52 protein-coding genes and 1 tRNA gene (1 of these 53 cut by a window edge) are annotated in these 57,415 nt (G+C 65.8%); 27 read left to right on the forward strand and 26 right to left on the reverse strand.

Translation table 11 applies throughout. The features are described 5' to 3' along the window. Both hutU and QO207_RS07310 read right to left on the reverse strand, forming a co-directional pair. A partial coding sequence (hutU, locus tag QO207_RS07305) for a urocanate hydratase (RefSeq protein WP_301531821.1) occupies positions 1-1,582 on the reverse strand: 1,582 nt, incomplete at its 3' end. A gap of 460 nt (positions 1,583-2,042) precedes the next feature. Then, a complete protein-coding gene (locus QO207_RS07310) occupies positions 2,043-3,056 on the reverse strand; it encodes an ABC transporter substrate-binding protein (protein WP_301531822.1) in 1,014 nt (337 codons plus the stop codon). Between the two features lie 234 nt (positions 3,057-3,290). Here QO207_RS07310 and hutH point away from each other — a divergent pair, with 234 nt between their 5' ends. Continuing rightward, positions 3,291-4,820: a histidine ammonia-lyase gene (gene hutH, locus QO207_RS07315; protein ID WP_301531823.1), complete on the forward strand. Its 1,530-nt coding sequence runs from the start codon at positions 3,291-3,293 to the stop codon at positions 4,818-4,820. Positions 4,821-5,077: 257 nt separating this feature from the next. After that, positions 5,078-5,305 carry a hypothetical protein gene (locus QO207_RS07320; RefSeq protein ID WP_301531824.1) on the forward strand — a complete coding sequence of 76 codons (228 nt, stop codon included), beginning with the start codon at positions 5,078-5,080 and terminating at the stop codon, positions 5,303-5,305. Between the two features lie 14 nt (positions 5,306-5,319). Here QO207_RS07320 and QO207_RS07325 read toward each other — a convergent pair whose 3' ends face one another. After that, positions 5,320-5,910 (reverse strand): HutD family protein, encoded by a 591-nt coding sequence (locus QO207_RS07325; RefSeq protein WP_301531825.1) that lies wholly within the window; start codon positions 5,908-5,910, stop codon positions 5,320-5,322. Then, positions 5,907-6,617 (reverse strand): histidine utilization repressor, encoded by a 711-nt coding sequence (hutC, locus tag QO207_RS07330; protein WP_301532073.1) that lies wholly within the window; start codon positions 6,615-6,617, stop codon positions 5,907-5,909. Before hutC ends, QO207_RS07325 begins: the two co-directional genes overlap by 4 nt. Positions 6,618-6,852: 235 nt before the next feature. On the opposite strand from hutC, the gene QO207_RS07335 reads away from it, so the two are divergent. After that, positions 6,853-8,217, forward strand: coding sequence for a formimidoylglutamate deiminase (locus tag QO207_RS07335; RefSeq protein WP_301531826.1), 1,365 nt, complete (start codon positions 6,853-6,855; stop codon positions 8,215-8,217). Positions 8,218-8,361: 144 nt separating this feature from the next. On the opposite strand, the gene QO207_RS07340 is transcribed toward QO207_RS07335, so the two are convergent. The 9 genes from QO207_RS07340 to thiI form a co-directional block, all read right to left on the reverse strand. Beyond that, on the reverse strand, positions 8,362-8,925 hold the full coding sequence (locus QO207_RS07340) for a lipocalin family protein (RefSeq protein WP_301531827.1): 564 nt from the start codon (positions 8,923-8,925) through the stop codon (positions 8,362-8,364). 37 nt (positions 8,926-8,962) lie between these two features. Further along, positions 8,963-9,217, reverse strand: a complete 255-nt coding sequence (gene bamE, locus QO207_RS07345; RefSeq protein WP_301531828.1) for an outer membrane protein assembly factor BamE — start codon at positions 9,215-9,217, stop codon at positions 8,963-8,965. Positions 9,218-9,290: 73 nt separating this feature from the next. After that, the gene (locus QO207_RS07350; RefSeq protein ID WP_301531829.1) at positions 9,291-9,896 is read right to left on the reverse strand and encodes a DUF924 family protein; all 606 of its coding nucleotides are present in this window, start codon (positions 9,894-9,896) and stop codon (positions 9,291-9,293) included. Further along, positions 9,896-10,909 carry a class 1 fructose-bisphosphatase gene (locus QO207_RS07355; RefSeq protein ID WP_301531830.1) on the reverse strand — a complete coding sequence of 338 codons (1,014 nt, stop codon included), beginning with the start codon at positions 10,907-10,909 and terminating at the stop codon, positions 9,896-9,898. Before QO207_RS07355 ends, QO207_RS07350 begins: the two co-directional genes overlap by 1 nt. A 231-nt stretch (positions 10,910-11,140) precedes the next feature. Next, complete coding sequence (gene estP, locus QO207_RS07360; RefSeq protein ID WP_301531831.1) at positions 11,141-13,048, reverse strand: esterase EstP; 1,908 nt, start codon at positions 13,046-13,048, stop codon at positions 11,141-11,143. A 101-nt stretch (positions 13,049-13,149) separates the two neighbouring features. Further along, positions 13,150-14,514 (reverse strand): DUF3999 domain-containing protein, encoded by a 1,365-nt coding sequence (locus QO207_RS07365; protein WP_301531832.1) that lies wholly within the window; start codon positions 14,512-14,514, stop codon positions 13,150-13,152. Beyond that, a complete protein-coding gene (locus tag QO207_RS07370; RefSeq protein WP_301531833.1) occupies positions 14,511-18,227 on the reverse strand; it encodes a DUF2339 domain-containing protein in 3,717 nt (1,238 codons plus the stop codon). Before QO207_RS07370 ends, QO207_RS07365 begins: the two co-directional genes overlap by 4 nt. A 472-nt stretch (positions 18,228-18,699) precedes the next feature. After that, complete coding sequence (gene typA / locus QO207_RS07375; RefSeq protein WP_301531834.1) at positions 18,700-20,520, reverse strand: translational GTPase TypA; 1,821 nt, start codon at positions 20,518-20,520, stop codon at positions 18,700-18,702. Positions 20,521-20,690: 170 nt separating this feature from the next. Beyond that, positions 20,691-22,145 carry a tRNA uracil 4-sulfurtransferase ThiI gene (gene thiI / locus QO207_RS07380; RefSeq protein WP_301531835.1) on the reverse strand — a complete coding sequence of 485 codons (1,455 nt, stop codon included), beginning with the start codon at positions 22,143-22,145 and terminating at the stop codon, positions 20,691-20,693. A gap of 331 nt (positions 22,146-22,476) precedes the next feature. Here thiI and glnA point away from each other — a divergent pair, with 331 nt between their 5' ends. Next, complete coding sequence (gene glnA / locus QO207_RS07385) at positions 22,477-23,886, forward strand: glutamate--ammonia ligase (RefSeq protein WP_301531836.1); 1,410 nt, start codon at positions 22,477-22,479, stop codon at positions 23,884-23,886. Between the two features lie 185 nt (positions 23,887-24,071). On the opposite strand, the gene QO207_RS07390 is transcribed toward glnA, so the two are convergent. Beyond that, positions 24,072-26,243 (reverse strand): mechanosensitive ion channel family protein, encoded by a 2,172-nt coding sequence (locus QO207_RS07390; RefSeq protein ID WP_301532074.1) that lies wholly within the window; start codon positions 26,241-26,243, stop codon positions 24,072-24,074. Between the two features lie 231 nt (positions 26,244-26,474). Between QO207_RS07390 and QO207_RS07395 the strand changes: the two genes are divergently transcribed. The 4 genes from QO207_RS07395 to ntrC all read left to right on the forward strand — a co-directional run bounded on the left by QO207_RS07395 (position 26,475) and on the right by ntrC (position 30,330). After that, positions 26,475-27,023 carry a DUF4124 domain-containing protein gene (locus tag QO207_RS07395; RefSeq protein WP_301531837.1) on the forward strand — a complete coding sequence of 183 codons (549 nt, stop codon included), beginning with the start codon at positions 26,475-26,477 and terminating at the stop codon, positions 27,021-27,023. Positions 27,024-27,025: 2 nt separating this feature from the next. After that, a complete protein-coding gene (locus QO207_RS07400) occupies positions 27,026-27,613 on the forward strand; it encodes a DUF4124 domain-containing protein (RefSeq protein ID WP_301531838.1) in 588 nt (195 codons plus the stop codon). Between the two features lie 207 nt (positions 27,614-27,820). Further along, positions 27,821-28,897, forward strand: a complete 1,077-nt coding sequence (glnL, locus tag QO207_RS07405; protein WP_301531839.1) for a nitrogen regulation protein NR(II) — start codon at positions 27,821-27,823, stop codon at positions 28,895-28,897. A 2-nt stretch (positions 28,898-28,899) separates the two neighbouring features. After that, the gene (ntrC, locus tag QO207_RS07410) at positions 28,900-30,330 is read left to right on the forward strand and encodes a two-component system response regulator NtrC (protein WP_301531840.1); all 1,431 of its coding nucleotides are present in this window, start codon (positions 28,900-28,902) and stop codon (positions 30,328-30,330) included. A gap of 516 nt (positions 30,331-30,846) precedes the next feature. Here ntrC and trmL read toward each other — a convergent pair. Beyond that, positions 30,847-31,308, reverse strand: coding sequence for a tRNA (uridine(34)/cytosine(34)/5-carboxymethylaminomethyluridine(34)-2'-O)-methyltransferase TrmL (gene trmL, locus QO207_RS07415; protein ID WP_301531841.1), 462 nt, complete (start codon positions 31,306-31,308; stop codon positions 30,847-30,849). A 52-nt stretch (positions 31,309-31,360) separates the two neighbouring features. Here trmL and QO207_RS07420 point away from each other — a divergent pair, with 52 nt between their 5' ends. Next, a complete protein-coding gene (locus QO207_RS07420; RefSeq protein ID WP_301531842.1) occupies positions 31,361-31,759 on the forward strand; it encodes a hypothetical protein in 399 nt (132 codons plus the stop codon). Positions 31,760-32,420: 661 nt separating this feature from the next. Here QO207_RS07420 and secB read toward each other — a convergent pair. From secB to QO207_RS07435, 3 genes are read right to left on the reverse strand one after another with little or no spacing between them, the layout of a single operon-like run. After that, positions 32,421-32,903, reverse strand: a complete 483-nt coding sequence (gene secB, locus QO207_RS07425) for a protein-export chaperone SecB (RefSeq protein WP_024762250.1) — start codon at positions 32,901-32,903, stop codon at positions 32,421-32,423. Between the two features lie 37 nt (positions 32,904-32,940). Continuing rightward, positions 32,941-33,195, reverse strand: a complete 255-nt coding sequence (gene grxC, locus QO207_RS07430; RefSeq protein WP_301531843.1) for a glutaredoxin 3 — start codon at positions 33,193-33,195, stop codon at positions 32,941-32,943. 1 nt (position 33,196) lies between these two features. Further along, positions 33,197-33,619, reverse strand: coding sequence for a rhodanese-like domain-containing protein (locus QO207_RS07435; protein ID WP_301531844.1), 423 nt, complete (start codon positions 33,617-33,619; stop codon positions 33,197-33,199). 146 nt (positions 33,620-33,765) lie between these two features. Here QO207_RS07435 and gpmI point away from each other — a divergent pair, with 146 nt between their 5' ends. The 4 genes from gpmI (at position 33,766) to QO207_RS07455 (ending at position 38,854) form a co-directional block, all read left to right on the forward strand. Then, positions 33,766-35,301 carry a 2,3-bisphosphoglycerate-independent phosphoglycerate mutase gene (gpmI, locus tag QO207_RS07440; protein WP_301531845.1) on the forward strand — a complete coding sequence of 512 codons (1,536 nt, stop codon included), beginning with the start codon at positions 33,766-33,768 and terminating at the stop codon, positions 35,299-35,301. A gap of 139 nt (positions 35,302-35,440) precedes the next feature. Next, entirely contained in the window at positions 35,441-36,730 is a 1,290-nt protein-coding gene (locus tag QO207_RS07445) for a murein hydrolase activator EnvC (protein ID WP_301531846.1), read from the forward strand. Positions 36,731-36,757: 27 nt separating this feature from the next. Then, on the forward strand, positions 36,758-38,068 hold the full coding sequence (locus QO207_RS07450) for a S41 family peptidase (RefSeq protein ID WP_301531847.1): 1,311 nt from the start codon (positions 36,758-36,760) through the stop codon (positions 38,066-38,068). A gap of 3 nt (positions 38,069-38,071) precedes the next feature. Then, positions 38,072-38,854: a divergent polysaccharide deacetylase family protein gene (locus QO207_RS07455; protein ID WP_301531848.1), complete on the forward strand. Its 783-nt coding sequence runs from the start codon at positions 38,072-38,074 to the stop codon at positions 38,852-38,854. Between the two features lie 202 nt (positions 38,855-39,056). Here QO207_RS07455 and QO207_RS07460 read toward each other — a convergent pair whose 3' ends face one another. The 8 genes from QO207_RS07460 to hisB all read right to left on the reverse strand — a co-directional run bounded on the left by QO207_RS07460 (position 39,057) and on the right by hisB (position 44,321). Continuing rightward, positions 39,057-39,812, reverse strand: coding sequence for an ABC transporter substrate-binding protein (locus QO207_RS07460; RefSeq protein WP_301531849.1), 756 nt, complete (start codon positions 39,810-39,812; stop codon positions 39,057-39,059). 152 nt (positions 39,813-39,964) lie between these two features. Further along, positions 39,965-40,723, reverse strand: coding sequence for an ABC transporter substrate-binding protein (locus QO207_RS07465; protein ID WP_301531850.1), 759 nt, complete (start codon positions 40,721-40,723; stop codon positions 39,965-39,967). Positions 40,724-40,952: 229 nt separating this feature from the next. Continuing rightward, positions 40,953-41,723 (reverse strand): imidazole glycerol phosphate synthase subunit HisF, encoded by a 771-nt coding sequence (hisF, locus tag QO207_RS07470; RefSeq protein ID WP_081515340.1) that lies wholly within the window; start codon positions 41,721-41,723, stop codon positions 40,953-40,955. A gap of 20 nt (positions 41,724-41,743) precedes the next feature. Then, complete coding sequence (locus QO207_RS07475; RefSeq protein ID WP_301531851.1) at positions 41,744-42,040, reverse strand: chorismate mutase; 297 nt, start codon at positions 42,038-42,040, stop codon at positions 41,744-41,746. A 7-nt stretch (positions 42,041-42,047) separates the two neighbouring features. Beyond that, positions 42,048-42,785: a 1-(5-phosphoribosyl)-5-[(5-phosphoribosylamino)methylideneamino]imidazole-4-carboxamide isomerase gene (gene hisA / locus QO207_RS07480; RefSeq protein ID WP_301531852.1), complete on the reverse strand. Its 738-nt coding sequence runs from the start codon at positions 42,783-42,785 to the stop codon at positions 42,048-42,050. A 40-nt stretch (positions 42,786-42,825) separates the two neighbouring features. Next, positions 42,826-43,086: a DUF2164 domain-containing protein gene (locus tag QO207_RS07485; protein WP_045215778.1), complete on the reverse strand. Its 261-nt coding sequence runs from the start codon at positions 43,084-43,086 to the stop codon at positions 42,826-42,828. 3 nt (positions 43,087-43,089) lie between these two features. Further along, positions 43,090-43,728 carry an imidazole glycerol phosphate synthase subunit HisH gene (gene hisH, locus QO207_RS07490; protein ID WP_081515338.1) on the reverse strand — a complete coding sequence of 213 codons (639 nt, stop codon included), beginning with the start codon at positions 43,726-43,728 and terminating at the stop codon, positions 43,090-43,092. Next, the gene (hisB, locus tag QO207_RS07495) at positions 43,728-44,321 is read right to left on the reverse strand and encodes an imidazoleglycerol-phosphate dehydratase HisB (protein ID WP_015479330.1); all 594 of its coding nucleotides are present in this window, start codon (positions 44,319-44,321) and stop codon (positions 43,728-43,730) included. Before hisB ends, hisH begins: the two co-directional genes overlap by 1 nt. A 140-nt stretch (positions 44,322-44,461) precedes the next feature. Here hisB and panM point away from each other — a divergent pair, with 140 nt between their 5' ends. The 14 genes from panM to QO207_RS07565 all read left to right on the forward strand — a co-directional run. Then, positions 44,462-44,860 carry an aspartate 1-decarboxylase autocleavage activator PanM gene (gene panM, locus QO207_RS07500; protein ID WP_301531853.1) on the forward strand — a complete coding sequence of 133 codons (399 nt, stop codon included), beginning with the start codon at positions 44,462-44,464 and terminating at the stop codon, positions 44,858-44,860. A gap of 24 nt (positions 44,861-44,884) precedes the next feature. Continuing rightward, positions 44,885-45,118: a helix-hairpin-helix domain-containing protein gene (locus QO207_RS07505; RefSeq protein ID WP_301531854.1), complete on the forward strand. Its 234-nt coding sequence runs from the start codon at positions 44,885-44,887 to the stop codon at positions 45,116-45,118. 135 nt (positions 45,119-45,253) lie between these two features. Further along, on the forward strand, positions 45,254-47,482 hold the full coding sequence (locus tag QO207_RS07510; RefSeq protein ID WP_301531855.1) for an AsmA family protein: 2,229 nt from the start codon (positions 45,254-45,256) through the stop codon (positions 47,480-47,482). Next, entirely contained in the window at positions 47,479-48,546 is a 1,068-nt protein-coding gene (mutY, locus tag QO207_RS07515; protein WP_301531856.1) for an A/G-specific adenine glycosylase, read from the forward strand. The genes QO207_RS07510 and mutY overlap by 4 nt, the downstream gene beginning before the upstream one ends. Then, positions 48,543-48,815 carry an oxidative damage protection protein gene (locus tag QO207_RS07520; RefSeq protein WP_301531857.1) on the forward strand — a complete coding sequence of 91 codons (273 nt, stop codon included), beginning with the start codon at positions 48,543-48,545 and terminating at the stop codon, positions 48,813-48,815. Before mutY ends, QO207_RS07520 begins: the two co-directional genes overlap by 4 nt. Before the next feature lie 78 nt (positions 48,816-48,893). Further along, a tRNA-Phe gene (locus tag QO207_RS07525) sits at positions 48,894-48,969 on the forward strand. A 229-nt stretch (positions 48,970-49,198) separates the two neighbouring features. Next, the gene (locus QO207_RS07530) at positions 49,199-51,532 is read left to right on the forward strand and encodes an LTA synthase family protein (protein WP_301531858.1); all 2,334 of its coding nucleotides are present in this window, start codon (positions 49,199-49,201) and stop codon (positions 51,530-51,532) included. A 281-nt stretch (positions 51,533-51,813) separates the two neighbouring features. Further along, on the forward strand, positions 51,814-52,587 hold the full coding sequence (locus QO207_RS07535; RefSeq protein WP_301531859.1) for an ABC transporter ATP-binding protein: 774 nt from the start codon (positions 51,814-51,816) through the stop codon (positions 52,585-52,587). Between the two features lie 14 nt (positions 52,588-52,601). Continuing rightward, on the forward strand, positions 52,602-53,354 hold the full coding sequence (locus QO207_RS07540) for an ABC transporter substrate-binding protein (RefSeq protein WP_301531860.1): 753 nt from the start codon (positions 52,602-52,604) through the stop codon (positions 53,352-53,354). Between the two features lie 56 nt (positions 53,355-53,410). Beyond that, complete coding sequence (locus QO207_RS07545) at positions 53,411-54,106, forward strand: ABC transporter permease (protein ID WP_301531861.1); 696 nt, start codon at positions 53,411-53,413, stop codon at positions 54,104-54,106. Further along, on the forward strand, positions 54,103-54,795 hold the full coding sequence (locus QO207_RS07550) for an ABC transporter permease (RefSeq protein ID WP_301531862.1): 693 nt from the start codon (positions 54,103-54,105) through the stop codon (positions 54,793-54,795). Before QO207_RS07545 ends, QO207_RS07550 begins: the two co-directional genes overlap by 4 nt. Before the next feature lie 70 nt (positions 54,796-54,865). Next, positions 54,866-56,083: a methyltransferase gene (locus QO207_RS07555; protein ID WP_301532075.1), complete on the forward strand. Its 1,218-nt coding sequence runs from the start codon at positions 54,866-54,868 to the stop codon at positions 56,081-56,083. A gap of 389 nt (positions 56,084-56,472) precedes the next feature. Continuing rightward, a complete protein-coding gene (locus tag QO207_RS07560) occupies positions 56,473-56,946 on the forward strand; it encodes a MarR family winged helix-turn-helix transcriptional regulator (RefSeq protein WP_301531863.1) in 474 nt (157 codons plus the stop codon). Continuing rightward, positions 56,943-57,415, forward strand: the 5' portion of a protein-coding gene (locus tag QO207_RS07565; protein ID WP_301531864.1) for an efflux transporter outer membrane subunit. It continues 1,015 nt past the right edge of the window; 473 of the gene's 1,488 nt are visible here — the first part of the coding sequence; it begins with the start codon at positions 56,943-56,945; the stop codon falls past the right edge of the window. The genes QO207_RS07560 and QO207_RS07565 overlap by 4 nt, the downstream gene beginning before the upstream one ends.

Below are 57,415 nucleotides of genomic sequence, written 5' to 3' on the forward strand. Positions count from 1 at the left end.
TACCGGCCAGCGGGCACGGCCCCGGCGTGGTGATCGGCCAGGAGATTTTTGGCGTGTCGGTGCCGTCGCAGACGATCACCATCCCCGAGTGCTGGGAGAAGCCCATGCCCACGCCGCCGCCGTGGTGCAGCGAAACCCAGGTGGCGCCGCTGGCGGTGTTCAGCAGGGCGTTGAGCAGCGGCCAGTCGGACACGGCGTCGGAGCCGTCCTGCATGGCTTCGGTCTCGCGGTTCGGGCTGGACACCGAGCCGGAGTCGAGGTGGTCGCGGCCGATCACGATCGGTGCCTTCAGCTCGCCGCTGCGGACCATTTCGTTGAACGCCAGGCCGAGCTTGGCGCGCTGGCCCAGGCCGACCCAGCAGATGCGCGCCGGCAGGCCCTGGAAGCTGATGCGCTCGCGGGCCATGTCCAGCCAGCGGTGCAGGTGGGCGTCATCCGGGATCAGCTCCTTCACCTTGGCGTCGGTCTTGTAGATGTCCTCGGCATCGCCCGACAGAGCGGCCCAGCGGAACGGACCGACGCCACGGCAGAACAGCGGGCGGATGTAGGCCGGGACGAAGCCGGGGAAATCGAAGGCGTTGGCCACGCCCTCTTCCTTGGCCATCTGGCGAATGTTGTTGCCGTAGTCGAAGGTCGGGATGCCCTGCTGCTGGAACTGCAGCATGGCTTTGACGTGCACGGCCATGGACTGCTTGGCGGCCTTCACCACGGCAGCCGGGTCGGTCTGCGCGCGGTCGCGGTACTGCTCCCAGGTCCAGCCGGCCGGCAGGTAGCCGTTGAGCGGGTCGTGGGCGGAGGTCTGGTCGGTGACCATGTCCGGGCGCACGCCACGCTTGAGCAGTTCCGGGAGGATTTCCGCGGCGTTGCCCAGCAGGGCGATGGAGATGGCCTTGCCTTCGGCGGTGTACTGGGCGATGCGCGCCAGGGCGTCGTCGAGGTCCTTGGCCTGCTCGTCGACGTAGCGGCTGGCGAGGCGGAAGTCGATGCGGCTCTGCTGGCATTCGATGTTCAGCGAGCAGGCGCCGGCCAGGGTGGCGGCCAGCGGCTGGGCGCCACCCATGCCGCCCAGACCGGCGGTGAGCACCCAGCGGCCCTTGAGGTTACCGTCGTAGTGCTGGCGGCCGGCCTCGACGAAGGTTTCGTAGGTGCCCTGGACGATGCCCTGGCTACCGATGTAGATCCAGGAACCGGCGGTCATCTGGCCATACATGGCCAGGCCCTTGGCATCCAGTTCGTTGAAGTGTTCCCAGTTGGCCCAGTGCGGCACCAGGTTGGAGTTGGCGATCAGCACGCGCGGGGCGTTGGCGTGGGTCTTGAAGACGCCGACCGGCTTGCCGGACTGCACCAGCAGGGTCTCGTCTTCATTCAGTTCCTTSAGGGTCGCGACGATCTTGTCGTAGCACTCCCAGTTGCGCGCGGCGCGGCCGATGCCGCCRTACACCACCAGCTCCTTGGGGTTCTCGGCGACTTCCGGGTCGAGGTTGTTCATCAGCATGCGCAGCGGCGCTTCGGTCAGCCAGCTCTTGGCATTCAATTGGGTGCCGCGCGGGGCACGGATTTCGACGTCGCGGAATTTGGTCACGGAGGGCTCCTTCGCTTTGCTCGGGTCGTTGGCCGTGGGGGGCGGCCTGGCGGTTCGTTCGACGGTGCCGAGGAGTTCGTCACCATCATGTCTATGCTTGTATGTACAAGTATAAGCAAAGCGAGGGCCAACCTTGGCTGGCGGGGTTTTCCGCCAGCCATCTTCATCGATCAAATGATTGATTTATAAGGAATAAAACAGAATTTTAGTGATTCGCTAGCGACTGACAGACATCGCTGTCCTTCAGACAAATGCACCAGAAGCAGGCTTCGCTGCACCGTTTCGTTGCGTTCGGTAACACCGCTCGCTACCAAGGGACACAGCTTGTATAGACAAGCTATGCCCGAGCAGGAAACGTCAGTCCACAGCGGCACTGTTCGCGAGCAAGCTCGCTCCTACCAAGAGCGCGCCGATGCAAACCTGTAGGAGCGAGCTTGCTCGCGAACCGCATCCTGCCGCGCTACTTCGACGCCGCATCAATCTTCGTCGCCGCCTCGGCCGTCACCCACTTCGACCACAGCTCGCGGTGCTCGCGGAAGAACTTCGCCCGCACATCCGCCACGTCACGGTGGTGCTCAGCCATGTCCGCCAGCAGCGCATTGAACATCGGCAGCGGCAGCTCGACCTTCTCGAACACCTGCACCAGCGCCGGCGCCTGGTCGTGGAAGTCGCGGGAAACACCGATGCTGATCTTCGCCGGCAGCGAGCGCGAGCCCTTGGGATTGGGGTCGTTGGCGTCGGTCAGGGTCTTCCAGGCCGCTTCATTGAATGGCGGCTCCTCCAGCTGCACCAGCTTGAAGCGCCCCAGCAGCGGTGTCGGCGCCCAGTAATAGAAGAGCACCGGCTTGCCCTGGGCGATGGCCGAGCTGATCGCCGCATCCAGCGCGGGGCCGGCGCCGGTGCGGAAGTTCACATAGCTGCCTTCCAGGCCATAGGCCTTGAGCTTCTGCGTGTTGACGATCTCGCAGGTCCAGCCGGTGGGGCAGTTGTAGAAGCGGCCCTTGTCCGGCTCCTCGTCATCCTTGAACAGCGCCTTGTACTTTGGCAGGTCGCTGACGGACTTCAGGTCCGGCGCCGCAGCCTTGATGCCGCGCCTGGCGTCGCCATGCACCACGTAGTCWGGCACCCACCAGCCTTCGTTGGCGCCCTTCACCGTCTCGCCAACAGAGAACACCTGGCCGGCCTGCTCCGCCTGCTGCCAGATGGTGCTGCGCCCGGCCCACTGCTCGCCGGTGACCTGGATGTCGTTCTGCTTCAGCGCGTTCTCCATGGTCACGGTGTTACCCGGCACGGCGTCGGTCTGGCAGCCGTAGCCCTTCTCCAGAATGAAGCGCAGCACCTCGGTGGTGAACATGCCGCTCTCCCAGTTCAGCCCGGCGAACACCACGGGTTTCGGGTAGGGGCAGGCGGCGAAGGTCTGCGTGCAGAGGCCGAAGGCCAACAGCAGGGCGAACAGGCAACGGGGGGCGGACATGGGCGTCTCCGGGCGCGTTGGTGTCCATTGGGTTTAGCCGCCGATCCACGATTTGCCCACGACCATCGGACTGGAAATGCCACCGGCGGTGACATTCCCTCCCTCCATGTATCAGCGCACGCCACGATGAAATGCCGAACCACGAGACCTGGAGCGCCATGGCATAACGATTGCTATACCTGTATATACAGGAACGATCCACGGTAACACTTTCACCGAATCCAGGATGCCGACATGTCCGAAACCCTGCTCCTGACGCCCGGCCAGTTCGACCTCGACCAGCTGCGCGCCATCTACCAGCACCAACCCGAATTGCGCCTCGCGGATGAATGCCGCGAAGCCATCCTGCGCAGCGCGCAGACGGTCAGCCAGATCATCGCCGACCAGCGCACCGTGTACGGCATCAACACCGGCTTCGGCCTGCTGGCGCGCACCTCCATCGCCGAGGACCAGCTAGCCACCCTGCAACGCAACCTGATCCTCTCCCACTGCACCGGCACCGGCCCGCTGCTGGACGACGCCAGCGTCGCGCTGATCATGGCGCTGAAGATCGGCTCCCTGGCGCGCGGTTTCTCCGGCGTCGGCCTGCCGGTCATCGAGACGCTGCTCAAGCTGTACAAGGCGCGGGTCTACCCGTGCATCCCGTCGCAGGGTTCGGTGGGCGCTTCCGGCGACCTCGCGCCGCTGGCGCACATGTCCGCGACCCTGCTCGGCGTCGGCCAGGTCCGCCATGAAGGGCGCATCCTCGAAGCCACCGAGGGCCTCGCCATTGCCGGCGCCGAAGCACTGGTACTGGGGCCGAAGGAAGGCCTGGCGCTGATCAACGGTACCCAGGTCTCCACCGCGCTGGCCCTGCGGGGGCTGTTCGCGGCGGAGCGGCTGTTCATCTCGGCAGTAGTGGCCGGCAGCCTGACGGTGGAAGCGCTGAAAGGCTCGTTCGTACCCTTCGACGCGCGCATCCAGGAAGTCCGCGGCCAGCCGGGGCAGATCGCGGTCGCCGCGCTGTACCGCGAGCTGCTGCACGACAGCCCGATCAACCACTCGCACATCGACTGCAAGCGCGTGCAGGACCCGTACTCGCTACGCTGCCAGCCGCAGGTGATGGGCGCGTGCCTGGATCACCTGCGCTTCGCCGCAGGCGTCTTCCTGCGTGAGGCCAACGCGGTTTCCGACAACCCGCTGGTGTTCAGCGTTGACGGCGATGTTCTGTCAGGCGGTAACTTCCACGCCGAGCCGGTGGCCATGGCCTCCGATGTGCTGGCGCTGGCCATCTCGGAAATCGGCGCGCTGTCCGAACGGCGTATCGCCCAGTTGGTGGACCCGGCGATGTCCGGGCTACCGGCCTTCCTGGTCAAGGAAGGCGGGCTGAACTCCGGCTTCATGATCGCCCAGGTCACCTCGGCGGCGCTGGCCTCGGAGAACAAGACCTGGGCCCACCCGGCCTCGGTGGACAGCCTGCCGACCTCGGCGAACCAGGAAGACCACGTTTCCATGGCCACCTTCGCCGCCCGCCGCCTGCAGGACATGGCCGGCAACAGCGCCGGCGTGGTCGCCATCGAACTGCTGGCCGCCGCGCAGGGCGTGGACTTCCACGCGCCGCTGCAAAGCTCGCCGCAACTGCAGGAAGTGCGCACGCTGATCCGCAGCCAGGTGCCGCACTACGAACAGGACCGCTACTTCGCCCCGGACATCGCCGCCGCGCGGGCTTGGGTGGAGGATGGGGTGATGAGCCGGTGGATCGGCTACGCGCGGTTGTACGGCTGACGGGATGTTCGATGGCGTTTTCCGCCATCGCGGGCATGGCCCACTCCTACCAGGGGAGTTCGGCGCAAGGCGGTTCGCGAGCAAGCTTGCTCCTACGAAGAGCCATCTCCCCCGGCTTTGGATGTGAAGACTTCCAGATAAATATCCAAGCACTCCGAACGGCCCCGTTCAGGAGGCCTCGTTGAAGCGGAGCTTCAGGGGTTGAGCGGCATGGATGCCGCGAGAGCCGCGATGGGCCAGGGATGGCCCTTCGCGGCGTGCCCCTGAAACTGCGCTTCAACGAGGGTATTTTTCGCCTAAGCGAAAAACCGGATGTCCGGGGCAAGACCTTTGCCTTCTTTGGGGCGTTTGCCAAAGAAGGTCGCCCGAGGGGGCGAAACACGGAATTCGCGCGTACGCCGAAGCGGCGCTGGAACGCCTATATCAAAGCAGCCAAACAGCGTCTGCAAAGCGCTGTTCACACAAACGAAAAGGGCGCCCCGTAGGCGCCCTTTTCTGTTCAGCGTGCTTCGAGTTCGATCACGCAGATATCCGCACTGCCCGCCACCTTCAACCGCCACTCGCGCAATGCACCATCGCCCTCGGCGATCAGCGTGTCATGCAGCCCCAGCACACCGCTGGCCACGCCGTTCCGGCTGACATGAATGCCCTCCCCCGCACTGAACAGCAGCACGGTCGATGCACTGCTGAAGAAGTGCGCCGCACCGTCGAGCCTCAGCCACTGCAGCCGCGCCCGATAGCGAGCCGGCGAATAGATCAGGTTGAAGTCACGGATCGCGCCGCCCAGCAGCGTGCAATCCACTGCACTGGCACCATCGAAGGCAAAGGCATCGAGCGAACGCAGGTCGCGGGAATCGCGGCCATCCACCTTCAGCCGCATGCCCTCGCCTTCCAGCACGCTGATGACGCGCTGGTAGCCGGTGAACGCGGAGAACGGTCCCGGCGCGCCGACGTCGGCGATCGACACGCGCCAGCCGAAGCCTTCCAGGCCGTCGCCGGCATCGCGGACGATCTCGCGGGTGGTGCCCGCACCGTTCTTCCAGGGCATCGCGGGGTAGTCGGCGGCGCGCAGCAACTTCACATCGGTCATGAACTGAAACGTCCTTCCAGGCGGTAGCGCGAACCCGGATACAGCAGGCGCGCGCTGGTGACGGTATTGCGACCCGACCAGGTGCGCCGGCGGATCAGCAGGCACGGCTCGTGGCGATCGACGGACAGCAGCTTGCATTCCTCGGGGCTGGGCAGCACCGCCTCGACCACGTGCTCGCCCTCGCTCAGCGGCGCGACCTGGGTGAGGTAGGCGAACGGCGTCTGCCCGGTAAAGTCCTGCTTCATGTATTCCGGCGCCACGGCCGCATTCACGTAGCGGTCCTCGATCTGCACCGGGATGTCGTTCTCGTAGTGCACCAGGATCGAGTGAAAGATGCGCTGCCCTTCGCGCACGTCCAGCGCCAACGCGCGCTCGGCGGTGGCCAGCTCCTCGATCAGGCTGACCACCACGCAATGGTGCTTGTGGCCGCGGGCGGTGATTTCCTCGGCGATGTTCTGCACCTGGAACAGCGCCGACTGGCCCTTGGGTTCGGCGACGAAGGTGCCGACGCCCTGCATGCGCACCAGCAGGCCATCGGCGGTCAGCTCGCGCAGCGCGCGGTTGATGGTCATCCGGCTGACGCTCAGCTCCTCGACCAGCTCCGCCTCGGACGGCACGCGGTGGTGCGGCGGCCAGGTGCCGGACTGGATCTGCTGGATGATCAGCTGCTTGACGCGGGCATACAGCGGCGCGGGAATTTCCCCCATCTGCGCGGCGAGCGACGAACCCTCGGCGGGCGGGGTAGGCGTGGGCGATGCGGGCACGGGAAACTCCTTGTCTGGGCGACGGCGCGAAGCGACTGTGGTCTGACTCCGGCATGTACCGGATTCGACCGGTGCATACAAGTCCTGTGACGACCGTCGGGTGCCTTGCAGTTTACGGCCCCGGCAAACATCTGTATATGTATATACAAATTCCAAGAAGCTCGCGAGGGCCCTGCGCATGTCCGTCCTGTTCGCCGAATCCGCCCTGCTGCCCTCTGGCTGGGCGCGCAATGTCCGCTTCGAGATCGATGCCGACGGCCTGTTCACCGCGATCACCCCGGACGCCAGCGCAGAAGGCGCCGAGCGGGTTGCCGGGCCGCTGCTGGCGGGCATGCCGAACCTGCATTCGCACGCCTTCCAGCGCGCCATGGCGGGCCTGGCGGAAGTCGCCGGCAACCCCAACGACAGCTTCTGGACCTGGCGCGACCTGATGTATCGCCTGGTCGGCCGCCTGTCGCCCGAGCAGGTCGGCGTCATCGCCCGCCAGCTGTACATCGAGATGCTCAAGGCCGGCTACACCGGCGTCGCTGAATTCCACTACGTGCACCACGACGTCGACGGCAAGCCCTACGCCAACCCGGCGGAACTGGCCCTGCGCGTCAGCCAGGCGGCGACGGACGCCGGCATCGGCCTGACCCTGCTGCCGGTGCTCTACTCCCACGCCGGCTTCGGCGGACAGGTACCCAGCGAAGGCCAGCGCCGCTTCATCAACAGCACCGAAAACTACCTGAAGCTGATCGACGGACTCCGTGCGCACCTCGCGACGCAGCCGCAGCAGGGCCTCGGCCTGTGCTTCCACTCCCTGCGCGCAGTAACGCCGCAGCAGATCGCCGAGGTGCTGCGCGCCGATTCCAGCGGCTGCCCGGTGCACATCCACATTGCCGAGCAGCAGAAGGAAGTCGACGACTGCCTGGCCTGGAGCGGCCGCCGCCCGCTGCAGTGGCTGTACGAGAACGTTGAAGTCGACGAGCGCTGGTGCCTGGTCCACGCCACACACGCCGAAGCCGACGAAGTGACCGCCATGGCCCGCAGTGGCGCGGTGGCTGGCCTCTGCCTGACCACCGAGGCGAACCTGGGCGACGGCATATTCCCGGCGGTGGATTACCTCGCCCAGCACGGCCGCTTCGGCATCGGTTCGGACAGCCACGTATCGCTCAGCGTGGTCGAAGAACTGCGCTGGCTGGAGTACGGCCAGCGCCTGCGCGACCAGCGCCGCAACCGTCTTTATGGCGCAGAACAGCCGATGGTCGGCCGCACCCTGTTCGACGCAGCGCTGACCGGCGGCGCCCAGGCCCTCGGCCAGCCCACCGGCGAACTGGCGGTGGGCAAGCGTGCCGACCTGCTGGTGCTCGACGGCGGCGACCCCTACCTGCAGAGCGCTCGTGGCGACGCCATCCTCAACCGCTGGCTGTTCGCCGGCGGCGATCGCCAGGTGCGCGATGTGATGGTTGCCGGGCAATGGCGTGTGCGCGCTGGCCGCCATGCCCTCGAAGAACAGAGCGCCCTTGCTTTCGCCCAGGTCCTCCGCGAGCTGCTGGACTGAAAGAACCTTGTAGGAGCGAGCTTGCTCGCGAACCTGCACGGCACGGAGCTATGCCGTTCGCGAGCAAGCTCGCTCCTACGAAAAGCACCGTCCCGCTTCGCGATACATATCCCATGAAAAAACGCCCCTCGGGGCGTTTTTTCGTCAGGGCGCGGTGGCGGTTTCCGCCGTCCGCCAGATCAGGTCGTCGGTCTGGTAACCGCGCTCATGGGCCAGCTCCAGCAGTTTCGTGCGGGTAGCGTCCGGCACCACCGGCTTGCGCGAGAGCAGCCAGAGGTATTCACGGTTCGGGTTACCGACCAGCGCGGTCTGGTAGTCGTCGTCGACGTAGAGCACCCAGTAGTCGCCCTTGGCCAGGCCGGGGAAGACCCGCGAGAAGGTGTTGTCGAAGCGCACCCAGAGCTTGTCGGTGCGGCCCGGCACTTGCGCCTCGGCGCGGCCAGTGGCCTGGTCCCATTCGCCGTCGGTGGTCAGGCAGCGGTTGGTCACCGCGATGCTGGCGTCTTCCTGCAGGCGGTAATGGGCTTCGGATTGCGCGCAGTGGCGCTGGAAGAACATCGGCTTGCGCGCCAGCTCGTACCAGGTGCCCTCGTAGCGCTTGAGGTCGACCTGCACGGTCTGCGGCGGCTGTTGGCTGGAACCCGCGCAGCCGCCCAGCAGGGCGGCAAGCGGTGCGGCCAGGCAGGCCAGCCGGATGGATTGACGCATTCGCTCCTCCTTGGCCGCCTGCCCCGCCTCTGGGCGCTTACTTCAAGCCCTGGGCGGAGAACAGCAGCACTTTGTCACCGGCGTACTGGATGCTGATGAAGGCTTTCTCATCGCCCCAGGTGCAACTGGAAACGCCCAGCGCGCCGGAGCATTCAGTGGGCTTGCCGAGCAGGCTCTCGACGTCGGCCTTGCTCATGCCGGTTTTGATCTTGGAATAGTTCTCCTGGTTCACTTTGCTGCAAGCGGCCAGGAAGATGCAGAACGCGACGAGCGCGAGGCGGCGGAAGGACATCGACAACTCCATTGTTTGAGGGGCCCGGTCAACAGCTTGGCACAGGGCAGGCGGGATGGCCGCCGGGTTGGAGTCAGAAACGCGAGCCGGGTTCCGTGAGGAACTGCGCTTCTTCCGCCGTGGACTGCCGGTCGAGGATGGCATTGCGATGGGGGAAGCGACCGAAGCGCTCGACCACCACCTGATGCTTGCGCGCGTAGGCGAGGTAGCCGGCGAACAGCACCTTCTCGCTGTCGCTGGACTCGCCCTGCAGTGTTTCGTACAGGCGCACCGCTTCGTTCTGGCTGGCCAGGTCTTCGGCGTGCTCCAGCACGATGTAGACGAACACCCGCTCGATGCGCGGCAGCTGGCGGTCGAAACCGGCCGCCAGGCCCTGGCGCACCAGTTGCTGGGCGCGGGCGTCGCCGGCGTAGGCGCGCGGGGAGTCGCGGAAGATCATCCGCGGCAGCTGGTCCAGCAGCAGGATCAGCGCCAGCCAGCTCTGCGGCTCGCGCTCCCACTCCTGCAGACCGCCGTCCAGGGCCTGGCGCACCAGGCCGCCGAAACGGTTTTCCGAGTCCAGGTCCTGGCAGCCGCTCTTGCCGAACCACAGCGCATTGCGCTGGGCAGCGACCTCATTGGCATCCAGCGCAGTGCCGAACCACCAGTCGAGCAGGGCCTGCCAGGGCGCGGCGCTCATCAGCCTTCCTGGTGGTAGGCGGTGGCGCGTTCGACTTCTTCCTTCGAGCCGAGGAACACCGCAACACGCTGGTGCAGGCTGTCGGGCTGGATGTCGAGGATGCGCTGCTTGCCGTTGGTGGCGGCACCACCAGCCTGCTCGATGATGAAGGACATCGGGTTGGCTTCGTACATCAGGCGCAGCTTGCCGGGCTTCTCCGGCTCACGGGAGTCACGCGGGTACATGAACACACCGCCGCGGGTCAGGATGCGGTGCACGTCGGCCACCATGGAGGCGATCCAGCGCATGTTGTAGTTCTTGCCCAGCGGGCCTTCCTTGCCGGCCAGCAGCTCGCTGACGTAGCGCTGTACCGGGGCTTCCCAGTGGCGCTCGTTGGACATGTTGATGGCGAACTCGGCGGTGCTGGTCGGCACGCTGATGTTGTCGTGGGTCATCACGAAGCTGCCCAGCTCGCGGTCCAGGGTGAAGCCTTTCACGCCGTTGCCCAGGGTCAGGATCAGCATGGTCTGCGGGCCGTAGATGGCGTAGCCGGCGGCGACCTGGGTGGTGCCCGGCTGGAGGAAGGCTTCCTCGCGCAGGCTGTCGTTCTGGCTCAGGTATTCCTGCGGGCAGCGCAGTACCGAGAAGATGGTGCCGACCGAGACGTTGACGTCGATGTTGGAGGAGCCGTCCAGCGGGTCGAAGACCAGCAGGTAGGCGCCTTTGGGGTACTTGCCCGGAATCTGGTAGGGGTGGTCCATTTCCTCGGAGGCCATGCCGGCCAGGTTACCGGCCCACTCGTTGGCTTCCAGGAGGATTTCGTTGGACAGCACGTCCAGCTTCTTCTGCACCTCGCCCTGCACGTTCTCGGTTTCCATGCTGCCGAGCACGCCGCCCAGCGCGCCCTTGGACACGGCGTGGCTGATCTCCTTGCACGCGCGGGCCACCACTTCCACGAGGTGACGCAGGTCGGCCGGGGTGTTGTGACTGCGGGTCTGCTCGATCAGGTAGCGGCTCAGGGTAACGCGGGACATGGAAGACTCCAGGGGAGAAGATAGAAAAATCAGGGCGCATTCTAGCGTGTCCAGGACAGCAATGCCTCCCTGACGCAGGTCTCGTCGCCTGCTTGGAGCCCGCCGGACACGGGCAGTTCCCCACGGCAGGGCGACACCGCGACCTTCGGCCGCGCGGCGACTCGTCCGCTGCAAAGCAAGCGGGGTGACGGCCGTCACTGCCCGTCACCCCGCTGCGCTCGTTTCAGGCGATCAGAAGTCCAGGCTGAGTGCCAGGTTCACGCCTTGAGCCAGGTCGTCGCTGCTGCGGTGCGCGCTGTAGCCGCCGCGCAGGGTCAGCTCCGGGGTCAGCTTCTGGGCAACGCCGATGGTGGCGCGCTGCAGGTGGCTCTGCGGGGTGTAGCCCTGCAGGCTGAAGCCGATGTCGGGCAGGCTGGTGAAGTTCATGCCGACGTTCTGGGTGTCGTCGGCGTACTCGCGCTCCACTGCAACCTCACCGAACAGCTGGGTCTGCGGCGAAACATCGAACTTGCCCTGCAGGCCCACGCCCAGGCGACGGGAATAGCGGGTCTGCTCGTCATAGGCCAGCGCGGTGGAACGGCCGCTGCCTTCCTCGTAGCCATCCACCTTCACCCGCGCCCAGTCGGCGCTGACGAAGGGCGACAGGTGCCAGTTCTCGCCACCCTGGGCGATGTCGTAGCCGATGCGACCGCTGAAGGCCAGCAGGCTGCCGTCGGTATCGGCCTTCTCCTCGACCTCGTGGTCGATGATGGAGAACTTGCGGTTCGCCTCGTCGAAGTCGAGCTTGCCGCCGGTCACCGAGGCATCGGCCCACCAGCGGTTCTGCTGGAACTGCACGAACAGGCTGCCCAGGTAGCTGTTGAGCTTGTAGTCGGAGTCGTTGGAGCCAAGCTCCAGCTTCTGCCGGTAGAAGCCCAAAGAGCCGCCGACACGCCAGGCGTCGTCGAGGCGGTAGCTGGTGCCCAGGGTCAGGTTGGCGCCATAGCCATCGCCGTCGGCCGCGCTGTCCTGGTCGTCGTAGTCCAGGTGCTGCGCACCGCCGCTGACGAAGCCGCGCCACTGGCCGGTGCCCTGCCAGCTCTCCCAGTCGGACAGCCACTGGCTGCGCAGCTGGTCCTGGTAGGCGTTGTAGGTACCTAGCGCCATCTCCGGCAGCATGGTCGCTTCCCACGGCGCGGAGAGCACCGAATAGGCGTAGTCGGCGATCAGCGTCTGGCCGGCGATGGTCGGGTGCACGCCGTCGTTGAAGATCAGCTTGGTCGGATCGGGGTTGGTGCCGTGGCGGCCGTAGACCGCGTTCTCCGGGCAGCTGTTGCCGCTGAAGCAGGTGCCGATCAGGTTCTGGTCGGTGGCCAGGCCGTAGGCGCCCGGATTGGCCAGCACTTCCTTGAACATCGCCGGGATGTTCAGCGGAATGACGTTGGCGTTGGAGGCGGCCAGCTGGCTGACCAGCTCCTGGTTGAAGATGCCCGACAGCTCGGTGCCGAAGGACTCCAGCGCGGTGCCGTTGGTGGCCGGGGTCTGGCCGAGGTCGGGCAGCAGCCAGACCATGATGTAGCGCGCCCCGGCGTTGTGCAGCGCATCCACGCTGTCCACCAGGCGGCCGGCAGCGGCGCGGGCGGTGGGGTCGTTGGTGATGCGCAGCTGGAGGAAGTCGTTGCCGCCGCCGGTGAGGTAGTACAGCGCATTCGGGTCGGCGCGATTGTTCACCAGGTAGCCGTCGCGGGTGCGGGTGTCGGAGCCGGAGGTGACGGTCGAGCCGCCGGCAGCGGTGATCGAATCGTAGATCTGGTCGGTGCGGTAACCGCCGACTGCCCAGTTGTTGCCGTCGACGGTGCCGGGCACCAGCGAGGTCGAGGGGTTCAGGTCGGCGGCGTTGATGCCCAGCTTGCCGCCCAGGATCATCGGCGCGGTGGGGCCGAAGATCTCGCCGCTGCCGTCCAGGTAGGTCGGGCCGACGCGGTTGGTGAAGCGGGTGCTGGCACCGGCCGGGCCGCCGGCATCGGCGAACTGGCCGGAATCGCTCAGGCTGTCGCCGAAGACGACCATGGTGGAATACGGCGAAGGGGCTGCTAAGGCCTGTGCGGCAATGGCCATCGCGCACGCAGCCGCCAGCGGGGTGAGCGCCTTTCTGATCATTCTGCTACTCCATGCTTTGTTGTTATTTGGCAATCAGAACAAGCAAGACAGTATCAGAATTTCTACAGGCGACACCCCTATCTTGCGGCGATCCGCGTCGATCAGCTCGCCTGACGGTTACTCCGCAGCAGGCTCAGCGCCATCAGCGCGAGCAGGCCGACACCCGCCAGCAGCAGCGCCCACAGGCCGTAGCGTTTCCAGTGGGTATCGGCTTTGGCGGCATTCTCCGGCGGCACCGATACCGGCGCTTGCAGGGTGCCCTTGAGCCGCGCCTCGCCCATGCTGGCCAGGCGCTTGGGCTCGTAGCCGGGCACCAGGGTGCTCAGCGGCAGGCTGCCGTCGCTGATGGAGCTGCCGCCTACCGCCAGTTCGTAGGGCGCACCGCCGCGGGCAAGGAACACCAGCTCGCTGGCGCGCACGCCGACACTCAGGTGCGCGGTGGAACCGCCCAGGCCACCGCCGCGCGAATCCACCTGCAGGCGCAGCTGGCTCACAGTGCCGCCCGGCAGCTCCAGCACTTCCTGGGTGATCTCGCCGCCCTGCCCCGGCAGGCGGTACAGCACGCCGCGCGCCAGCGGGGCCCACTGCACCTTGTCGCCCTGGCGACCGGAGATCACCACCGGCGCCAGGGTGTTGTCCTGCTGCAGGGGAATCCGCACGCGCTCCACCGGCAGCGCCAGCGGCAGGCTCCAGCTGAAATCGCCATTGCTGTCGGCCTTGGCCACCAGCGGCTCGGACCAGAGCATCGGTGTCGGCCCGGTGCTGCTGCGGCTGCCGCTCAAGGTAGCGCCGACCAGCTGCGCGGCCTGCTCCGGCGACTCCCACCACAGGCGCAGGTAACGTGCCGTCTCGCCCGGCAGGGTGATGCTGTTCTGCTCGATGCGCTGGCCATTGAAATCCAGCCGTGCCAGCTGCCCTTCGCCCAGCGAGCGCCAGTGCTCCAGGTCATCGCTGGCCTCGATGCGCAGGCGCTGGAAGCCGTCGCCATCAGCGGTCCAGTCCAGTTGCAGGCGGTCCAGCGGCAGGTCGCCGGAACCGGTTTCCAGCAGCCAGCCGCGCAGCACCTGGGTCTTGTCCTGGGCCGGCGAGCTGGGGGTAATTTCGAGGATGGTGCCGGTGGTGCTGCGGACGATCTTCAGGTTGTCGCCGGCCGCGCTGCCGGAGGTGCCGCGCAACGGGAAGATGCGCGCCTGTACTTCGCTGCGCACCTCCTTTTCGCTGGCCGCCGTGGTGCGCAGGCTGTAGGGCAGCGCCTCGCCTTCGGCGTTGAAGATGCGCACGTCGCGCAGGTCGCCATGGCGCGCGGCGAACAGCACGTCGATGGGTAGCTGCACGCGGTACCAGGGGCCGTTGCCGGAAACTTCCAGCGGCACGCGGTGGGCGAAATCCGCCGGAGTCGGCGCCGCACTGGCGTGGCTGGCGAGCAGGCAGGCGCCGGCGAGCAGGACGATCTGGTTCAACTTCATGCGGAGGGTTGCTCCTGTTGCGAGTGCTCTTCCTCCGCCGGCCGACGCGGCGGCAGCGGGGCGAAGTAGCCGACGATCAGCATCAGCACGCCGACGCCGATGAAGGAAATGATGCGTTCCAAACTGCCGCCGCTGGCACGGTCAACGAGGAACAGCTTGATCACCACCACGACCAGCAGCACCGCGCCGACCAGCCAGAAATCGCGGCGGCCGCGCAGGTGCCCGGCGATCATCAGGCCCAGGGCGATCAGCGCCCAGACGATGGACAGCCCGGCCTGCACCAGCATGGACTGGCTCAGGGAGTCGAACTCGAACGGCACGCCGCCCCAGTGGTGCGCGGTGCGGCACACGGCCATGGTCAACAGGGCGAACAGCGAAGCGCCCAGCACCGCCTGCACCGGCAGGCGCAGGGTTGGCTCGGCCACGCCCAGTTGCGGCAGGCCCAGGCGCGTCCACTGGAAAATCGCCGCCAGCACGATGAGCATGCCCAGCTCGAGTGGGTTCACCAGCGGCAGGTAGGGCAGCGGGTCGGCCGCGCCATTGCTGAACAGGTTGACCAGCCAGAACCAGCCCAGCAGCGCCAGGGCCACGGGCGCTGCGGCGATGGCGCGGTACTCGCGCTCGAACGCTGCCACCGGCCATGGCAGGCGTGCGACGCCGCCCATGAGGATCAGGAACAGGCTCGGCACCAGCGCCCAGCCCAGCCAGCGCCAGGCGTTGTAATGCTCGGCCAGGGCGAAGAACAGGTAGCGCAGCTCCAGCGCCAGCACGCCGAGAATCAGCCAGCAGCCCAGCACGTGGGCCGCCTGTGCGGCACGGCGTGGCAGCAGAGCGTCGAGCCGGCGCAGGGTGAAGAAGTGCACCGCGAACACCGCCAGCCAACCGAGCCAGCCCAGTTCCGCCAGCGGGTGGTATTGCAGGTTCCAGGCGCTGGCCAGCGCCACCAGCGCCAGCGGCACCAGCGCCAGGCACAGCAGCGCCAGCGCGCGCCATTGCTCGCGACGCGCCAGCAGCGACCAGAGTCCGACGCTGACCGCCGCCACCAGCAGCGCCACGTGTTCACGCATCTCCACGGGCACGAAGCGGGCGATTTCCCAGACCGCGGTCAGCGCCCACCAGCCGGCGCCCCAGACCAGCAGCAGCTGCGACAGCTGCTCCAGGCCAAGTCCGCCCAGTGCCAGGTTGCGCTCGCGTTCGCTGGCCCGGTGCAGGCGCCAGGAGCCGACCAGCGCGGCCAGCGCCAGCACTGTCGGGGTCCAGAAGCCCATGTGCGCCAGCGGTTTCAGGCCCTCGCTGGGCAGGTCGCCGAACAGCGCCGAGCCGCCGAGCAGGAAGGCACCGGCACCGATCACCTGCAGCACCAGGCCGAAGATGAACGCGGCGCGCTGCTGCAACTGCAGGCTCAGCCAGAGGATCAGCAGGCCGCTGCCCGCCCAGACCGCCGCGGCGGTGCGCCACGGCAGCACGAACAGCACGGCGAGGTTGATGAAGACCAGGCCCAGCAGCAGCACCACACTCAAGCCGAGCATCAGCCGGCGGTCGTCGCGCACCATGGAATCGCGTGCGGCGATCAGCATGCCGGCGATCAGCGCCAGGCCGATCAGCGAAGCCGTCACCAACCCGCGCCAGCCCGAGCCGAGTACGCCGCTGCCCTCCTGAGCGCCGTGCAGATGCAGGAGGAACACCGCGCCGCCGAGCAACTGCACCACAAAGGCGCAGGCCAGGAAGGTCCGCGAACGCAGGCGCAGCGCGGCGAACAGCGTGGCCAGCCCGGCCACCGCCCAGGTCATGGCGGTGCCATCGGCGCCCATCAGCAGCGGCGCGATCAGGTAGAGGAAAGCCAGGCCAAACGTCGCCAGGACCGGACGTGCACCCGGCTCCCAGCTGCGCAGGGTCTGCGCATCGGCATTGCGCAGGTTCCAGAAGCTGAACAGCAGTGCCACACCGAGCATCAGCGCACCCAGCGGGGCGCCTTCGAGCAGCGTCAGCGACTGTGGGTCGGCATGCAGGCCGGCGAGGAATGCCAGCGCTGCGCCGACCTGCAGCAACAAGGCGAAGATGCGCGCCAGTGGCCGCTGCTGACGCAGGCCGAGCCAGAAGATGCCGGCGCCTTCCACCGCCCAGGCGGCGGAGGTCCAGCGTGCATCCAGGCCCAGCGGGATCGCCAGGGTGCCGAACACCACGCCCAGCGCCAGGCAGGTCTCCACCAGCAGCAGCGCGCGGCCGGCGGTGCGCCCGGCCAGCACACGGGCAATGACCATGTAGAACAGGCCCAGCGCCAGGGCGCTGAACGCCGCGCCGAACTCCAGGTGCTGGATGATCGCGTACTGCAGGCCGAAGCCCACCAGCGGCGTGCCGAACAGCACGGTGCCGTCGACGTAGTCGGTCTGCCGCGTCGACCAGCGCAGCAGCGCCTCGCGAGAATCGTCCTCCGGCGCGCCAGCTGCTTCGCGCAGGCGACGGCGGGCGAACAGCAGGCCGATGGCGACGTAGGTGAGGAAGAACAGGATCAGGAACGGCTCGGTCGTGCCGAACAGCTCCGGCTTGTAGGAGCGCAGGCCCCAGGCCAGACCAATGCCGAAGGTGCCGAAGAAGCCGATCAGGTTGAGCATCCGCCAGGCCTTGAACCAGGCGATGGCGAAGATGCCGGCGTTGAGCAGGGCGAAGTAGCTGAACAGCGCGACGTGGCTGCCACCGCCGGTAGAGGCCAGGATCGGCGCGGCGAAACCACCCAGCGCGGCAGCGGCGGCGAGGCCCAGGGCGTCCTGCAGGATCGCGAGTATCGCCGAGAACAGGGTAACCGCCACCAGCAATACGAAGCCGGCGTTCGGGTCGATCAGCACTTCACCATGGTTCATCGCCGGGTACAGCTTGATGCTGGCGAACACCGTCAGGTAGAGCACGGCGATGCCGGTACCCTGGAGGATCAGTGCATAGGCCGGGCGCCGATGACGCAGCCACCAGCCCAGGCCTAGCAGTGCCAGCGCGGCGGCTGCAGTGCCGAGGTACGGCCCCTGCGGCGGCATGGTCATGCCTTCGGTGGCGTAGCGCAGCAGGAAGGCCAGGCCGAGGAACAGCAGCACCACGCCGACGCGCAGCACGGTGTTGCCGCCCAGCAGCCAATCGCGGGCGGCGCCGAAGGCTCGGTCAAGTACGGAGGGAGTGGGCGGCGGCGGCGGTGCTGGCGGCGCGGCGGGAGCAGGCTGCGGTCGTGCAGCGGGCTCTGCGGCGCGGACCTGCGGCGCGGGGCTTTCCAGCGGTTCGAGCACCAGGTTCGACCACTCGACGGGCGCTTCCTCCCCTACGGCGGCAGCCGGAGCCGTCTCGGCGGCGGGCAGTTCGATGTCCCAGTCCAGCTCGGTGGCAGCTGGCTCGGCGACGGTCGCCTGCGGCTCGGGCGCAGTCTCGCTCGGCTCGGTGGGCAGCGTCGGGGCCAGGTCAGGCGCCTCGTACTCCACATCCGGCAGCGGCGTGCGCTCGGCGCGTTGCTCCACCTTCAGCAGGCGCTCATACAGGGCCTGGGTGCCCTGCTCGAAGCGCTCGCCGAAAGCCTTGAGCTCCTGGCGCAGCGCACCGTTCTCGCGCTTGAGTTCCATCAGCACGATGCTCTGCCCCAGTGCGAGGCCGGCTACCGCACCCAATACCGCCCCGGTGATCGACTCGCCCGCAGCGGCGCCGATGACCAGGCCGACCAGCATGAAAATCCATTGCATGCTTTCGAATCCTTGAGGTTCTTTGCGAATCCATCCCGACCCGGACGGCAAGGTCCGGGAGGCTGAGTATATCGGCCCAAGTCCCTGGCCTGCGTCCACTATCTCTCAGCTTCACAGGATCAGACGTCGCGATCCCCCTGCCCAGCCACGTGGTGCGCTGCGAATTGTTGCCGCGTGCCATCCCGTCCAGCGCCGGCGCTGTCGGGAAATATGTTCGCGAGCAAGCTCGCTCCTACGAAGAGCTGGCGATTGCCCAGCTTTTTCCCACCGAACGGGTTTGGCCGACTGTAGGAGCGAGCTTGCTCGCGAACCCGCCCAGCACCAGAACAGGCGAGTGATCCGCTCGCTTTTCGTAGTGCGGATAACGCTGGCGCGTTATGCGCCCTACGGTCAGGCCCCAGCGCCCGAGCCGGGCCTTGCGACAGGCAAAAAAAAAGCCGGGCATAAGCCCGGCTTTTTCACTGCAGATCGATCAGACCTTGGCGCGTTCGTAGCGCTTGCGGTCGTTCTCGTTGAGCATTTTCTTGCGCAGACGGATGGACTTCGGAGTCACTTCCACCAGCTCGTCATCGGCGATGAATTCCAGAGCCTGTTCCAGGGTGAAGCGGATCGGCGGAACCAGGGCGATGACTTCGTCTTTGCCCGAAGCGCGCATGTTGTCGAGCTTCTTGCCCTTGGTGGGGTTGATCACCAGGTCGTTGTCGCGGCTGTTGATGCCGGCCAGCTGGCCTTCGTAGATCTCGTCGCCTGGGCCGAGGAACAGCTTGCCGCGGCTCTGCAGGGTTTCCAGGGAGTAGGTCAGCGCGGTGCCGGTGGCCATGGAGACCAGTACGCCGTTCTGACGGTTGGTCACTTCGCCGGCCTTGATCGGGCCGTAGTGGCTGAAGGTCGAGGTCAGGATGCCGGTGCCCGAGGTCAGGGTCAGGAAGTTGTTACGGAAGCCGATCAGGCCACGCGCCGGGATGGTGTATTCCAGGCGTACACGGCCCTTGCCGTCGGGGATCATGTTGGTCAGATCGCCCTTACGCAGGCCCATCTGCTCCATCACCGAGCCCTGGTGCTGCTCTTCGATGTCGATGGTGACGTTCTCGTAGGGCTCCTGCTTCTCGCCGTCGGCGGTCTCGATGATGACCACTTCCGGACGGCCTACGGCCAGCTCGAAGCCTTCACGGCGCATGGTCTCGATCAGAACCGAGAGGTGCAGTTCGCCACGGCCGGAGACCTTGAACTTCTCCGGGGAGTCGCCTTGCTCGACGCGCAGGGCCACGTTGTGCAGCAGTTCCTTGTCCAGACGGTCCTTGATGTTGCGGCTGGTGACGAACTTGCCTTCTTTGCCGGCGAACGGCGAGTCGTTGACCTGGAAGGTCATGCTCACGGTCGGCTGGTCAACAGTCAGCGGCGGGCGCGCTTCGACGTTCTGCGGGTCGCACAGGGTGTCGGAAATGAACAGCTCGTCCATGCCCGAGACGCAGACGATGTCGCCGGCTTCGGCTTCAGCGACTTCGATGCGCTGCAGACCCGAGTGGCCCATGATCTTCAGGATACGGCCGTTGCGCTTGGTGCCGTCGTCGCTGATGGCCACGACCGGGGTGTTGGTCTTGACCTTGCCGCGGGCGATACGGCCGATGCCGATCACGCCGAGGAAGCTGTTGTAGTCCAGCTGGGAGATCTGCATCTGGAACGGACCGTCGACGTCGACTTTCGGCGCCGGAACGTGGTCGATGATCGCCTGGAACAGCGCGTCCATGTTGTCGTCCATCTTCTCGTGGTCCATGCCGGCGATGCCGTTCAGGGCACTGGCGTAGACGATCGGGAAGTCCAGCTGCTCGTCGGTGGCGCCGAGGTTGTCGAACAGGTCGAAGATCTGGTCGATGACCCAGTCAGGACGCGCGCCCGGACGGTCGATCTTGTTCACCACCACGATCGGACGCAGGCCGGCCTTGAACGCCTTCTGGGTCACGAAACGGGTTTGCGGCATCGGGCCGTCCTGGGCGTCGACCACCAGCAGTACGGAGTCGACCATCGACATCACGCGCTCAACCTCACCGCCGAAGTCGGCGTGGCCGGGGGTGTCGACGATGTTGATGCTGTAGTCGTTCCATTTCAGGGCGGTGTTCTTCGCCAGAATGGTGATACCACGCTCTTTTTCCTGGTCGTTGGAGTCCATCACGCGCTCGTTTTCCGCTTCTTTGCGGTCGAGGGTGCCGGACAGGCGCAGGAGCTTGTCTACGAGGGTGGTCTTGCCATGGTCGACGTGGGCGATGATGGCGATGTTGCGCAGTTTTTCGATCACAGTGTCAGTCTCGATAGTGAATCTTCGGCTGCCGTTTTCGGCAGCGGGGGCCGGCCCGTGGCGCGGCGGTGCAAAAGGTCAGGGCGTGAGCCTACGCACCGAATGTGTCGGGAGGTCGGTGGCGGATACTGCCGCCAAACAGTCCGGGCTGGCGGCGTTGGTCCGCGCCTTTATTGCGGACGGTAAACACGCACATTGGTGTGCCCTTCGTTGACCAGGTGGTGGGCGTGCAGGCGACTCATCACGCCCTTGTCGCAATACAGGAGGTACTGGCGGTTGGGGTCCAGTTCCTTGAACTTGCTGTTGATCGCGTAGAACGGCATCGGCAGCACTTCGATGCCCTCGATGGCCAGCGGTTCATCTTCCTGGGCGTCGGGGTGACGAATGTCCACCACGATCTGCCCGGCCAGCACTTCGTCGACCATCTCCACGGCGAGGTCCTTGCCCAGCTCGTCGATCACACGGTCGACGGTCATCTGGGTGGAACGCTCCAGGGCGCGATCGAGCACGGCCATGTCGAACTTGGTTTCTTCGTGGTCGACGCGGTACGGCTTGGCCTGGGTGGTCGGGTTCACCGAGATCACGCCGCAGTATTCGGGCATGTGCTTGGCGAACTCGGCGGTGCCGATCTGGGTGGCGGTGTCGATGATGTCCTGCTTGTGGCTGACGATCAGCGGGCGCAGGACCAGGGTGTCGGTCACCCGGTCGATCACCGAGAGGTTCGGCAAGGTCTGGCTGGACACCTGGGAAATCGCCTCGCCGGTCACCAGCGCGTCGATCTCCAGGCGCTCGGCCACGCGGCTCGCAGCGCGCAGCATCATGCGTTTCAGGGTCACGCCCATATAGCTGTCGTCGACCTTGGTGAGAATCTCGCCGACCACTTCCTCGAAAGGCACGCTGACGAACAGCACGCGCTGCGAGCTGCCGTACTTCTTCCACAGGTAGTGCGCGACTTCCATCACGCCCAGTTCGTGGGCACGGCCGCCGAGGTTGAAGAACACGAAGTGGCTGATCATGCCGCGGCGCATCATCTGGTAGGCCGCCACGGTGGAGTCGAAGCCACCGGACATCAGCACCAGCACCTGCTCCAGCGCGCCCAGCGGGTAGCCGCCAAGGCCATCGTGCTGGGCGTGGATCACGTAGAGGCGGTCGTGGCGGATTTCCACGCGCACTTCCACTTCCGGGTTCTTCAGCGACACGCCCGCCGCGCCGCAGTGCTGGCGCAGGCCACCACCGACATAGCGCTCCACGTCGATGGAGGTGAACGGGTGCTTGCCGGCGCGCTTGCAGCGCATGGAGAAGACCTTGCCCGGCAGCTTGTCGCCGAAATGCGCCTTGCACTTCTCGAGGATGTCGTCGAAATCGCCCAGCGGGTATTCGTGCACTTCCAGGAAGTGGCCGATGCCCGGCGTGCAGGTCAGGCGCTCGATCATCTCGCGCAGAATCTTGGGGTCGGTGACCTTGGTCTCGACTTCGAGGTTGTCCCACTCGCCTTCGACCAGCAGCTCCGGGTCGAGGTCGCGGAGCACCGTGCGAATGTTCTTCGCCAACTGGCGGATGAAGCGCTTGCGCACCGGCCGGCTCTTGATGGTGATTTCCTGGAAGACCTTGACGATGAGTTTCATGCGAATCGGGCGGTTGCCATGGGACTGAAAAAAAGGGGCGGAATTATATCCGAAATTGCTCAAGACTTGAGCAGAAATCGGAGACTTTCTTTTTGGCGCACCAAAATGGACTCATGCACCACGACGGAGCACCAAAGCGGTGCACTATTTCGGCGCAGTTCACCGCAGCAGCGCCCACAGCCCGTGATTTCAGGGCTTCTGCCCAAATACGGGCACTGGCACGCAACTTGCTCTCTTGTGAGGCAGGTTGCCCTGGCCGACTATGCCGGCCGGCATCACCCGATACTGGGGCATAGAAAGCTCCCAGCTCTAATCCCTCCTGGAGGACAGCATGTCGTACAAGTCGCAACAACTGATCAAAGATCATGACGTGAAGTGGGTTGACCTGCGCTTCACCGATACCAAAGGCAAGCAGCAGCACGTCACCATGCCGGCTCGCGACGCCCTGGACGATGAATTCTTCGAAGCCGGCAAGATGTTCGATGGCTCCTCCATCGAAGGCTGGAAGGGCATCGAAGCCTCCGACATGATCCTGCTCCCGGACGACAGCACCGCCGTGCTCGACCCGTTCACCGAAGAGCCGACCCTGATCCTGGTTTGCGACGTCATCGAGCCGAGCACCATGCAAGGCTACGAGCGCGACCCGCGCAACATCGCCAAGCGCGCCGAGGAATACCTGAAGTCCACCGGTATCGGTGACACCGTATTCGTCGGCCCGGAGCCGGAGTTCTTCATCTTCGACGAAGTGAAGTTCAAGTCCGACATCTCCGGCTCGATGTTCAAGATCTTCTCCGAGCAGGCTTCCTGGAACACCGACGCTGACATCGAGACCGGCAACAAAGGCCACCGTCCGGGCGTCAAGGGCGGCTACTTCCCGGTACCGCCGGTCGACCACGACCACGAAATCCGTACCGCCATGTGCAACGCCCTGGAAGAAATGGGCCTGGTCGTGGAAGTTCACCACCACGAAGTGGCCACCGCTGGCCAGAACGAGATCGGTGTGAAGTTCAACACCCTCGTTGCCAAGGCTGACGAAGTCCAGACCCTGAAGTACTGCGTGCACAACGTTGCCGACGCCTACGGCAAGACCGTGACCTTCATGCCGAAGCCGCTGTACGGCGACAACGGCTCGGGCATGCACGTGCACATGTCCATCTCCAAGGATGGCAAGAACACCTTCGCTGGCGAAGGCTATGCCGGCCTGTCCGATACCGCCCTGTACTTCATCGGCGGCATCATCAAGCACGGTAAAGCCCTGAACGGCTTCACCAACCCGGCTACCAACTCCTACAAGCGTCTGGTTCCGGGCTTCGAAGCCCCGGTCATGCTGGCCTACTCGGCTCGCAACCGTTCCGCCTCGATCCGTATTCCGTACGTCTCCAGCCCGAAAGCCCGCCGCATCGAAGCGCGCTTCCCGGACCCGGCTGCCAACCCCTACCTGTGCTTCGCCGCCCTGCTGATGGCCGGCCTGGACGGCATCCAGAACAAGATTCACCCCGGCGATGCTGCCGACAAGAACCTGTACGACCTGCCGCCGGAAGAGGCGAAGGAAATTCCGCAGGTTTGCGGCAGCCTGAAAGAGGCACTGGAAGAACTCGACAAGGGCCGTGCGTTCCTGACCAAGGGCGGCGTGTTCACCGACGACTTCATCGATGCCTACCTGGAGCTGAAGTCGGAAGAAGAAATCAAGGTGCGCACCTTCGTGCACCCGCTGGAATACGACCTGTACTACAGCGTCTGATCCACGAATACCTATAAATAGCGTCAGCATTAAGGCCTCCTTCGGGAGGCCTTTTTTATGGGCTTGGAAAAGCGGAAAGAGGCTTTTGATGGGAGCACGCCATGCGCGCTCCTACCGGTCAGTGCGGCGTCACTGCAGGAGCGCGCTTGCGCGCTTATAACGAAGAGCAACTCTGCGAGGCGGGATCAGATCCCGCCGTCCGCCGGCTCGCCCTGTTCCTCGTCATCTTCGCGGCGCGATCTGCGCGTACGCGAAAGCTGGACGTTGAGGCGCGGCATCGACAATTCCATGCCGGCCTTGTCGAGCTTCTGCCGCAGGCGCAGGTTGAAGGCGCGCTGCACTTCCCACTGGCGGATCGGTGCGGTCTTGAAGCGGAAGCGCAGGATCGCCTGGCCGGCATCGAAGCTTTCGATGCCCTGGATTTCCAGCGGCGACCAGATGGCGCGGTTGATGGTGCGGTCGCCGCGCAGCTCGCCGGAAACTTCCTTGACCAGCGCCAGCGCATCGTCGATCGGCATGCTCGCCGGCACCGGCCAGCGGAACATGGCGTAGCCGAACTGCCGCGAGTAGTTCTTGATGCTCTTGATCTCGCTGAACGGGATGGTGTGCACCACTCCGTCCAGGTCGCGCAGGCGCACGGTGCGGATGGTCAGGCCCTCGACCGTGCCAAGGTGGCCGCCGACGTCGACGTAGTCGTCGATGGACAGCGAGTCCTCGATGATGATGAACAGGCCGGTGATCAGGTCCGCCACCAGCGACTGTGCACCGAAGCCGATGGCCAGGCCGATGACACCGGCACCGGCGAGCAGCGGGGTGACGTTCATGCCCATGTTGGCCAGGGCGACGATCAGCGCGATCACCGCGATGGTGACGAACAGCACGTTGCGGATCAGCGGCAGCATGGTCAGCGCGCGGGCGTTGGCGCTCTTCTTGCCACCCAGCCCGAGGCTGTGCTGCACGGCGGTGTCGGTGAGGATCCAGACCAGCCAGGCGACCAGCAGGGTGGTGCCGAAGCTGAAGATCTTGAGGCTGATCTGCGAGCCGTCGCCCTCGGCGAAGCGCACCAGCGACATGCCCCAGACGCGCAGGCCGATCTCCAGGAAGAACAGCAGGTTGACGATGTGCAGCAGGGTGTAGCCGAAGCTCTGCAACTGCTCGATGTAGGGAGCGTGGCGGCGTGCGCCGCGCCGGGTCGAGCGCTGATGGGCGCGGCGGATCAGGCCGTTGACGGTCATCGCCACTACCGCCACCACGGCGCAGACCAGCGCCCGGCGCAGCGCGTAGCTGCTGTCGCCGGCGGTGACTATGGTGGCGAACAGCGAGATGCACACCAGCACCAGCACCGGCAGGAACCAGATCGAGCCGATCAGCTCGACCAGGTCGCTCAGGCCGCGGCGCTTGAGGCGGCGTTCCAGCGGCTGGTTGCGGATCAGGTGGGCGATGGGCCGGCGGAACTGCAGGACGAACAGTGCGGTGAGCAGTGCCGCGCAGATGTTCGCCACGGAGCCGACGAACAGCGAGATGTTCTGCCCCAGGCTCTCGATGACGCGCGGGTCGTGCATCACCTCGCCGGCGGCGGCCAGGCTGCCGATCAGCCACAGCGGGCGGAAGGCGCGTCGGCGCAGGATATCCAGCGCACGCATGCGGTGCGGGCCGCTGAGCAGCGACAGGGAGATCACGCACAGCGCGGAGAACAGCGTGCCGCACACCAGGGTGTAGGCGATGACCATGGCCACCAGCTTGCCCAGCGAGCTGGGCAGCACCACCGAGAGGTAGACGGTGATCAGGAAGGCCACCAGCCAGGGGCCGAGCTTGCGCAGGGCGAACAGCATCAGGTCGCGGGTCTTGGGGTGTTGCGGCAGCTCGTCTTCCAGGCCGAAGCGCTTGCGCATGCGCCCGGCAACCCAGCGCAGGCCGAGGGCGACGCAAGCCCAGAGCAGCAGCACCAGGGCAAAGTCGAGGATCATGCCGGGCCACTCGGCCAGTGACGGGGTGCGTGCGTCCAGCTCGTAGCCGGCGCCCTGGAACAGGTCGGACCAGCGCACCAGCGGGCTGTTGGCGCCTTCGAACTGCTTCTCCAGGCTGCCCAGGGTATCGCCTATCAGGCCGAGCACACCGCCCTGGTCGTCCGAACTCTTCTTCGTCGCATCGCGCAGCTGCTTGAGCTTCTTCAGCAGGTCGGCGCGCTGCTGGTCGTTCTCCAGGGTCTTGATCACCTGGTTCAGCGACTGCTCCAGCTGGGCGTCGCTGACCTTCGCGTCACCACTGCTGCCCGTCACTCCGGCCAGCGGGCCGGGAAGCGCGGCCAGCGCGGGGCCGGCAATGCCCAGGCCGAGCCCGAGACAGCACAGCAACAGCCACTGACGGAGCAGGTAACGAATCAGAATCACAGGCACACCCCGGAACGATGGACAATCACGCAAGCTCGCATCATACAGACGCGCGCCACGCTCGGACCTGCTCCGCCCGGGAAAGGTCCGTTGGCGAGCAGCAGCGCACAACGCGCCGCGCCCTGCTGAAAGACAATAGGCAACTTGCCAGCTGCCGTCGGCAGTGCAAGGCTTGGCAAGTCCATCCGGAGATCCTTCATGCGCCTGATCCTCACCGCCCTGCTGCTCGCCGCCGCATTGCCAGCCAGCGCGCAGATCTACAAGTACACCGACGCCAACGGCAAGACGGTGTTCACCAACCAGCCGCCGACCAACGTCGGCGCCACGCCGGTAGAGCTGCCGCCGACCAATACCGTCGGCACCCAGGCGCCTGCCGCCGCACCCGCCACCACTGGCACCCAGGATCAGAGCGCACGCGCCTATTCGATCCTGGCGCTGAGCAACCTGCCCAATGACGAGGCGCTGCGGGTCAATAACGGCACCGTGCAGGTCGACGTCGTGGTGCAGCCGGCGCTCTCCCCTGACCACGTGCTGCAGTTGCTGCTCGATGGCCAGCCCTACGGCAGCCCGGCGCGAGACACCAGCATCACCATGCAGAACCTCGACCGCGGCGAGCACACCCTGGCCGTCCAGGTGCTGCAGGGCAGCCGGGTGATCCAGGCCAGCTCGCCGGTGAGCTTCACCCTGCAGCGCATCAGCACCAACAGCCCGCAACGGCCCAAGGTACAACCCAGGACGGGCGGCTGACGATGCGCCATCGGGTGACACTCCTGTTGTCGGCGCTGCTGTCGCTGGTGGTCTGCCTGCCAGCCAGCGCCGAGGTCTACACCTACATCGACAAGGACGGCAATCGCGTCTTCACCGACCAGCCGCCGCGCGGCAACGCGCAGAAGCTCGACATGACGCCGCGCAACGATCCGCAGAAGTCCCACGGCGTGCACATGCCGCCGCCGCTCTACGCCCCGGCCACCCCGCCACTGCCGGCTGGCCCGCCGGCCTACCAGTTGCTGCGGATCATCGTGCCCGAGCCTGACACCACGGTGCGCGCCAACGATGGCGCGCTGATCGTCTCGGTCACTAGCGAGCCGGCGCTGCAGCCCGGCCACCTGTACCGCCTGCTGCTGGACGGCAAGCCGGTCGGCCAGCCCGGCCGCAGCCCGGTGTTCCCGCTGAACAACATCGACCGCGGCACCCATCAGCTGTCGGTGGAGATCATCGACACCCTCGGCCGCACCCTCGAACAGACGCCCAACCAGCCGTTCCACATGTTCCGCGTGTCGGTGGCCGAACAGACCTCTCGCGACGCCACCCCGCTACTGAGCGCCGCCACCCGATAGGGGCGGCGCAGCACCTCGCACCTATGCACCACTCTGGTGCATGATCCTGCACCACTTTCTATACTCTCCCCATTTCGGGTCACTCCCTTGACCCGAATCGGCCGCCTGCGCACCGCAAATCAGCGCGACGCCGCGAAATACGCGTCTTTTCAGGGCCTGGTTTGTTTTTTGCATTTTCCCGCACAGTCTTGGGACATCTCTTACACCATGCCTACAGAAACCCAGCTCCGCCTGTTGCTCGACAACCTCACCACGGCGGTGATCCTGCTCAATGCCGAGCTGCGCCTGGAGTACATGAACCCGGCAGCGGAAATGCTCCTGGCGGTCAGCGGCCAGCGCAGCCACGGGCAGTTCATCAGCGAGCTGTTCACCGAGTCGTCCGAGGCGCTGCAGTCACTGCGCCAGGCGGTGGAAGAGGCACACCCCTTCACCAAGCGCGAAGCGACCCTGACCTCGCTGACCGGCCAGACCATCACCGTGGACTACGCGGTGACGCCGATCCTCGACCGCCGCGACACCCTGCTGCTGCTGGAAGTCCACCCGCGTGACCGCCTGCTGCGGATCACCAAGGAAGAGGCGCAGCTGTCCAAGCAGGAAACCACCAAGTTGCTGGTACGCGGCCTGGCCCACGAGATCAAGAACCCGCTGGGCGGCATTCGCGGCGCGGCGCAGCTGCTGTCCCGCGAGCTGCCGGAGGAGTCGCTCAAGGACTACACCAACGTCATCATCGAAGAGGCCGACCGCCTGCGGAACCTGGTGGACCGCATGCTCGGCTCGAACAAGCTGCCGCAGCTGGCGGTGACCAATGTCCACGAGGTGCTGGAGCGCGTCTGCAGCCTGGTGGAGGCCGAAACCCAGGGCACCATACCGCTGGTACGCGACTACGACCCGAGCATCCCCGACCTGCTGATCGACCGCGAGCAGATGATCCAGGCGGTGCTCAACATCGTGCGCAACGCCATGCAGGCGATCTCCGCGCAGAACGAACTCAAGCTGGGCCGCATCACCCTGCGCACCCGCACCCTGCGCCAGTTCACCATCGGCCACACGCGCCATCGCCTGGTGTGCAAGGTGGAGATCATCGACAACGGCCCCGGCATCCCGGCTGAACTGCAGGACACCATCTTCTATCCCATGGTCAGCGGCCGCGCCGATGGCACCGGCCTGGGCCTCGCCATCACCCAGAACATCATCAGCCAGCACCAGGGCTTGATCGAATGCGACAGCCATCCGGGCCACACCGTATTCAGTCTGTTCCTGCCCCTGGAACAAGGAGTCCATTGACCATGAGCCGATCAGAGACCGTCTGGATCGTCGACGACGACCGCTCCATCCGCTGGGTGCTGGAAAAGGCCCTGCAGCAGGAAGGCATGACCACCGTCAGCTTCGACAGCGCCGACAGCGTGATGAGCCGGCTGGGCCGGCAGCAGCCGGACGTGATCATCTCCGACATCCGCATGCCCGGCGCCAGTGGCCTGGACCTGCTGGCGCAGATCCGCGAGGTGCACCCGCGCCTGCCGGTGATCATCATGACCGCGCATTCGGACCTGGACAGCGCCGTGGCCTCCTACCAGGGCGGCGCCTTCGAGTACCTGCCCAAGCCGTTCGATGTCGACGAGGCCGTCTCCCTGGTCAAGCGCGCCAACCAGCACGCCCAGGAACAGCAGGGCCTGGAGGCGCCGGCCAACCAGACGCGCACCCCGGAGATCATCGGCGAAGCGCCGGCGATGCAGGAGGTGTTCCGCGCCATCGGCCGTCTTTCCCACTCCAACATCACCGTGCTGATCAACGGCGAATCGGGTACTGGTAAAGAGCTGGTCGCCCACGCCCTGCACCGCCACAGCCCGCGCGCGGCCTCGCCGTTCATCGCGCTGAACATGGCGGCGATTCCGAAGGACCTGATGGAGTCGGAGCTGTTCGGCCATGAGAAAGGCGCCTTCACCGGCGCGGCCAACCAGCGTCGCGGCCGCTTCGAGCAGGCCGACGGCGGCTCGCTGTTCCTCGACGAGATCGGCGACATGCCGGCTGACACCCAGACCCGCCTGCTGCGCGTGCTGGCGGACGGCGAGTTCTACCGCGTCGGCGGCCACACCCCGGTGAAGGTGGACGTGCGGATCATCGCCGCCACGCACCAGAACCTGGAAAACCTGGTGCGCGAGGGCAAGTTCCGCGAGGACCTGTTCCACCGCCTGAACGTCATCCGCGTGCACATCCCACGCCTGGCCGACCGCCGCGAGGACATCCCGGCGCTGGCCCGGCACTTCCTCTCCCGCGCCGCCCAGGAGCTGGCGGTGGAGCCCAAGCTGCTCAAGCCGGAGACCGAGGAGTACCTCAAGCACCTCGGCTGGCCGGGCAACGTGCGGCAGCTGGAGAACACCTGTCGCTGGATCACCGTCATGGCGTCCGGCCGCGAGGTGCACATCGACGACCTGCCGCCGGAACTGATGGCCCAGCCGCAGGACAGCCTGCCCGCCGCCAACTGGGAACAGGCCCTGCGCCACTGGGCCGACCAGGCACTGGGCCGCGGCCAGTCCAGCCTGCTGGACACCGCCGTGCCGGCCTTCGAGCGGATCATGATCGAGACCGCGCTCAAGCACACCGCCGGCCGCCGTCGCGATGCCGCCGTGCTGCTGGGCTGGGGCCGCAATACCCTGACCCGCAAGATCAAGGAACTGGGCATGAAGATCGACGGCCCGGACGAGGATGGCGAGGACTGAGGTCCTGCCATGACAAAGGGGCCGCGAGGCCCCTTTTTTATTCCGAACCTCGGGTTGGCGGATAACGCCGGGGGCGTTATGCGCCCTGCGTTGCTTTATCCATGGCACGGTGCCGAGCTGAACCATCGCGGACAGAGTCCGCTCCTACGTCTGACCCGAGCGTAGGAGCGGACTCTGTCCGCGATCGGCCGCCACGGCGCAGGTATCCCCTGCGGCATCGAAGCCTGTGCGATGGATTTCGCGGACAAGGTCCGCTCCTACGGGAGCAGCCATGTACCAGCGCTGCCTTCACAAGCCCGCAATATCCATCCCCAGAACCTGTGGATAACCCTGTGCACGGCACGGGGAAGGAACGTGCTACAGCCCAGAGCACGCGCGGTCTGGCGGTTTGCATGGTTTCTGTGCAGGAAATTCCAGCTTGCCCACATCCACTGTGCGCCCGCCTGTGGATAAGCTTGGGGCAAGCCGCTGCGCTCCCCGCCCGGCGCGGGTTTGCGCGGATCGATCAGAAAACGCTCAATCCATGGCAAAGCCGTGCTGGCGCCAGGCTTCGTAAACAGTCACGGCGACCGTGTTGGACAGGTTCAGGCTGCGGCAGCCAGGGCGCATCGGCAGGCGCACGCGCCGCTCCAGCGGCAGGGCGTCACGCACCTCTTCCGGCAGGCCACGGCTTTCCGGGCCGAACAGGAAGGCGTCACCGCGCTCGTAGGCCACTTCGTGGAACGGCTGCGAACCCTTGGTGGTGAAGGCGAACAGGCGCGGCTGGCCGAGTTGCTCCAGGCACTCTTCCAGGCTCGCGTAGCGGCGCACGCTGGCGTACTCGTGGTAATCCAGCCCGGCGCGGCGCAGGCGCTTGTCGTCCAGCTCGAAGCCCAGCGGCTCGATCAGGTGCAGGCTGCAGCCCGCATTGGCGCACAGCCTGATAATGTTGCCGGTGTTGGGGGGGATTTCCGGTTGAAAAAGGATTACGTGGAACATGCAGCGCTCCGAGCCTGAGAACGGCGGGCATTCTACCCCCGCCAAGGAGCAAATGCGGCCCAGGCCGTGGCTGAAGGTATGGGTCTCGCTGGTCGTGCTTGGCCTGCTGGTGGGCCTGATGCTCGGCCGCCTGGTCAATCCGCCGCACGAGGGGCCGCCGCAGATACTCAGCGTAGAGCCTTCGGCAGATGGGTTGGTACTGACCCTGGATGCGCAGCCGGCCGTGCGCGCCGGCCATCTGGAAGGCGCCCTGGCGGTGCAGATCGATGCCATCGGCCAGGCCCGGCAAGGCCAGATACGCATCGGCGATGCACCAGTACGCTGGAAGCTGGAGCCAGGGGAGCGCGGGGTTCTGCTGACACTGCTGTCGACCCGGCGCCTGCAGGGCACCTGGGACAGCGCCGAGGTCGGGGGCCGGTGGCGCCTGAGCATCAGCGCGCGGCCCGAATAACAGCGGGGTTTTCCCGGCCTGCCTGGTCCGGGGCCCCGAAGCGGGAAGCGAACCCTCCGAATGGAGGATCGCGGGCATAAAAGAGGGGTTTACCCGGCCTGCCTGTACCAGGACCCCTAACGGGTGCACAGTGCGCCGTGGCGCGCCTGCGGGCATAAAAAGGGGGCTTTCCCGGCCTGCCTGTACCAGGACCCCCGAACCGGCTGCGACGGCCACCCCTTCGGGCGGCACACTCGCCATTTGTAAAAGAGGGGTTCCCCAGCCTGCCTGTACCGAGGCCCCTGAAATCGCTGTTATCAGGGGTATTGCAGAGGGCGTGCCAAGATTGCCCGCAAGGCATTGCGCCCCGCTCTCAAGTCACTCTCGGACGAGCTGAAAGCCCCGTATCCAGCGGCCTTGCGGGATATCCACAGGCGCTCGGAGCAGCGCACGCCGGCGTCTGGCCCGGCCATTCCAGAGCCCTTCCCTCACGCCGCTCCATGCGCGCTGCTAGTGCGCACGCACCAAACTTGAACGCCGCGTAGGAGCGGACTCTGTCCGCGATAGGTTCGCAGCGCGCCGGATGCCATCGCGGACGAAGTCCGCTCCTACGCCCATCGGCAGCAAACGCCAGGCAAAGAAAAAGGCGCCCGAAGGCGCCTTTCTCGTTCGGCGTCAGTGATTACTGGGCCGGAATCTCGCCGGATGCCTGCATGCGGGCGATTTCCTGCGCGTACAGCGCATCGAAGTTCACCGGGGACAGCATCAGCGCCGGGAAGGAACCACGGACAACCAGGCTGTCCAGGGTTTCACGGGCGTACGGGAAGAGGATGTTCGGGCAGAAGGCGCCCAGGGTGTGGCTCATGCTGGAAGCGTCCAGACCCTTGATCAGGAAGATACCGGCCTGCTGCACTTCGACGATGAAGGCGGTTTCTTCGTTGTTCTTCACGGTGACCGAGACGGTCAGGACCACTTCGTAGAAGTCGCCATCGAGCTGCTTCTGACGGGTGTTGAGGTCCATCGAGATGGCCGGCTGCCACTCCTGGCGGAAGATTTCCGGGGCCTTGGGGGCCTCGAAGGACAGGTCGCGGACGTAGATGCGCTGCAGCGAGAACTGCGGGTTGTTGTCTTGCTCGGCTGCGCCGTTGCTGGCTTGTTCAGTCATTTCGGGACCTTCTTGTGCATCGTTTTAAGTGTGAGGATCACGCCGTCAGCAGCGTATCCAGCTTGCCCGCGCGTTCCAGCGCGTAAAGATCGTCGCAGCCGCCGATGTGGGTGGAGTCGATCCAGATCTGCGGCACCGAGGTGCGGCCCGCCTTGCTGGCCATCTCGGAGCGAATGCCAGGCTTGCCGTCCACGGAAATCTCCTCGTAGGCGACTCCCTTCTTGTCCAGCAGGGCCTTGGCGCGGATGCAATAAGGGCACCACGCACTGGTGTAGATCAAGACCGACGGCATCTCACTTCACCAGGGGCAGGTTGTCGCCACGCCAGCTGCCGATGCCACCGGAGAGCTTGGCGGCGGTGTAGCCGGCCTTCTGCAGGACGCTGCACCAGGTGCCCGAGTGCTGGCCCATGCCATCGACCACGATGATGGTCTTGGCCTTGTGTTTGTCCAGCTCGCTCATGCGGGCGTTCAGTTTGTCGGCCGGGATGTTCAGCGCATCGACGATGTGGCCGGCGGCGAATTCCTTGGTCGGGCGGATATCCAGCACCACGGCCTGGTCGGCGTTGACCATGGCGGTCAGCTCGCGGGTGGACAGCGCACGGCCGCCCTTGCGCATTTCGTGCAGGGCCAGCAGCACCAGCAGGATGACCAGGGCACCCACCAGCAGGTAGTGATGAGTCGCGAATTCGATCAGACGAGGAAGAAACGAAGGCATGGCGCAGGACATCCAGACGTAAAAATGCCGGCCAGTATACACGCGCGTATCTGACGGCTGTACCCTGCCAATCATGGCGTCTGTCGGCACCAACCGTTAAAATGTGGGTCCTTTTCTGACCCCTATTCTCGGAAAGAGCCGTAACTATGACTGCAACGCCCAAACCGCTGGTCCTGATCATTCTGGACGGCTTCGGCCATAGCGAGAGCCCGGAATACAACGCCATCTACGCGGCGAAGAAGCCCAATTGGGACCGCCTGCTGGCCAGCCAGCCCCACGGCCTGATCTCCGGCTCCGGCATGGACGTCGGCCTGCCCGACGGCCAGATGGGCAACTCCGAGGTCGGTCACATGAACCTGGGGGCTGGTCGCGTCGTCTACCAGGACTTCACCCGCGTCACCAAATCGATCCGCGACGGCGACTTCTTCCAGAACCCGGTGCTGACCGGCGCCGTGGACAAGGCAGCGAAAGCCGGCAAGGCCGTGCACATCCTCGGCCTGCTTTCCGATGGCGGCGTGCATAGCCACCAGGACCACCTGGTCGCCATGGCCGAACTGGCCGCCCAGCGTGGTGCCGAGAACATCTACCTGCACGCCTTCCTCGACGGCCGCGACACCCCGCCGAAAAGCGCCGAGCCGTCGCTGAAGCTGCTCGACGACGCCTTCGCCCGCATCGGCAAGGGCCGCACCGCCAGCATCATCGGCCGCTACTTCGCCATGGACCGCGACAACCGCTGGGACCGCGTCGAAGCCGCCTACAACCTGATCACCGACGGCACCGCCGAATACACCGCCGACAACGCCGTGGCCGCGCTGAATGCCGCCTATGAGCGCGGCGAGAGCGACGAATTCGTCAAGGCCACCCGCATCGGTGCGCAGGTGCGCGTGGAAGACGGCGACGCCGTGGTCTTCATGAACTTCCGCGCCGACCGCGCCCGCGAACTGTCGCGCGCCTTCGTCGAGCCGGGCTTCAAGGAATTCCCGCGCCAGCGCGAGCTGCATCTGGCGCAGTACGTGATGCTGACCCAATACGCGGCCAGCATCCCGGCGCCCAGCGCGTTCAAGCCCGAATCCCTGGACAACGTCCTCGGCGAGTACCTGGCCAAGAACGGCAAGACCCAGCTGCGCATCGCCGAAACCGAGAAATACGCCCACGTGACCTTCTTCTTCTCCGGCGGCCGCGAAGAGCCGTTCGAAGGCGAAGAACGCATCCTCATCCCTTCGCCCAAGGTCGCCACCTATGACCTGCAGCCGGAAATGAGCGCGCCGGAAGTCACCGACAGGATCGTCGATGCCATCGAGCACCAGCGCTTCGACGTGATCATCGTCAACTACGCCAACGGCGACATGGTCGGCCACACCGGCGTCTTCGATGCCGCGGTGAAAGCCGTCGAGTGCCTGGATACCTGCGTCGGTCGGATCGTCGAGGCGCTGGACAAGGTCGGCGGCGAAGCGCTGATCACCGCCGACCACGGCAACGTCGAGCAGATGGAAGACGCCATGACCGGCCAGGCGCACACCGCACACACCTGCGAGCCGGTGCCGTTCGTCTATGTCGGCAAGCGCAAGCTGAGCATCCGCGAGGGCGGCGTGCTCGCCGACGTGGCCCCGACCCTGCTGAATCTGATGGGTCTGGAACAGCCGAAGGAAATGACCGGCAAGTCCATCGTCACCCTGCTTTAATGGGTGAAGAAATGGCGGGAACGTGAGCCAGCTCCCGCCGGTCAGAGCAAACGCCCCATGCCATGCGGCCTGGGGCGTTCTTTTTAGCGCCCGCCACGGGCATACTAGCCCGGTCCAGAATCCAGGTGCCCGCCGCCCAATGCCCCGCGCCCTCCTCCCGCTGCTGCTGATCTGCCTCCTGAGCCCGCTCGCGGCCGTTGCCGACGAACGCGCCGACACCCAGCGTCAGCTGGAGCAGACGCAGAAAGACATCACTGAGCTGAAGAAGAATCTGAAGAACATCCAGGACGAGAAGTCCGGGGTGCAGAAGCAGCTCAAGTCCACCGAGACCCAGATGGGCGACCTGGAAAAGCAGATCAAGCAGATCCAGGACGACATGAAGAAGAACGAGGACGAGCTGCAGCGCCTCGATTCGGAGAAAAAAAAACTCCAGGGCGCACGCCTTGAGCAGCAGCGCCTGATCGCCATCCAGGCCCGCGCCGCCTACCAGAGCGGCCGCGAGGAATACCTCAAGCTGCTGCTGAACCAGGAACACCCCGAGAAGTTCAGCCGCACCCTCACCTACTACGACTACATCAACAAGGCTCGGCTGGAACAACTCTCAGCATTCAACGAGACCCTGCGCCAGCTGAGCAACGTCGAGCAGGAAATCAACTCGCAGAAAGAAGATCAGGTCGCGCAGCAGAACGCCCTGGAAGCCCGTCGCCAGGAACTGGCCGAAGCTCGCAAAGCGCGCCAGGAGACCCTGGCCAAGCTCAACAGCGACCTGAAGGACAGCGGCAGCAAGCTGAAGAACCGCGAGCAGAGCCAGGAAGACCTCAACAAGGTCCTCAAGACCATCGAGGAAACCCTCGCCCGTCAGGCCCGCGAGGCCGAAGAGGCACGCCAGCGCGCCCTGGCCGCCGAACGCGAGCGGGCCAAGCGCGAGCGTGAACTGGCCGAACGCGGCGAGAAACCCGCCACCCCCTCCAAGCGCCCCGACTACAGCGGCCCGCTGGTCACCAGCGGCGCCGGCTTCGGTGGTGCCTTCAGCGCCGCCAAAGGCAAGCTGCCCTGGCCGGTGGACGGCCGCGTGCTGGCGCGCTTCGGCAGCCCGCGCGGCGACGACCCCCGCGCCACCTGGGACGGCGTACTGATCGGTGCCAACGCTGGCAGCACTGTGCGCGCCGTGCATGGCGGCCGCGTGGTATTCGCCGACTGGCTGCGCGGCGCCGGCCTGCTGGTCATTCTCGACCACGGTGGTGGCTACCTCAGCCTTTATGGGCATAATCAGAGTCTTCTGAAGGACGCCGGCGATACCGTCAAAGCGGGCGATCCCATTGCAACCGTGGGAGCCAGCGGGGGGCAGAGTACCCCGGCGGTGTATTTTGCCATTCGCCATCAGGGCCGCCCGGCGGACCCTTCGACCTGGTGTCGCACGCAGGGATAAGCGGCGAACACGCATTAGGAGCCAAACATGTCGCAAGCTTTCCGTCTCACAACCCTGGCCCTGGCCTTGCTGCTCGGCGCTGGCGCGGTTCATGCCGCCGACGCACCCGCGGCGGCGCCGGCGACCAACGGCAAGGAGGCTCCGCTGCCGCTCGATGAGCTGCGCACCTTCGCCGAAGTCCTGGACCGGGTGAAGGCCGCGTACGTCGAGCCGGTGGACGATAAGACCCTGCTGGAAAACGCCATCAAGGGCATGCTCAGCAACCTCGATCCGCACTCCGCCTACCTCGGCCCGGAAGAGTTCGCCGAGCTGCAGGAAAGCACCAGCGGCGAGTTCGGCGGCCTGGGCATCGAAGTGGGCAGCGAGGATGGCTTCGTCAAGGTGATCTCGCCGATCGACGACACCCCGGCAGCCAGCGCCGGCATCCAGCCCGGCGACCTGATCGTGAAGATCGACGGCAAGCCGACCAAGGGCCAGTCGATGAACGAGGCGGTSGACAGCATGCGCGGCAAGGCCGGCGCGCCGATCACCCTGACCATCGTGCGCGGCGGCGGCAAGCCGTTCGACGTCACCCTCAAGCGCGCCATCATCAAGGTCAAGAGCGTCAAGAGCCAGCTGCTCGAACCGGGCTTCGGCTACCTGCGCATCACCCAGTTCCAGGTCAACACCGGCGAGGAAACCGTCAAGGCGCTGGCCAAGCTGCGCAATGACAACAAAGGCAAGCTCAAGGGCGTGGTACTCGACCTGCGCAACAACCCCGGCGGCGTGCTGCAGTCGGCGGTGGAAGTGGCCGACGCCTTCCTCACCAAGGGCCTGATCGTCTACACCAAGGGCCGCATCCCCAACTCCGAGCTGCGCTTCTCCGCCGACCCGGCCGACCCGAGCGACGGCGTACCGCTGGTGGTGCTGATCAACGGCGGCAGCGCCTCGGCGGCAGAAATCGTCGCTGGCGCCCTGCAGGACCAGAAGCGCGCGATCCTCATGGGCACCGACAGCTTCGGCAAGGGCTCGGTGCAGACCGTGCTGCCGCTGAACAACGACCGCGCCCTGAAGCTCACCACCGCGCTGTACTACACCCCCAACGGCCGCTCCATCCAGGCCCAGGGCATCACCCCGGACATCGAGGTGGAACGCGCCAAGGTGACCCGCGAACAGAGCGAGTTCGACGGCTTCAAGGAAGCCGACCTGCAGGGCCACCTGGCCAACGGCAACGGCGGCCAGGATCGGCCGACCACCGCCGGCAAGCCGCCGGTGGATCGCCCGCAGGATGGCGACTACCAGCTCAGCCAAGCCCTCAGCCTGTTGAAAGGACTCAACGTCAGCCGCGGCAACAACTGACCGATGCGCCTGGCCCGGCTGCTTCTCGGCCTGTGCCTGGGCGCGCTGCTGTGCCAGCCGGCGGCCGCCGCGCCGCGGCCGGACAGCAGCAGGCCGCTGGTCAGCATCGTCATCGACGACCTCGGCCAGAACCTGGCGCGCGACCGCCAGGTGATGGACATCTCCCCCGCCATCGCCCTGGCGATCATCCCCGGCACGCCCCACGCCGCCGACCTGGCGCGCGAAGCGCATAAACGCGGGCGCACCGTCATGCTGCACATGCCGATGGACCCGGCCGGCGGTGACTACGCCTGGACCCCGGAACTGACCCAGGATGAACGCGCCCGCCGCCTCGACGCCGCCCTGGCGCAGGTGCCCTTCGTGCAGGGCGTGAACAACCACGAAGGCAGCCGCATGACTGCCGACCGCCCGGCCATGGCCTGGCTCGCCGCGGCACTGCAGCGCCGCCACCTGTTCCTCCTCGACAGCCGCACCAGCGCTGCCACCGTGGCCGCCGCCGAGGCGCAGAAGATCGGCCTCGCCAGCCTGTCGCGGGATGTGTTCCTCGACGACGACCCCAGCGAGTCCGCAGTGATGGAGCAGATGCAGCGCGCCCTGAAGCTGGCGCGCAAGCAGGGCACGGTGGTGATGATCGGCCATCCGAAACCGGCAACCCTGGCGGTGCTCAAGCGTGTGCTGCCGACCCTCAAGGCCCAGGGCTTCGAGCTGGTGAAACCCTCGCTGATGATCGCCCAGCGCGGCAACCGCGCCATGGCGGGGCATGGGCAGAACGGGATTTACCGCTGATTCAGCTGCCGGCGGGTGCGAAACTTGGGGCTTGCACGAATAGCTCCCTCTCCCTTCAGGGAGAGGGCGGGGGGAGAGGGCAACCCTTAACGCCGGAGCTACCTGCTAGACCCTCTCCCCAACCCTCTCCCTGAAGGGAGAGGGGGCATATCGGAGCGAGGCGCGGCATCGTCGTCAGCCGGCAAGACTGAGCATCCGATGCTTACAAATAATTATTGGTCGCCTGCTCGACAAAGCCATCGGCGCGCATTTCATCCAGCGCCTTCTGCAACTTCGCCACCACCTCGTCCGGCGTGTCCTTGTTGATCGCCAGGTACAGCTGCGCCTCGTTGAAGCGCAGCACGGTCTGCAGGCCGGACACACCTTCCTGCTTGGCCAAGTAGCGCCCTACCGGGTCGGTGGTGGCCCACAGGTCGATCTCGCCGGTGGTCAGCTTCTTCACGTTTTCCTGGTCGCGCAGCGCGTTGAGCACCGGGATGCCCTGGCTCTCCAGGTTCTGGCTGACGGCGTCATTCTTGTAGGCGCCGAGCTTGTACTTGGCGGCGTCCTTGAGGTCCTTCACCTTGATCGTGCTGCCCGGCGGCGCCAGCAGCACCCAGCTGGTCTTGGCGATTGGCCCGACCCACTTGAACAGCGGCACGCGTTCGGGCGTGTAGGTGGTGGAGAACAGCCCGTAGTCGGGCTTGTCGAGGGTCAGCTTGTACAGGCGATCCCAGGGGAAGCGCAGGCTCAGGCTGTACTGGATGTTGGCGCGCTTGAACATCTCGCGGACGATATCGGTGCTGATACCGTCGATGCCCTCGTCGCGGGCGAAGTTCTTGTCGTCGACCGCCATGTTGAAGGGCGGGAAATTCTCGGTGAGCAGCACCATCTTGTAATCGACGGGCAACTCGGCGTGGGCCGTGGCGGCCCCCAACAGCAGGCCCAGGGTAAGGGCCTTGTTCAGGACTTTCAGCATGGTCATACCGCTCGCTTGGTTATCGTTATTGGGCTTGCGGCATCCCTGCAGGGGGGACGGAATACTTCGCTCGTCTGCCTTCCGTGGCAAAACCGGCGCCGAGGGATGTCGGCGCCAAACGCGAAGGCCGGCGAGTGGCCGGCCTTCGGTTGTTACAGGTAACTGTTGAGCACGTCGTCGACGAAACCTTCGGCGCGCATCTTGTCCAGCGCTGCCTGCAGCTTCTGCACCACGGCGTCCGGGGTCTCGCGATTGAGGGCGAGGAACAGCTGGTCGCTGTTGAAACGCAGCACGGTCTTCAGGCCGGTGACGCCGACCTGCTTGGCCAGGTAGCGGCCCGCCGGGTCACCGCTGGCCCACAGGTCGATCTGACCGTCGCGCAGCTTGGCGGCATTCTCCTGGTCGCGCAGCGCCAGCACCGGCTCGAAGCCGTGCTCGCCCAGGTACTGGGCCATGGCGTCGCCCTTGTAGGCGCCAACGCGGTACTTCTTCGCTTCATCGAGGTTGTTCAGGGTGATCGGGCTGTCGGCCTTGGCCAGCAGGACCCAGTCGTCCGGGCCGATCGGGCCGACCCACTTGAACTGCTGCTCGCGCTCGGGCAGCCGCGCAGTGACGAACACGCCGTAGCCGGGCTTCTCCAGCGCCAGCTTGTAGATGCGGTCCCAGGGGAAACGCAGGGTCAGGCTGTACTGCACGCCGGCACGCTTGAACATCTCCTTGACGATATCCACGGCGATGCCGTCGATGCTGTCTTCCTGGGCGAAGTTCTTGCCGTTGATGGCCATGTTGTAGGGAGGGAAGTTCTCGGTGAGCAGCACCACGCTGTAGTCCGAAGAATCCGTTTCAGCCCTTGCCGCGCTGGCCAGAAGCAGGCCGCAGCCTAGCCATGCGAGCAGAATGCGCTTCAGCATCGAGATATTTCCTGCGTATGACATTTCTGAGAAGGCGCAGAGCTTACTCGGAGAATTGACGCCAATAAACCCTATGAATATGGCGATGGGACATGAAACCGCCACTACCTTGACTGGAGCCTTCGGCTAGCAAGCTTCGTGCGCAGGAGGGGAATGCGACCACCGGCCGCAGCAGCAGGACGGCTCGAAAGCGAGCCAACGGGCCGGGAGAACCCCGGCCCGGAAGGGTTCAGCGCACGACGATGCCGCGGCTGGCCAGGTAGGCCTTGGCCTCCGGCACGCTGTACTCGCCGAAGTGGAAGATGCTCGCCGCGAGGACCGCGTCGGCCTTGCCTTCGATGATGCCGGCGGCCAGGTGCTCCAGGTTGCCGACGCCGCCGGAGGCGATCACCGGCACGCCCACCGCCTCGCTGATGGCGCGGGTCACGCCGAGGTCGTAGCCGCTCTTGACGCCGTCCTGGTCCATGCTGGTCAGGAGGATTTCACCGGCGCCCAGGCCTTCCATCTTCTTCGCCCATTCGACCGCATCCAGCCCGGTGGGCTTGCGGCCGCCGTGGGTGAAGATCTCCCAGCGCGGGGCTTCACCGGGGGCCGACACTTTCTTGGCGTCGATGGCGACGACGATGCACTGCGAGCCGAAGCGCGCGGCGGCTTCGCCGACGAACTCCGGGGTGAACACCGCGGCGGTGTTGATCGAGACCTTGTCCGCACCGGCGTTGAGCAGGTTGCGAATGTCCTGCACCGTCCTGACACCGCCGCCCACGGTCAGCGGGATGAACACCTGGCTGGCCATGCGCTCGACGGTATGCAGGGTGGTGTCGCGGCCATCGACGCTGGCGGTGATGTCGAGGAAGGTAATCTCGTCCGCACCCTGCTCGTCGTAGCGACGGGCGATTTCCACCGGGTCACCGGCGTCGCGGATGTTCTCGAACTTGACGCCCTTCACCACGCGGCCGTTGTCCACGTCGAGGCAGGGAATGATGCGTTTAGCCAGTGCCATGTTTCTCTCCGGGTTCTTCGTCAGGCAGGCGGGTTGAGACTGGCGTGCTCGGCCAGCTCTGCCTGGATGAATGCCGCGATCATTGCGCGATAAACCTGTTCGACCACCTCGACCGGCGCGCCGGACTCCCGCGCAAGGGCAGTGACCTTGGCGATGACCTGTTCCACCCGCTGGGGAGCGCGCACTGCGTCGCTGTCCTTCTTGAAGCGCGCGGCCTGTCGGACGTAACCGCCGCGCTCGGCCAGCAGTTGAACGATGCGCTGATCAAGCGAATCGATCTGTTCGCGCACCTGCTCGATGGAGCCGCACTCGATCATGGTCGACTCAGCCTTTGAAGCTGTCGCACAGCGCCTGTGCTTCGGCGACATCCAGCGTGCCTTCGTAGATCGCGCGGCCGGTGATGGCACCGACGATGCCCGGGGTGCGGGCGTCCAGCAGCTTCTGGATGTCACCCAGGTTGTGGATGCCGCCCGAAGCGATCACCGGGATGCGCGTGGCGTTGGCCAGGGCAGCGGTGGCTTCGACGTTGCAGCCCTGCATCATGCCGTCCTTCGCGATATCGGTGTAGACGATCGCCGAGACGCCATCGGCTTCGAAGCGCTTGGCCAGGTCGATGACCTGCACCGAGCTCACTTCCGCCCAGCCGTCGGTGGCGACGAAGCCGTCTTTGGCGTCGAGGCCAACGATCACCTTGCCCGGGAATGCCTTGCACGCTTCGGCGACGAATTCCGGCTGCTTGACCGCCTTGGTGCCGATGATCACGTAGCTGACGCCGGCGCCGACGTAGTGCTCGATGGTTTCCAGCGAGCGGATGCCGCCGCCGATCTGGATCGGCAGGGTCGGGTAGCGCTTGGCGATGGCGGTGACCACCTCACCGTTGACCGGCTTGCCTTCGAAGGCGCCGTTCAGGTCCACCAGATGCAGGCGGCGGCAGCCACCCTCCACCCACTTGGCGGCCATGGACACCGGGTCGTCGGAGAAGACGGTGGCGTCTTCCATCAGGCCCTGGCGCAGGCGCACGCAGGCGCCGTCTTTCAGATCGATTGCGGGGATGATCAGCATGGGTTGAACCTGCTCGAATCCAAAGATGAATGGGGTCGGGTCAGCTCTTCTCGAGCGCCCACAAGTCGCTTTCGATGCTCTCGAACCGGTCTTTCAGGTGAGATTGCACGTCGAAGATCGCCTTGTTGTAGAACAGCGGGCCGAACTCGCGCAGGAAGAAGTCCAGCGCCTCTTCGGCCTCGAAGGAACCGACATCCAGCTCGAAGCGGTCTTCGAGGAAACGCTGGATCGCCCGCGCCGCGCTCTGGCGCTGGGCGCCGTCGAGTTCGAGGATCGCCGGCTTGTCCTTCTGGCGGGCCATGGCTTACCAGCGCCCGTCCCAGGCGGCGAAGTTCTGCAGCAGCTGCAGGCCATGGGTATGGCTCTTCTCCGGGTGGAACTGCACGGCGAAGCGCGAGCCGTCGGCCAGCGCAGCGGCGAAATCGACGCCGTAATGACCGCGACCGACCACCTGGCGCGGGTTACCGGCCTGGATGTAATAGCTGTGCACGAAGTAGAAGCGCGCGCGGTCCGGGATGTCGTGCCACAGCGGGTGATCCACACTCTGCGCCACTTCGTTCCAGCCCATGTGCGGCACCTTCAGGTGCTCGCCGTCCTCGTGCAGGTCCTTGCCGAAGAAGCGCACCTGGCCGGGGAACAGGCCGATGCAGTCGACACCGTCGTTCTCCTCGCTGCGCTCCAGCAGCGCCTGCATGCCGACGCAGATGCCGAGGAACGGGCGGTCCTGGCTGACTTCACGCACCAGGCTGTCGAAGCCCAGGCGCTTGATCTCGGCCATGCAGTCGCGGATCGCACCGACGCCGGGGAACACCACGCGGTCCGCCTCGCGGATCACGTTGGCGTCGCTGGTCACCAGCACACGCCCGGCACCCACGCGCTCCAGCGCCTTGGACACCGAGTGCAGGTTGCCCATGCCGTAGTCGATGACGGCAACGGTCTGCATTACAGGCACCCTTTGGTGGACGGCATCTGGCCGGCCATGCGCTCGTCCAGCTCGATGGCCATGCGCAGTGCGCGGCCGAAGGCCTTGAACACGGTCTCGATCTGGTGGTGGGTGTTGTGCCCACGCAGGTTGTCGATGTGCAGGGTGACGTTGGCGTGGTTCACGAAGCCCTGGAAGAACTCCATGAACAGGTCGACATCGAAGCCACCGACGCTGGCGCGGGTGAACGGCACGTGCATCTGCAGGCCGGGACGGCCGGAGAAGTCGATGACCACGCGCGACAGCGCCTCGTCCAGCGGCACGTAGGCATGGCCGTAGCGGCGGATGCCCTTCTTGTCGCCGATGGCCTTGGCGAAGGCCTGGCCGAGGGTGATGCCGATGTCTTCGACGGTATGGTGGTCGTCGATATGCAGGTCGCCCTTGCACTCGATGTCCAGGTCGATCAGGCCGTGGCGGGCGATCTGGTCCATCATGTGCTCGAGGAAGGGAACCCCGGTATCGAAGCGGGCCTTGCCCGTTCCATCCAGGTCGATGGAAACCTTGATCTGGGTTTCCAGGGTGTCGCGCGCGACGGATGCCTTGCGTTCGGCCATCACCAGCTCCACAGCTAACACTGCACGTAATTATAAGAAGGGGCGGCATTATAGGCGTGCCGGGCGCTGCACGGCTATGGGCGGTGGTCGGCGCTGGCCGATGGTCCTACACTGCGCGGCTCGTCTTTCGAGGATTGCCCATGCCCGTCGTCGTCCAGCACCTGACCCAGCCCAGCGACCAGGACCGCCAGGACCTGCTGAAGATTTACGCCGACGCGCCGCAGTGGCTGCTGGCGCCCTTCGCCGACGCGGGCGAACTGGTCGAGCGCGGGCTGGCCGAGGGCCGACTGTTTACCGGGCGCTTCAACGACCGCCTGCTGGGCGCGGCCTGGGTCGAGCGGAATGGCGACACCTGGCGGCTGTCCCGCCTCTGCGTGCGCCAGGTCACTCGCAATCGCGGGGTGGCAAGGAGGCTGCTGGAAGAGTCGCAGCGCCTGGCGATCCTGCAGGGCGCCGCGCTGCGCCTGACGGCACCGGGCGACCAGCCGGAGCCGGCGCGCTTCGCCGCTCATCTCGGGCTGACGCTGGAAACCGCCTGACACAAGTGCACAAGGAGACGTGCCATGCCTTTCGATACCACCGAACGCGATGCCCTGCTGGCCCTCAAGGGTGTCGGCCCCACCGTGCTGCAGCGCCTGGAGCAGATGGGTCTGGACAGCTTCGGCCGACTGCGTGAGGCCAGCGCCGAAGAAATCCTCCAGCACGGTGCCGCGTTGACCGGCAGCAGTTGCTGGAAGAACAGCCCGCAGGCCCGCGCCGCCATCGACGCCGTGCTGCAGCGCGTGCGTCAGGGCTGACGGCCCTCGGGAACCGGGCGCGCACTCTCGGTTCAAACTCCGCAACACCCGCGCCGCCCATTCAGGCTGGGGCACGGGTGCGTCATTGGTATACTGCCTCGCCAATCCATCCGCCGCCTGTACAAGGACCCGTCCATGAAAGCGTTCGGCAAAATCATCGGCATCATTGCCCTGGTCCTGCTGCTGCTCATCGTCGCCGCCGGCTTCGTGCTGACCCATTTCTTCGATCCGAACGACTACAAGGACGAGATCCGCCAGATCGCCCGCGACAAGGCCAATCTGGAGCTGAACCTGAAGGGCGACATCGGCTGGAGCCTGTTCCCCTGGCTGGGCCTGGAGCTGCACGACACCAGCGTGGCCAGCCTGCAGACGCCGGACAAACCCTTCGCCGACGCCCAGCTGCTGGGCATGTCGGTGCGCGTACTGCCGCTGCTGCGCAAGGAAGTGCAGATGAGCGACATCCGCGTCGAAGGCCTGACCCTGACCCTGGGCAAGGACAAGAACGGCGTCGGCAACTGGGAAAGCATCGGCAAGCCCGCCCAGCCGGCCAACGGCACGCCGCCGGCCGCGCAACCGGCGCCCGCTCCCGGCGAGCCGGCCAAGCCCGCCACGGAAGAAACCCACCAGGCGATGAAGCTGGACATCGACAGCCTGAGCGTGAAGAACGCCCGCATCGACTACAGCGACGCCCTGAGCGGCAAGACCTACAGCGTCGAAGGCATCGAGCTGACCACCGGCGCGATCAGCGAAGGCAGCAGCATCCCGCTCAAGCTCAGCGCTTACCTTGGCAGCAACCAGCCGGTGATCCGCGCCCGCACCGAACTGACCGGCAACCTGCGCTTCGACCGCGCCCTCAAGCGCTACCAGCTCGAAGACGCCAAGCTGTCCGGCGAAGTCTCCGGCGATCCGTTCCAGGGCAAGACCGCCAACTACAGCGCCCAGGGCCAGCTGGTACTCGACCAGGCGGCTCAGGTCGCCGAGTGGAACGGCCTGAAGATCACCGTCAACCAGCTGCGCGCCCTCGGCGAGATCAAGGCCCGCGAGCTGGACAAGCAGCCCAAGTTCGATGGCGGCCTGTCCCTGGCGCCGTTCAACCTGCGCGAATTCCTCGAAGGCATCGGTCAGACCCTGCCGGAAATGGCCGACGCCACCACCCTGACCAAGCTGGAACTAGCCACCCGCCTCAGCGGCACCAGCAACAGCCTGACCCTGGGCGACATCAACCTGAAGCTGGACGACAGCACCTTCAGCGGCACCCTCGGCATCGCCGACTTCGGCAAGCAGGCGATCCGCGCCCAGCTCGCCGGCGACAAGCTCAACCTCGACCGCTACCTGCCAGCCAAGGTCAAGAAAGCCCAGGACGCCACCAACAGCGCGCGCAAGGCCGAAGTCGACGCTACCGCGCAGAGCGCCATCAAGGGTGATACCCCGCTGCCCAGCCAGCCGACCCAGCAGGCCTGGAGCGACGCCCCGCTGCTGCCCATCGCCCGCCTGCGCGCGCTGGACCTGGACGTCGGCCTCAACCTCGGCCAGCTGACCCTCGACAAGCTGCCGATCGAGAACGCCGTGCTCAAGCTGCGCGGCCAGGGCGGCCTGCTCAGCCTCGACGACATGCGCGGCGAGCTGTACGACGGCAAGTTCAACGCCAAGGCCACCCTCGACGTGCGCCAGGACGTACCGTCCCTGAAGGCGCAGAAGCACATCGCCGACGTGCCGGTGGAGCGCCTGCTCGAATCCCAGGGCCAGAAACCGCCGGTCAAGGGCCTGCTCGACCTCGACGCCGACATCAGCACCCAGGGCAACAGCCAAAAGGCCTGGATCGACAACCTCAACGGCACCGCGCGCTTCGTCATGACCCAGGGCGTACTGCTAAACGCCAACCTCGAACAGCAGCTGTGCCAGGGCATCGCCACCCTCAACCGCAAGTCGCTGACCGCCGAGCATGGCGGCAAGGACACGCCGTTCCGCGAGCTGCAGGGCAACCTGGTGTTCCGCAATGGTGTCGCCAGCAACCCCGACCTCAAGGCCAGCATCCCCGGCCTGACGGTGAAGGGCGACGGCGATCTCGACCTGCGCGTGCTGGGCATGGACTACCGCGTCGGCGTCACCATCGAAGGCGACAAGAGCGACATGCCCGACCCGGCCTGCGAGGTGAACCAGCGCTACGTCGGCATCGAATGGCCGCTGCGCTGCCGCGGCCCGCTGGAACTGGGCGCCAAGGCCTGCCGCCTGGACAAGGACGGCATCGGCAAGATCGCCGCACGGTTGGCTGGGGACCGGCTGAATCAGAAACTCGAAGAGAAGCTCGGCGACAAGGTCAGTCCCGAACTCAAAGACGCACTCAAAGGGCTGTTCAAGAAGTGACCCCGGAAAGCTTCAACTCGGCCGTGCTCGACTGGTTCGACACCCACGGCCGCCATGACCTGCCCTGGCAGCAGAACATCACGCCCTACCGGGTGTGGGTCTCGGAAATCATGCTGCAGCAGACCCAGGTCAGCACCGTGATGGGCTACTACGACCGTTTCATGACGGCGCTGCCGACCGTGGCGGACCTGGCCAGCGCGCCGGAAGACGAAGTGCTGCACCTGTGGACGGGCCTGGGCTACTACACCCGCGCGCGCAACCTGCACAAGACCGCGAAGACGGTGATGGAACAGCACGGCGGCGAATTCCCCCGCGATGTCGAGCAGCTCACCGAGCTGCCCGGCATCGGCCGCTCCACCGCCGGAGCCATCGCCAGCATCTCCATGGGCCTGCGTGCGCCGATCCTCGACGGCAACGTCAAGCGCGTGCTGGCGCGCTATACCGCCTGCGACGGCTATCCGGGCGAGCCCAAGGTAGCCAAACAGCTGTGGGAGGCCGCCGAGCGCTTCACCCCGCAGCAGCGGGTCAACCACTACACCCAGGCGATGATGGACCTGGGCGCCACCCTCTGTACGCGCAGCCGGCCGAGCTGCCTGCTCTGCCCGCTGCGCGAGGGCTGTCGCGCGCATTTCCTCGGTCGCGAGACCGACTTCCCGGTGTCCAAGCCGCGCAAGGCGCTGCCGCAGAAGCGCACGCTGATGCCGATCCTGGCCAACCGCGAAGGCGACATCCTGCTTTATCGCCGTCCGTCGACCGGCCTCTGGGGCGGGCTGTGGAGCTTCCCCGAACTGGACGACCTGGGCGCCCTCGACCCGCTGGCCCAGCGCCACGCCCTGCGCCTGGGCGAGCGCCGCGAGCTGCCCGGCCTGACCCACACCTTCAGCCACTTCCAGCTGGCCATCGAGCCCTGGCTGGTGCGCGTCGAGGACGCAGCCCCCGCCGTGGCCGAGGCCGACTGGCTCTGGTATAACCTCGCCACCCCGCCGCGGCTCGGCCTTGCCGCCCCGGTGAAGAAGCTGCTCAAACGAGCCGCCGACGTGTTGAACGCAGGAGAAATGTCATGACCCGACTGGTGATGTGCCGCAAGTACAAAGAAGAGCTGCCCGGCCTCGATCGCGCGCCCTACCCCGGAGCCAAGGGCCAGGACATCTACGAGCACGTCTCGAAGAAGGCCTGGGACGAATGGCAGAAGCACCAGACCATGCTGATCAACGAGCGCCGCCTGAACATGATGAATGCCGAGGACCGCAAGTTCCTCACCGCCGAGATGGACAAGTTTCTTTCCGGCGAGGATTACGCACAGGCCGAGGGCTACGTCCCGCCCAGCGCGTAAGCTTCGGTATTATTTGAAAAATTTTTTCGCGGCACGCTTGACACCCCTCCCGAAAACCCTTTTAATGCGCGCCACGTTGCCCAGGTAGCTCAGTTGGTAGAGCAGGGGATTGAAAATCCCCGTGTCGGCGGTTCGATTCCGTCCCTGGGCACCAAGCCTTCCAAAAGCCCCTGAAATCGCGAGATTTCAGGGGCTTTTTCGTTTCCCTCCGCACAAGTCACTCCCCCGCCCCGGCCGACTCCGACGATTCGTATCGAATGTTTGCCGAACGCCACTGTCTACTGGCACGTAGCACACCGATCTTTCAAAATCATGACGATCCGGACGATTTTCACCTTTCAGTGAGATACCCTCCGGGATTGGATGTTCGTAGCGGAGTGACTGTGCGCAAACTCATTAGCTGGTGGAATTCACGGGGCAACCTGGTTTCACTGTCTGCCCTCTTCCTGCTGATCCCCCTGATCAGCCGCTACAGCCTTGGCTGGGGCACCCCGCTGGGCTACCTGTCCGACCTCGCGCTCGGCACGCTGCTGGTCGTCGCACTGCACAACCGACGACTGTTCATTGCCATTCCGGTCATGCTGGTCTGGGCGCTGTCGGTGATCGGCACCGCCGAACTGGTCAGCGCCGTGGGCCGCATGCCCGCGCCGGAAGACCTGCACTTCCTCGCCGACCCGACCTTCGTCGCCAACTCCACCGAAGGTGGCGGCCTCAATCACCTGCACCTGGCCATCCTGATCGGCGTCGGCATCCTTGCCTGCGCCCTGCTCTGGCGCCGCCGCGAGAAGCCGCTGCCGGGCTACGCCTACGCGCTGCCGGCGGCCCTGCTGGCCGGGCACTTCGGCGTGCAGTACTTCCAGCCCAGCGATGCGGAGATGTGGAAGCAGTTCAACCTGCCGCACCAGCTGGTTTCCCGCGCCATCACCGGCGGCGAGATGGCCTACCAGGACTGGCGCGACCGCGACCTCCCCGAGATCAAGGCCGACGTCACCGGCCTGACCCAGCACGATCTCAGCGGCACCCCGCTGCTGGCCGGTCGTGGCCAGGCGAAGAACGTGCTGATCATCGCCATGGAAGGTATCCCCGGCGCCTACGTGGCCACCAACCGCGCGGCACTGAGCAGCAGCTACGAAGAATCGATGATGCCGCGCCTGAGCACCTGGGCCGAGCGCRCCATGACCACCCCGGACTATGTGGTGCACAGCCACCAGACGATCCGCGGTCTGTACGCCATGCTCTGCGGCGATTACAGCAAGCTGGACAACGGCACGCCCAAGGGCGTCGAACTGCTGGGCAACCCGACCCGCGCCGCCGAGTGCCTGCCGGCGCAGATGCACCAGGCCGGCTTCAGCACCCACTTCCTGCAGGGCGCCGGGCTGCGCTTCATGGCCAAGGACAAGGTCATGCCGGCCATGGGCTTCGACAAGACCCTGGGCCGCGACTGGTTCAAGAAGAAACCCTACCTGGAATTCGCCTGGGGCATGGACGACAAGGCCTTCTTCGAAGGCGCGCTGGACTACGTCGGCCAGCTGCGCGAGAAGAAGCAGCCGTGGATGCTCACCCTGCTCACCGTCGGCACCCACCAGCCGTATTCGGCCACCCCGGAATACCTGGCCAAATACCCGACCCCGCGCCAGGCCGCCGTCGCCTACCTGGACGACGCCGTCGATGCCTTCCTCAAGGGCTTGGAAGAGAAAGGCGTGCTGAAGGACACCCTGGTGATCGTCACCTCCGACGAATCCCACGGCATCGACAACGTGCGCCTCGCCTCAGCCTGGGGCCTGAACCTGATCCTCGCACCGGAACAGGCCGCGCTGCCGCCGGTGAAGGCCGGTGTCTACGGCCACGTCGACCTGGAGTCCTCGGTGCTCGACTACTTCGCCATCAAGGCGCCGCAGGATATCGCCGGCCGCTCGCTGTTCCGCGAGTACGCCAGCGGCCGCGAGATGGTCTCGTTCACCAACGGCATGCAGCGCTACCACGACGGCAAGGGCAACTTCATCGAGTGCGACTTCCAGCAGGTCTGCCGGCGCTACAAGAGTGACGGCTTCATCGCCGACAGCGCCCAGTTCGTCGGCCGCTTCAGCGGCCGTGACGCGCGCCTGATGACCGCCCGCGCAGACATCCTCGACCAGTCGGTGGTGAACAATCAGTCGGCCCGCGAATACCAGTTCGCGACCAAGGAACGCATCCGCCTGAAGCCGCAGATCGACAACGAGTACACCGACAACCTGATCGGCGCGCAGTACCTGGAGTTCCCGGCCAACACCCATACCACGGTGAGCCTGAAGATCCGCGCCATCCAGATGGACGCCAAGGGTGCGAAGGTGACGCTCAAGACCCGCTCCTTCGAGAAGCCGGTACCCATCGAGATCCCCGACTTCCCGCTGGTCAAACGCAACCAGCCGCTGGAAGTGTCCTTCGGCTTCGACAACGAGGAAGCGCGCAAGGCCTTCTCCTTCCACCTGCTGGCCGAGGGCAAGGGCGTCATCGAGATCACCGACTTCCACGTGCTGACCCAGCCGCGCAAATCGAAGATCAACGCCAGCGAAGCCGGCGGCACTGGTCTGGCTGATGCCAACCGGCCGCTGACGATCCCGCGCCTGTCCGGGCACCCGAACCTGATGGCCGCCCAGCCACCGGAAGCCCAGGACGACATCACCCCTGCCGAGTCCATCGAGGACCCGAGCCCGCAGCTGCGGCAGATGATGCAGTGACACGCACCGGCGGCCCCAGGGCCGCCGGACTTTTACCGGGCGCCACAAACTGGCACTATCGCGCGCCCGCGCGCCGGCCGGCTGCACCATAGGGCGTCGCTAGTTCAGCCCAGGCGACAAGGCCCTGCGGCAATGCGACAAATCGCCACTATCGCCGACGACCGCGGCAGCTGGGCGCTTGGCGCACCCCGGAGTGCGTGTTAGCTTCCCCCTCGCCAGGATGGCCCCGATTCTGCAGTGACCTGCTGCAAAGCGTCCGAATAACAATAGAGGAGCCCCTTATGGCCACGGCCATGCCCGCTCTGGAAATCCGTAACCTGCACAAGCGTTACGGTGACCTGGAAGTGCTCAAAGGCATTTCCCTGACCGCCCGCGACGGCGATGTGATTTCCATTCTCGGCTCCTCCGGTTCCGGTAAATCCACGTTCCTGCGCTGCATCAACCTGCTGGAAAACCCGCACCAGGGGCAGATCCTGGTCGCCGGTGAAGAGCTCAAGCTGAAGAAGTCCAAGGACGGCTCGCTGGTCGCCTCGGACAACAAGCAGATCAACCGCATGCGCAGCGAGCTCGGCTTCGTCTTCCAGAACTTCAACCTCTGGCCGCACATGAGCATCCTCGACAACATCATCGAGGCGCCGCGCCGTGTGCTGGGCAAGACCAAGGCCGAAGCCACCGAGATCGCCGAAGCCCTGCTGGCCAAGGTCGGCATCGCCGACAAGCGCCACAGCTTCCCCGCACAGCTCTCCGGCGGCCAGCAGCAGCGCGCCGCCATCGCCCGCACGCTGGCGATGCAGCCCAAGGTGATCCTGTTCGACGAGCCGACTTCCGCACTGGACCCGGAGATGGTCCAGGAAGTGCTCAACGTGATCCGCAAGCTCGCCGAGGAAGGCCGCACCATGCTGCTGGTCACCCACGAGATGAACTTTGCCCGCCAGGTTTCCAGCGAGGTGGTGTTCCTCCACCAGGGCCTGGTAGAAGAGCAGGGACCGCCGCAGCAGGTATTTGACAACCCGCACTCGGCACGCTGTAAACAATTCATGTCCAGCCACCGCTAACGGAGCATCACTGAATGAAGAACTATAAGAAGATCGTTCTGGCTGTCGCGGCCACCTTTGCACTGGGGAGCCAGGCCATCGCCGCCGACAAGCTGCGCATCGGCACCGAAGGCGCCTACCCGCCCTTCAACGGCATCGACGCCAGCGGCCAGGTGGTCGGCTTCGACATCGAGATCGGCAAGGCACTGTGCGCCAAGATGAAGACCGAGTGCGACGTCGTCACCTCCGACTGGGACGGCATCATCCCGGCCCTGAACGCCAAGAAGTTCGACTTCATCGTCGCTTCCATGTCGATCACCGACGAACGCAAGCAGGCGGTGGACTTCACCAACCCGTACTACACCAACAAGCTGCAGTTCGTGGCGCCCAAGTCCACCGACTTCAAGACAGACAAGGGCTACCTGAAAGGCAAGGTGATCGGTGCGCAGCGCGCCACCATCGCCGGCACCTGGCTTGAAGACAACATGGCTGACACCGTCACCATCAAGCTCTACGACACCCAGGAAAACGCCTACCTCGACCTGTCCTCGGGCCGCCTCGACGGCGTGCTGGCCGACAAGTTCGTGCAGTACGACTGGCTCAAGAGCGACGCCGGCAAGGACTTCGAGTTCAAGGGCGACCCGGTGTTCGACAACGACAAGATCGGCATCGCCGTGCGCAAGGGTGACCCGCTGCGCGACAAGCTGAACGCCGCTCTGAAGGAAATCGTCGACGACGGTACCTACAAGAAGATCAACGAAAAGTACTTCCCCTTCAGCATCTACTGATGCACGTGCCGCGCCGCCCCTCGCCGGGCGGCGCGCGCCTTCAGGCGTGACTCCCGATGATTTTCGACCTGCACGGCTTTGGCGATCAGCTGATCGCCGGCACCTGGATGACGCTCAAGCTGTCGCTCGCCTCAGTCTGTCTGGGACTGATCCTCGGCCTGCTCGGCGCCATCGCCAAGACCTCGAAGAATGCATTCCTGCGCATGCTCGGCGGTTTCTATACCACCGTGGTGCGTGGCGTCCCGGAGACGCTCTGGGTGCTGATGATCTACTTGGGCACGGTCGCCGGGCTGAACGCCCTGGGTGGCCTGTTCGGCTATCCCGAATTCGCCCTCTCGCCTTTCGCCGCAGGTACCTGCGCACTGGGCCTGTGCTTCGGCGCCTACGCCACCGAAGTCTTCCGTGGCGCGCTGCTGGCAATCCCCAAGGGCCACCGCGAAGCCGGCCAGGCGCTGGGGCTCTCCGCGCCGCGGATCTTCTGGCGCGTGGTCCTGCCGCAAGTGTGGCGCGTGGCGCTACCCGGCCTGGGCAACCTCTATCTGATCCTGCTCAAGGACACCGCGCTGGTTTCCCTGATCAGCCTCGACGAAATCATGCGCAAGGCCGGCGTCGCCTCCAACGCGACCAAGGAGCCCTTCACCTTCTACATGGCTGCCGCGCTGATCTACCTGGGACTCACCGTGTTCATCATGGCCGTCCTGCACTTCCTTGAGCGCCGCGCTGGCCAGGGCTTCGTGAGGAACGAGCTATGACCGACTTCGAGCTGATCCTCAAATGGCTGCCCAAGATGCTCCAGGGCGCGCAACTGACCCTGGAGCTGCTCGCCATCGCAGTGGTGGCCGGGCTGATCCTCGCGCTGCCCATCGGCATCGCCCGCGCGTCGCGCCACTGGTATGTACGTGCGCTGCCGTATGCCTACGTGTTCTTCTTCCGCGGCACGCCGCTGCTGCTGCAGCTGGCACTGGTCTACTACGGCCTGGCGCAGTTCGAGAGCGTGCGCAAGGGCCCGCTCTGGCCGTACCTGCGCGATCCGTACTGGTGCGCACTGCTGGCAATGACCCTGCACACCGCCGCGTACATCGCGGAAATCCTCCGTGGCGCCATCCATGCCATCCCGGTGGGTGAAGTGGAAGCCGCCCGTGCGCTGGGCATGTCCCGCCGCCAGGCGCTGTTCCACATCATCCTGCCGCGTGCCGCGCGCATCGCCATGCCGGCCTACAGCAACGAGGTAATCCTCATGCTCAAGGCCAGCGCCGTGGTGTACACCGTGACCCTGTTCGACATCATGGGCATGACCCGCACCATCATCGCGCGCACCTACGAGGCCATGCTGTTCTTCTGCCTCGCCGGGCTGTTCTACCTGGTCATCACCCTGGTGCTGACGCGCATCTTCCGCCTGCTCGAACGCTGGCTGAAGGTGGACTCGATGCAGGGCCGCTGACCGGCGCTCCCGCTCGCCCACGGGGTCGCTATAATGCGCGCCCCGTGGCTTCCTCCCGCTCCGTACCGTGCTGCCCGACGACACTCCCCTGACCGGTTCCGACCTACTCCAGCGCTTCCAGGCACTGGACGGCTTCCTGCTGGAACATCAGGCGCTGTGGCGACCCAAGCCGTTCACCGAACTGCAACTGCAGTGGGAGACGGAGCACCCGGAACTGGCGCACTGGCTGCGCAACCGCAGCCTGGAAGACGCCGAATCGGTGCATAACTCACCCGAGCTGCTCGATGCACCGGCACCCTTCCCCGACCTGGCTGCCACCGCAATGCGCCTGTCCAGCGTCGGCGAACTCCCCGCTCGCCCGGTGGGCAAGTTGCCGAACCTGCTGACCGTCGATGTGCCCGGACGCAAATGGCAGCAGATCGAAGCCTTCGCCAGCCGCCTGGCGTTCACCCGCGAACCGCAGCAATGGCTCGACTGGTGCGCCGGCAAGGGCCATCTGGGTCGCCTGCTGGCCCGCGACGGCAAGCCGCTGCTGAGCCTGGAGTTCGATGCAGCCCTGGTGCAGGACGGCCAGCGCTTGAGCGATCGCTTGGCCCTGCAGGCCCGCCACCATGAGCAGGACGTCCTGGCGGCAAACGCCGGCGAGCACCTGCAAGCGGAGCACACCGCCGTCGCCCTGCATGCCTGCGGCGACCTGCACGTGCGCCTGTTGCAACTGGCCAGCGCCAGGGGCTGTCTTCAATTGGCGGTCGCGCCCTGCTGTTACAACCGTATCAACGGCGAGCAGTACCAGCCGCTCTCCACCGCGGTGAAGGCGTCTTCCCTGCGCCTGTCGCGGGACGACCTGCGCCTGCCATTGGCGGAAACCGTCACCGCCGGTGCGCGGGTAAGGCGCCAGCGCGATGCTTCGWTGGCCCGCCGACTGGCCTTCGACCTGCTGCGAAGGGAGCTGAGCGGCAATGCCGATTACCTGACCACCCCGTCCGTCTCGCCGACCTGGCTGGACAAGCCCTTCGCCGACTACTGCCGCGACCTCGCTGCGCTGCGCGGCGTCACCCTGCCGGAATGCGTGGATTGGCAGCACTGGGAGGCCGCTGGATGGCAACGCCTGGCCCAGGTGCGCAACCTGGAACTGGTGCGCGGACTGTTCCGCCGGCCGATGGAGCTCTGGCTGCTCCTCGACCGCGCCCTGTACCTCGAGGAACAGGGCTATCGCGCCACCCTGGGCGCCTTCTGCGCCACCCGGATGACCCCGCGAAACCTGCTGCTGCTCGCCGAACGCATCTGAGACGGGCGTTCCAGAGATCCACCCACAGCACCTGTGGATAACTCTGTTCGTAACCTTGGAAAAACCTGCCCTGTCTTACCGTCCAGACCGCCTCGCTGCAATCTGGTCATTTTTTGCTCACATCAATTTAACTATTTAAAATCATATAGTTACATGAATAGGTGATTTCCATCACAGCCCATATGCGCTTTGCGTCCTGAATCGGCCGCCGTTGTGCATAAACGGCAGCCTGCGATGTAGGAAATCAGCCATACCTGTTGCTGTTCCCGCACTAATAGCGCTTCGTCGAACGGATTGTTGCGTATTCGCGACAATTGAGCCTTGTCAATTGCTGCCTAGGCAGTATCATTTCGAAACATTTCACTGCCTAAGCAGCTTTCTGTTTTGACATGAATCACTACAACGCAGCGGATTTCCCGTTCAAAGGCTCCATCGGTCAGTTGCTGGGCGCTACGGCGATCCTCAAGGACCGCCTGATGGACAAGCACCTCGCCCACCTGGACATCACCGCCGCCCAGTTCAAGGTGCTGTTCTTCGTCGGCCAGGGCCGCGCCAACACCCCGGCCGAGCTGTGCCGCGAGCTGTCCATCGACAGCGGCTCGATGACCCGCATGCTCGACCGCCTGGCGCGCAAGGACCTGCTGGTCCGCGAGCCCTGCCAGAACGACCGTCGCAGCGTGCGCCTGAGCCTCAGCAGCGCTGGCGAAGCGGTCAACGCCGAGGCACCGAGCATCGCCTCCGCCGCCATGAACGAACTGGTTGGCGGCCTTTCCGCCGATGAGCTGCAGACCCTCACCGGCCTGCTCGACAAGATCCTGCGCGCCCACGGCGCCGCGGCCAGTTGCGCGGCGCAGGAGAAATGACCATGAACCACCTCCGCATCGCCCTACTGCCGGCCGCCGTATTCGCCGCCGTGCTGGGGCTGGCCGGCTGCGTCAGCTCCTCGGGGCTGAGCACCAGCGGCAAGGCCGTCGACCCCGCCAGCCTGAAGGCCGGCGTCAGCCTCGACGGCACGCCCCTGTCGCCCGCCTCCTGGCCCAGCGAACGCTGGTGGACCAGCCTGGGCGACGCCCAGCTCGACAGCCTGATTGACGAAGCCCTGCGCGGCACTCCGGACCTGGACATCGCCAGCGCCCGTGCCCGCCAGGCCATCGCCGCGGCGCAGGCCCAGGACGCCGCACGCATGCCGAGCGTGAAGGGCACCGCCAGCTACGCCGGCATCCGCGCACCGACCTCCGTACTACCGGCGCCCACCGGCGGCCACTATTCGGCAGTGAAATACCTGTCGATGAGCTTCAGCTACGACCTCGACCTCTGGGGCGGTCAACGCGA

Origin of the sequence: Pseudomonas sp. CAN1 (assembly GCF_030462585.1) — a bacterium.
In the GTDB taxonomy this organism is placed as follows: domain Bacteria; phylum Pseudomonadota; class Gammaproteobacteria; order Pseudomonadales; family Pseudomonadaceae; genus Pseudomonas.

Coding starts and splice junctions, on each gene's coding strand:
- hutH (WP_301531823.1), top strand. CDS start 3,291: ATGTCCGAAACCCTGCTCCTGACGCCCGGCCAGTTCGACCTCGACCAG.
- QO207_RS07325 (WP_301531825.1), bottom strand. CDS start 5,910: ATGACCGATGTGAAGTTGCTGCGCGCCGCCGACTACCCCGCGATGCCC.
- hutC (WP_301532073.1), bottom strand. CDS start 6,617: ATGGGGGAAATTCCCGCGCCGCTGTATGCCCGCGTCAAGCAGCTGATC.
- QO207_RS07335 (WP_301531826.1), top strand. CDS start 6,853: ATGTCCGTCCTGTTCGCCGAATCCGCCCTGCTGCCCTCTGGCTGGGCG.
- QO207_RS07340 (WP_301531827.1), bottom strand. CDS start 8,925: ATGCGTCAATCCATCCGGCTGGCCTGCCTGGCCGCACCGCTTGCCGCC.
- bamE (WP_301531828.1), bottom strand. CDS start 9,217: ATGTCCTTCCGCCGCCTCGCGCTCGTCGCGTTCTGCATCTTCCTGGCC.
- QO207_RS07350 (WP_301531829.1), bottom strand. CDS start 9,896: ATGAGCGCCGCGCCCTGGCAGGCCCTGCTCGACTGGTGGTTCGGCACT.
- QO207_RS07355 (WP_301531830.1), bottom strand. CDS start 10,909: ATGTCCCGCGTTACCCTGAGCCGCTACCTGATCGAGCAGACCCGCAGT.
- estP (WP_301531831.1), bottom strand. CDS start 13,048: ATGATCAGAAAGGCGCTCACCCCGCTGGCGGCTGCGTGCGCGATGGCC.
- QO207_RS07365 (WP_301531832.1), bottom strand. CDS start 14,514: ATGAAGTTGAACCAGATCGTCCTGCTCGCCGGCGCCTGCCTGCTCGCC.
- QO207_RS07370 (WP_301531833.1), bottom strand. CDS start 18,227: ATGCAATGGATTTTCATGCTGGTCGGCCTGGTCATCGGCGCCGCTGCG.
- thiI (WP_301531835.1), bottom strand. CDS start 22,145: ATGAAACTCATCGTCAAGGTCTTCCAGGAAATCACCATCAAGAGCCGG.
- glnA (WP_301531836.1), top strand. CDS start 22,477: ATGTCGTACAAGTCGCAACAACTGATCAAAGATCATGACGTGAAGTGG.
- QO207_RS07395 (WP_301531837.1), top strand. CDS start 26,475: ATGCGCCTGATCCTCACCGCCCTGCTGCTCGCCGCCGCATTGCCAGCC.
- QO207_RS07400 (WP_301531838.1), top strand. CDS start 27,026: ATGCGCCATCGGGTGACACTCCTGTTGTCGGCGCTGCTGTCGCTGGTG.
- glnL (WP_301531839.1), top strand. CDS start 27,821: ATGCCTACAGAAACCCAGCTCCGCCTGTTGCTCGACAACCTCACCACG.
- ntrC (WP_301531840.1), top strand. CDS start 28,900: ATGAGCCGATCAGAGACCGTCTGGATCGTCGACGACGACCGCTCCATC.
- trmL (WP_301531841.1), bottom strand. CDS start 31,308: ATGTTCCACGTAATCCTTTTTCAACCGGAAATCCCCCCCAACACCGGC.
- QO207_RS07420 (WP_301531842.1), top strand. CDS start 31,361: ATGCGGCCCAGGCCGTGGCTGAAGGTATGGGTCTCGCTGGTCGTGCTT.
- secB (WP_024762250.1), bottom strand. CDS start 32,903: ATGACTGAACAAGCCAGCAACGGCGCAGCCGAGCAAGACAACAACCCG.
- grxC (WP_301531843.1), bottom strand. CDS start 33,195: ATGCCGTCGGTCTTGATCTACACCAGTGCGTGGTGCCCTTATTGCATC.
- QO207_RS07435 (WP_301531844.1), bottom strand. CDS start 33,619: ATGCCTTCGTTTCTTCCTCGTCTGATCGAATTCGCGACTCATCACTAC.
- gpmI (WP_301531845.1), top strand. CDS start 33,766: ATGACTGCAACGCCCAAACCGCTGGTCCTGATCATTCTGGACGGCTTC.
- QO207_RS07445 (WP_301531846.1), top strand. CDS start 35,441: ATGCCCCGCGCCCTCCTCCCGCTGCTGCTGATCTGCCTCCTGAGCCCG.
- QO207_RS07455 (WP_301531848.1), top strand. CDS start 38,072: ATGCGCCTGGCCCGGCTGCTTCTCGGCCTGTGCCTGGGCGCGCTGCTG.
- QO207_RS07460 (WP_301531849.1), bottom strand. CDS start 39,812: ATGCTGAAAGTCCTGAACAAGGCCCTTACCCTGGGCCTGCTGTTGGGG.
- QO207_RS07465 (WP_301531850.1), bottom strand. CDS start 40,723: ATGCTGAAGCGCATTCTGCTCGCATGGCTAGGCTGCGGCCTGCTTCTG.
- hisF (WP_081515340.1), bottom strand. CDS start 41,723: ATGGCACTGGCTAAACGCATCATTCCCTGCCTCGACGTGGACAACGGC.
- QO207_RS07475 (WP_301531851.1), bottom strand. CDS start 42,040: ATGATCGAGTGCGGCTCCATCGAGCAGGTGCGCGAACAGATCGATTCG.
- hisA (WP_301531852.1), bottom strand. CDS start 42,785: ATGCTGATCATCCCCGCAATCGATCTGAAAGACGGCGCCTGCGTGCGC.
- QO207_RS07485 (WP_045215778.1), bottom strand. CDS start 43,086: ATGGCCCGCCAGAAGGACAAGCCGGCGATCCTCGAACTCGACGGCGCC.
- hisH (WP_081515338.1), bottom strand. CDS start 43,728: ATGCAGACCGTTGCCGTCATCGACTACGGCATGGGCAACCTGCACTCG.
- hisB (WP_015479330.1), bottom strand. CDS start 44,321: ATGGCCGAACGCAAGGCATCCGTCGCGCGCGACACCCTGGAAACCCAG.
- panM (WP_301531853.1), top strand. CDS start 44,462: ATGCCCGTCGTCGTCCAGCACCTGACCCAGCCCAGCGACCAGGACCGC.
- QO207_RS07505 (WP_301531854.1), top strand. CDS start 44,885: ATGCCTTTCGATACCACCGAACGCGATGCCCTGCTGGCCCTCAAGGGT.
- QO207_RS07510 (WP_301531855.1), top strand. CDS start 45,254: ATGAAAGCGTTCGGCAAAATCATCGGCATCATTGCCCTGGTCCTGCTG.
- QO207_RS07520 (WP_301531857.1), top strand. CDS start 48,543: ATGACCCGACTGGTGATGTGCCGCAAGTACAAAGAAGAGCTGCCCGGC.
- QO207_RS07535 (WP_301531859.1), top strand. CDS start 51,814: ATGGCCACGGCCATGCCCGCTCTGGAAATCCGTAACCTGCACAAGCGT.
- QO207_RS07540 (WP_301531860.1), top strand. CDS start 52,602: ATGAAGAACTATAAGAAGATCGTTCTGGCTGTCGCGGCCACCTTTGCA.
- QO207_RS07545 (WP_301531861.1), top strand. CDS start 53,411: ATGATTTTCGACCTGCACGGCTTTGGCGATCAGCTGATCGCCGGCACC.
- QO207_RS07550 (WP_301531862.1), top strand. CDS start 54,103: ATGACCGACTTCGAGCTGATCCTCAAATGGCTGCCCAAGATGCTCCAG.
- QO207_RS07560 (WP_301531863.1), top strand. CDS start 56,473: ATGAATCACTACAACGCAGCGGATTTCCCGTTCAAAGGCTCCATCGGT.